Source organism: Actinokineospora guangxiensis (genome assembly GCF_042657845.1).
In the GTDB taxonomy this organism is placed as follows: Bacteria; Actinomycetota; Actinomycetes; order Mycobacteriales; family Pseudonocardiaceae; genus Actinokineospora; species Actinokineospora guangxiensis.
Window position 1 is genome coordinate 171738 of sequence record NZ_JBHSKF010000007.1, and the last position, 55565, is coordinate 227302.

Annotated in this window: 54 protein-coding genes, 1 pseudogene and 1 riboswitch (1 of these 56 only partly in view); of the genes and pseudogenes, 21 read left to right on the plus strand and 34 right to left on the minus strand. The window is 72.7% G+C overall.

Annotated features, from left to right (window positions below; all coding sequences use genetic code 11):
- Positions 1-20: 20 nt before the first annotated feature.
- The 4 genes from ACFPM7_RS16725 to ACFPM7_RS16740 form a co-directional block, all read right to left on the minus strand.
- On the minus strand, positions 21-386 hold the full coding sequence (locus ACFPM7_RS16725) for a hypothetical protein (RefSeq protein ID WP_378248546.1): 366 nt from the start codon (positions 384-386) through the stop codon (positions 21-23).
- A 49-nt stretch (positions 387-435) separates the two neighbouring features.
- Complete coding sequence (locus ACFPM7_RS16730) at positions 436-966, minus strand: putative immunity protein (protein ID WP_378248547.1); 531 nt, start codon at positions 964-966, stop codon at positions 436-438.
- A gap of 20 nt (positions 967-986) precedes the next feature.
- Positions 987-1670, minus strand: coding sequence for an HNH endonuclease family protein (locus tag ACFPM7_RS16735; RefSeq protein ID WP_378248548.1), 684 nt, complete (start codon positions 1668-1670; stop codon positions 987-989).
- A gap of 362 nt (positions 1671-2032) precedes the next feature.
- Positions 2033-2857: a Vgb family protein gene (locus ACFPM7_RS16740; RefSeq protein WP_378248549.1), complete on the minus strand. Its 825-nt coding sequence runs from the start codon at positions 2855-2857 to the stop codon at positions 2033-2035.
- A 44-nt stretch (positions 2858-2901) separates the two neighbouring features.
- On the opposite strand from ACFPM7_RS16740, the gene ACFPM7_RS16745 reads away from it, so the two are divergent.
- The 4 genes from ACFPM7_RS16745 (at position 2902) to ACFPM7_RS16760 (ending at position 6925) form a co-directional block, all read left to right on the plus strand.
- On the plus strand, positions 2902-3561 hold the full coding sequence (locus tag ACFPM7_RS16745) for a TetR/AcrR family transcriptional regulator (RefSeq protein WP_378248550.1): 660 nt from the start codon (positions 2902-2904) through the stop codon (positions 3559-3561).
- Positions 3558-3998 carry a helix-turn-helix transcriptional regulator gene (locus ACFPM7_RS16750; RefSeq protein WP_378248551.1) on the plus strand — a complete coding sequence of 147 codons (441 nt, stop codon included), beginning with the start codon at positions 3558-3560 and terminating at the stop codon, positions 3996-3998. Before ACFPM7_RS16745 ends, ACFPM7_RS16750 begins: the two co-directional genes overlap by 4 nt.
- 10 nt (positions 3999-4008) lie before the next feature.
- Complete coding sequence (locus ACFPM7_RS16755; protein WP_378248552.1) at positions 4009-4419, plus strand: VOC family protein; 411 nt, start codon at positions 4009-4011, stop codon at positions 4417-4419.
- A gap of 127 nt (positions 4420-4546) precedes the next feature.
- Entirely contained in the window at positions 4547-6925 is a 2379-nt protein-coding gene (locus tag ACFPM7_RS16760) for an ATP-binding cassette domain-containing protein (RefSeq protein WP_378248553.1), read from the plus strand.
- 66 nt (positions 6926-6991) lie between these two features.
- Here ACFPM7_RS16760 and ACFPM7_RS16765 read toward each other — a convergent pair whose 3' ends face one another.
- The 5 genes from ACFPM7_RS16765 to ACFPM7_RS16785 all read right to left on the minus strand — a co-directional run bounded on the left by ACFPM7_RS16765 (position 6992) and on the right by ACFPM7_RS16785 (position 11925).
- Positions 6992-8005: an acyltransferase family protein gene (locus ACFPM7_RS16765; protein WP_378248554.1), complete on the minus strand. Its 1014-nt coding sequence runs from the start codon at positions 8003-8005 to the stop codon at positions 6992-6994.
- Positions 8002-9024 carry a D-alanine--D-alanine ligase family protein gene (locus tag ACFPM7_RS16770; protein WP_378248555.1) on the minus strand — a complete coding sequence of 341 codons (1023 nt, stop codon included), beginning with the start codon at positions 9022-9024 and terminating at the stop codon, positions 8002-8004. Before ACFPM7_RS16770 ends, ACFPM7_RS16765 begins: the two co-directional genes overlap by 4 nt.
- Complete coding sequence (gene alr, locus ACFPM7_RS16775) at positions 9012-10139, minus strand: alanine racemase (protein ID WP_378248556.1); 1128 nt, start codon at positions 10137-10139, stop codon at positions 9012-9014. Before alr ends, ACFPM7_RS16770 begins: the two co-directional genes overlap by 13 nt.
- Positions 10136-10735 (minus strand): M15 family metallopeptidase, encoded by a 600-nt coding sequence (locus ACFPM7_RS16780; RefSeq protein WP_378248557.1) that lies wholly within the window; start codon positions 10733-10735, stop codon positions 10136-10138. Before ACFPM7_RS16780 ends, alr begins: the two co-directional genes overlap by 4 nt.
- A 134-nt stretch (positions 10736-10869) precedes the next feature.
- Positions 10870-11925, minus strand: coding sequence for an FAD-dependent oxidoreductase (locus tag ACFPM7_RS16785; RefSeq protein WP_378248558.1), 1056 nt, complete (start codon positions 11923-11925; stop codon positions 10870-10872).
- 147 nt (positions 11926-12072) lie between these two features.
- Between ACFPM7_RS16785 and ACFPM7_RS16790 the strand changes: the two genes are divergently transcribed.
- On the plus strand, positions 12073-12963 hold the full coding sequence (locus ACFPM7_RS16790; RefSeq protein WP_378248559.1) for an RNA polymerase sigma-70 factor: 891 nt from the start codon (positions 12073-12075) through the stop codon (positions 12961-12963).
- A gap of 113 nt (positions 12964-13076) precedes the next feature.
- Here the strand turns inward: ACFPM7_RS16790 and ACFPM7_RS16795 are convergent, their stop codons facing one another.
- Entirely contained in the window at positions 13077-14018 is a 942-nt protein-coding gene (locus tag ACFPM7_RS16795; RefSeq protein ID WP_378248560.1) for a sulfite exporter TauE/SafE family protein, read from the minus strand.
- 117 nt (positions 14019-14135) lie between these two features.
- Here ACFPM7_RS16795 and ACFPM7_RS16800 point away from each other — a divergent pair, with 117 nt between their 5' ends.
- The 5 genes from ACFPM7_RS16800 to ACFPM7_RS16820 all read left to right on the plus strand — a co-directional run bounded on the left by ACFPM7_RS16800 (position 14136) and on the right by ACFPM7_RS16820 (position 21899).
- Positions 14136-14888, plus strand: coding sequence for an SDR family oxidoreductase (locus ACFPM7_RS16800; protein WP_378248561.1), 753 nt, complete (start codon positions 14136-14138; stop codon positions 14886-14888).
- Positions 14889-15800: 912 nt separating this feature from the next.
- Positions 15801-16940 carry a hypothetical protein gene (locus tag ACFPM7_RS16805; protein ID WP_378248562.1) on the plus strand — a complete coding sequence of 380 codons (1140 nt, stop codon included), beginning with the start codon at positions 15801-15803 and terminating at the stop codon, positions 16938-16940.
- Between the two features lie 453 nt (positions 16941-17393).
- Positions 17394-17957, plus strand: a complete 564-nt coding sequence (locus ACFPM7_RS16810; RefSeq protein WP_378248563.1) for a TetR/AcrR family transcriptional regulator — start codon at positions 17394-17396, stop codon at positions 17955-17957.
- Between the two features lie 3 nt (positions 17958-17960).
- Entirely contained in the window at positions 17961-20102 is a 2142-nt protein-coding gene (locus tag ACFPM7_RS16815; protein WP_378248564.1) for an MMPL family transporter, read from the plus strand.
- Positions 20103-20321: 219 nt separating this feature from the next.
- Complete coding sequence (locus ACFPM7_RS16820) at positions 20322-21899, plus strand: ATP-binding cassette domain-containing protein (RefSeq protein ID WP_378248565.1); 1578 nt, start codon at positions 20322-20324, stop codon at positions 21897-21899.
- Positions 21900-21998: 99 nt separating this feature from the next.
- Here the strand turns inward: ACFPM7_RS16820 and ACFPM7_RS16825 are convergent, their stop codons facing one another.
- The 3 genes from ACFPM7_RS16825 to lexA form a co-directional block, all read right to left on the minus strand.
- A complete protein-coding gene (locus tag ACFPM7_RS16825; protein ID WP_378248566.1) occupies positions 21999-22217 on the minus strand; it encodes a hypothetical protein in 219 nt (72 codons plus the stop codon).
- Positions 22214-22603, minus strand: a complete 390-nt coding sequence (locus tag ACFPM7_RS16830) for a hypothetical protein (protein WP_378248567.1) — start codon at positions 22601-22603, stop codon at positions 22214-22216. Before ACFPM7_RS16830 ends, ACFPM7_RS16825 begins: the two co-directional genes overlap by 4 nt.
- 353 nt (positions 22604-22956) lie before the next feature.
- Positions 22957-23607, minus strand: a complete 651-nt coding sequence (gene lexA / locus ACFPM7_RS16835; RefSeq protein ID WP_378248568.1) for a transcriptional repressor LexA — start codon at positions 23605-23607, stop codon at positions 22957-22959.
- A 43-nt stretch (positions 23608-23650) separates the two neighbouring features.
- Between lexA and ACFPM7_RS16840 the strand changes: the two genes are divergently transcribed.
- Together ACFPM7_RS16840 and ACFPM7_RS16845 are read left to right on the plus strand one after the other, a co-directional pair.
- Entirely contained in the window at positions 23651-24223 is a 573-nt protein-coding gene (locus ACFPM7_RS16840) for a TetR/AcrR family transcriptional regulator (RefSeq protein WP_378248569.1), read from the plus strand.
- 63 nt (positions 24224-24286) lie between these two features.
- Positions 24287-25735 (plus strand): carboxylesterase/lipase family protein, encoded by a 1449-nt coding sequence (locus tag ACFPM7_RS16845; protein WP_378248570.1) that lies wholly within the window; start codon positions 24287-24289, stop codon positions 25733-25735.
- 74 nt (positions 25736-25809) lie between these two features.
- Here ACFPM7_RS16845 and ACFPM7_RS16850 read toward each other — a convergent pair.
- From ACFPM7_RS16850 to ACFPM7_RS16875, 6 genes and pseudogenes are all read right to left on the minus strand, one after another.
- Positions 25810-26133 (minus strand): annotated as a pseudogene (locus tag ACFPM7_RS16850) (DUF5956 family protein); the annotation flags it as partial.
- Positions 26134-26258: 125 nt separating this feature from the next.
- On the minus strand, positions 26259-27197 hold the full coding sequence (locus ACFPM7_RS16855) for a TAXI family TRAP transporter solute-binding subunit (RefSeq protein ID WP_378248571.1): 939 nt from the start codon (positions 27195-27197) through the stop codon (positions 26259-26261).
- Complete coding sequence (locus ACFPM7_RS16860; RefSeq protein WP_378248572.1) at positions 27194-28693, minus strand: sensor histidine kinase; 1500 nt, start codon at positions 28691-28693, stop codon at positions 27194-27196. The genes ACFPM7_RS16855 and ACFPM7_RS16860 overlap by 4 nt, the downstream gene beginning before the upstream one ends.
- A 9-nt stretch (positions 28694-28702) precedes the next feature.
- A complete protein-coding gene (locus tag ACFPM7_RS16865; RefSeq protein ID WP_378248573.1) occupies positions 28703-30016 on the minus strand; it encodes an Nramp family divalent metal transporter in 1314 nt (437 codons plus the stop codon).
- 92 nt (positions 30017-30108) lie between these two features.
- Positions 30109-30765 carry a response regulator transcription factor gene (locus ACFPM7_RS16870; RefSeq protein ID WP_378248574.1) on the minus strand — a complete coding sequence of 219 codons (657 nt, stop codon included), beginning with the start codon at positions 30763-30765 and terminating at the stop codon, positions 30109-30111.
- 18 nt (positions 30766-30783) lie between these two features.
- A complete protein-coding gene (locus tag ACFPM7_RS16875; protein WP_378248575.1) occupies positions 30784-31098 on the minus strand; it encodes a DMT family transporter in 315 nt (104 codons plus the stop codon).
- Positions 31099-31110: 12 nt separating this feature from the next.
- Positions 31111-31177, minus strand: a riboswitch (guanidine-III (ykkC-III) riboswitch).
- Between the two features lie 171 nt (positions 31178-31348).
- On the opposite strand from ACFPM7_RS16875, the gene ACFPM7_RS16880 reads away from it, so the two are divergent.
- The 3 genes from ACFPM7_RS16880 to ACFPM7_RS16890 are packed head-to-tail and all read left to right on the plus strand — an operon-like array spanning position 31349 to position 33009.
- On the plus strand, positions 31349-31936 hold the full coding sequence (locus ACFPM7_RS16880) for a DedA family protein (protein WP_378248677.1): 588 nt from the start codon (positions 31349-31351) through the stop codon (positions 31934-31936).
- 30 nt (positions 31937-31966) lie between these two features.
- Positions 31967-32479, plus strand: a complete 513-nt coding sequence (locus ACFPM7_RS16885; protein ID WP_378248576.1) for a CGNR zinc finger domain-containing protein — start codon at positions 31967-31969, stop codon at positions 32477-32479.
- On the plus strand, positions 32476-33009 hold the full coding sequence (locus ACFPM7_RS16890; protein ID WP_378248577.1) for a GNAT family N-acetyltransferase: 534 nt from the start codon (positions 32476-32478) through the stop codon (positions 33007-33009). Before ACFPM7_RS16885 ends, ACFPM7_RS16890 begins: the two co-directional genes overlap by 4 nt.
- 212 nt (positions 33010-33221) lie before the next feature.
- Here the strand turns inward: ACFPM7_RS16890 and ACFPM7_RS16895 are convergent, their stop codons facing one another.
- Positions 33222-33953 carry an EamA family transporter gene (locus tag ACFPM7_RS16895; protein WP_378248578.1) on the minus strand — a complete coding sequence of 244 codons (732 nt, stop codon included), beginning with the start codon at positions 33951-33953 and terminating at the stop codon, positions 33222-33224.
- Positions 33954-34083: 130 nt separating this feature from the next.
- Positions 34084-34848 (minus strand): ANTAR domain-containing protein, encoded by a 765-nt coding sequence (locus ACFPM7_RS16900; protein WP_378248579.1) that lies wholly within the window; start codon positions 34846-34848, stop codon positions 34084-34086.
- Positions 34849-35124: 276 nt separating this feature from the next.
- Between ACFPM7_RS16900 and ACFPM7_RS16905 the strand changes: the two genes are divergently transcribed.
- A complete protein-coding gene (locus ACFPM7_RS16905) occupies positions 35125-35517 on the plus strand; it encodes an STAS domain-containing protein (protein ID WP_378248580.1) in 393 nt (130 codons plus the stop codon).
- Here ACFPM7_RS16905 and ACFPM7_RS16910 read toward each other — a convergent pair.
- Positions 35489-35905: a VOC family protein gene (locus ACFPM7_RS16910; protein ID WP_378248581.1), complete on the minus strand. Its 417-nt coding sequence runs from the start codon at positions 35903-35905 to the stop codon at positions 35489-35491. The genes ACFPM7_RS16905 and ACFPM7_RS16910 overlap by 29 nt on opposite strands.
- A gap of 166 nt (positions 35906-36071) precedes the next feature.
- Here ACFPM7_RS16910 and ACFPM7_RS16915 point away from each other — a divergent pair, with 166 nt between their 5' ends.
- Positions 36072-36629, plus strand: coding sequence for a dihydrofolate reductase family protein (locus tag ACFPM7_RS16915; protein WP_378248582.1), 558 nt, complete (start codon positions 36072-36074; stop codon positions 36627-36629).
- An 18-nt stretch (positions 36630-36647) separates the two neighbouring features.
- Here the strand turns inward: ACFPM7_RS16915 and ACFPM7_RS16920 are convergent, their stop codons facing one another.
- Positions 36648-37460 (minus strand): peptidoglycan-binding domain-containing protein, encoded by an 813-nt coding sequence (locus ACFPM7_RS16920; protein ID WP_378248583.1) that lies wholly within the window; start codon positions 37458-37460, stop codon positions 36648-36650.
- Positions 37461-37500: 40 nt separating this feature from the next.
- Positions 37501-38091, minus strand: a complete 591-nt coding sequence (locus tag ACFPM7_RS16925) for a TIGR03086 family metal-binding protein (RefSeq protein WP_378248584.1) — start codon at positions 38089-38091, stop codon at positions 37501-37503.
- A 78-nt stretch (positions 38092-38169) separates the two neighbouring features.
- Here ACFPM7_RS16925 and ACFPM7_RS16930 point away from each other — a divergent pair, with 78 nt between their 5' ends.
- Positions 38170-38769, plus strand: a complete 600-nt coding sequence (locus ACFPM7_RS16930) for a TetR/AcrR family transcriptional regulator (protein WP_378248585.1) — start codon at positions 38170-38172, stop codon at positions 38767-38769.
- A 63-nt stretch (positions 38770-38832) separates the two neighbouring features.
- Positions 38833-39057 carry a hypothetical protein gene (locus ACFPM7_RS16935; protein ID WP_378248586.1) on the plus strand — a complete coding sequence of 75 codons (225 nt, stop codon included), beginning with the start codon at positions 38833-38835 and terminating at the stop codon, positions 39055-39057.
- Positions 39058-39095: 38 nt separating this feature from the next.
- Here the strand turns inward: ACFPM7_RS16935 and ACFPM7_RS16940 are convergent, their stop codons facing one another.
- From ACFPM7_RS16940 to ACFPM7_RS16980, 9 genes are all read right to left on the minus strand, one after another.
- Complete coding sequence (locus tag ACFPM7_RS16940) at positions 39096-39668, minus strand: SGNH/GDSL hydrolase family protein (protein WP_378248587.1); 573 nt, start codon at positions 39666-39668, stop codon at positions 39096-39098.
- A gap of 8 nt (positions 39669-39676) precedes the next feature.
- Positions 39677-40699, minus strand: coding sequence for a Gfo/Idh/MocA family protein (locus tag ACFPM7_RS16945; RefSeq protein ID WP_378248588.1), 1023 nt, complete (start codon positions 40697-40699; stop codon positions 39677-39679).
- A 63-nt stretch (positions 40700-40762) separates the two neighbouring features.
- The gene (locus tag ACFPM7_RS16950) at positions 40763-41764 is read right to left on the minus strand and encodes an aldo/keto reductase (protein ID WP_378248589.1); all 1002 of its coding nucleotides are present in this window, start codon (positions 41762-41764) and stop codon (positions 40763-40765) included.
- Positions 41764-42627: a LacI family DNA-binding transcriptional regulator gene (locus ACFPM7_RS16955; RefSeq protein ID WP_378248590.1), complete on the minus strand. Its 864-nt coding sequence runs from the start codon at positions 42625-42627 to the stop codon at positions 41764-41766. The genes ACFPM7_RS16950 and ACFPM7_RS16955 overlap by 1 nt, the downstream gene beginning before the upstream one ends.
- Complete coding sequence (locus ACFPM7_RS16960) at positions 42628-45072, minus strand: glycoside hydrolase family 2 protein (RefSeq protein WP_378248591.1); 2445 nt, start codon at positions 45070-45072, stop codon at positions 42628-42630.
- Between the two features lie 173 nt (positions 45073-45245).
- On the minus strand, positions 45246-46091 hold the full coding sequence (locus ACFPM7_RS16965; protein WP_378248592.1) for an ABC transporter ATP-binding protein: 846 nt from the start codon (positions 46089-46091) through the stop codon (positions 45246-45248).
- Positions 46088-47785, minus strand: coding sequence for a dipeptide/oligopeptide/nickel ABC transporter permease/ATP-binding protein (locus tag ACFPM7_RS16970; RefSeq protein ID WP_378248593.1), 1698 nt, complete (start codon positions 47783-47785; stop codon positions 46088-46090). The genes ACFPM7_RS16965 and ACFPM7_RS16970 overlap by 4 nt, the downstream gene beginning before the upstream one ends.
- 56 nt (positions 47786-47841) lie before the next feature.
- Positions 47842-48831, minus strand: a complete 990-nt coding sequence (locus ACFPM7_RS16975; protein ID WP_378248594.1) for an ABC transporter permease — start codon at positions 48829-48831, stop codon at positions 47842-47844.
- Positions 48828-50522 (minus strand): ABC transporter substrate-binding protein, encoded by a 1695-nt coding sequence (locus ACFPM7_RS16980; protein ID WP_378248595.1) that lies wholly within the window; start codon positions 50520-50522, stop codon positions 48828-48830. Before ACFPM7_RS16980 ends, ACFPM7_RS16975 begins: the two co-directional genes overlap by 4 nt.
- Before the next feature lie 173 nt (positions 50523-50695).
- Between ACFPM7_RS16980 and ACFPM7_RS16985 the strand changes: the two genes are divergently transcribed.
- Together ACFPM7_RS16985 and ACFPM7_RS16990 are read left to right on the plus strand one after the other, a co-directional pair.
- Positions 50696-51955 carry an ROK family transcriptional regulator gene (locus ACFPM7_RS16985; RefSeq protein ID WP_378248596.1) on the plus strand — a complete coding sequence of 420 codons (1260 nt, stop codon included), beginning with the start codon at positions 50696-50698 and terminating at the stop codon, positions 51953-51955.
- A gap of 53 nt (positions 51956-52008) precedes the next feature.
- Positions 52009-53088 carry an NAD(P)/FAD-dependent oxidoreductase gene (locus ACFPM7_RS16990; protein ID WP_378248597.1) on the plus strand — a complete coding sequence of 360 codons (1080 nt, stop codon included), beginning with the start codon at positions 52009-52011 and terminating at the stop codon, positions 53086-53088.
- 54 nt (positions 53089-53142) lie between these two features.
- Here ACFPM7_RS16990 and ACFPM7_RS16995 read toward each other — a convergent pair whose 3' ends face one another.
- Positions 53143-55565, minus strand: the 3' portion of a protein-coding gene (locus tag ACFPM7_RS16995) for a S8 family serine peptidase (RefSeq protein ID WP_378248598.1). It continues 691 nt past the right edge of the window; only the last 2423 of its 3114 coding nucleotides appear in the window; the start codon falls outside the window, past its right edge; the stop codon is at positions 53143-53145.

Sequence of the window (55565 nt, forward strand, 5' to 3'; positions counted from 1 at the left end):
GGTGAACATCAGCCGGGAGGTCACGGACCACCCACCGCGCACTCGTACGGGCTCTCGCCGTCGCCGACGCACCCGGCGCCGGTGACCAGCCAGCCCGCGGCGAACTCGTGCAGGAACATCACCGCGTTCCCGGTCTCCACCCGCGCTTCCCCACCCCAGAGCTGGGCGGACCGCACCTCGCCGAGGTCGCCCAGATCGGCGACGGCCTCGGCGCAGTCGGTCGCGGCGCGAGGGGCCACCACGGCGCAGGCGTCGTCCGCGCGGTTCTCGGCCGCGGCGCTGACGAACCGGCGAGCCGCCGCCGTCGCGCTGTCGGCGTCAAGGCTCGCGCAGCCCGCCAGCGCGAGCGGCAGGGCCACCAGCACGATGGCACAGCGAGATGCCATGGGCGGAACGTACCGAAGGTTCTCGGGCCACGCCGGGCGAGCCGCGCCGCTACCCGTGGCGCAGCGCGCCGTCGAGAACGCGCGCGAGTTCCCCGAGCCTGCCGCGCCCGTCCGGGGCGGGCGGATAGCGACGCAGGACGGCCACCACGGTCGGGGTCGCCAGGCCGCGGGCGATCTCGAGGTGCGCCTGCCCATCGGTCCCGTCCAGCTCCATGGCGAGCGCCGAGTGCGCGGCCGGGCCGAGGATGTGCAGGACCTGGGTGGCCTTGGCCAACGGATGCAGGTACGCCGCTCCCGCCACGGCGACGGCGGCGCGGGCGGCCTCGGCGGCGGCGGGCAGGCAGGCGTCCCTTGCCTCCTGGTAGGCCCGCTGGGCCGCCCACGCGGCGTCGCGGATCGCCTTGGTGCGCTTGCCGCCGTCGGTGAACTCCCGGGTGGCGGCGAACGCGGTGCGGGGTCGGGGGTCGTCGGGGCGGACCCGCTCGAAGAGCACCAGGGCGGGCTCGGCGCAGGCCGCGGCGTAGCGGGTGATCTCGCGCAGTTCGTCCATGCTGAGATCGACGGTCTGGGCCTCGGTCATGGGTCGACGCTACCCACCCGCTAGCGCGGACAGCGGGCGAGGACGCCGGTGAGGACCTGCTTCTCGGCGGTGTCCACCGACAGCTCGTACCTGTGCTTCGTGGTCACCCAGCGCACCGCGTAGGCGCAGGAGTAGCGGGCGTCGGGCATCCAGCGGGACGGGTCCTGGTCGCCTTTGGAGCGGTTGGACGAGGCGCTGACGACGAGCAGCTGGTCGGGGTCGTTGGCGAAGGCGGTGCGCTGCTCGCGGGTCCAGGAGCGGGCGCCGGAGCGGTTGGCCTCGGCGAGGGGCACGACGTGGTCCAGGTCGGCTTCGGACGGGTCGGTGATCTCCACGCCGTCATACGGGCTGGTCCAGGCGCCGCCGGTGGGGCGGCAGCCCGCGCCGGTGGCGACGTCGCGGCCCTGGTCGCGCAGGGCGCGTTCGCGGGTGTCGCAGCCGGTGCCGTCGGAGGTCCAGTGCGGCCAGTCGGCGCGCCGGTAGGGGTTGCCGGTGTCCTCGGCGCGCACGGGGATGACCCGCAGGGCGGCCACCGCGTCGGCGACCTCGGCGTCGGTGACGGCCCCGTCGATCTCGGCGGTCTCGCGGGAGGCCAGCCACCAGGCCAGCAGCGCCAGCAGGATGCCGACGACCACCGACCCCCAGGTGACCGGGCGCTTCGCCGCCCGCCGCCTCGACCCGTCCCGCTCCAGCAGCTGCACCACGGGCGCCATGATCACACGAGGTGATCACCGCACCGCGCAGGCTGGGCGGGAGTGTCGCGACACGCGGAATGGAATGGACTCAACCCGCAGCCCCACCACAGCGGACAGGGATGGGCAATGGGCGCTCTTGCCCTCGTGAAACCGGTGTTGAACGATTCATCGTCTGGCGTCGCCTCGGCTCGGCTTGGAGGCCGCCGATGCCCCAAACCCGTGTGCCGGTCGTACTGACCGCCGCGCTCGCGGCCTGGTCGCCGCGCAGGCCGGGTTCGGGGGCGGCGCTCGCGCGAGGAGGTCAGCGGGCACGCCGCGACCGGGCGCACGGGGGGCCCGCTTACGCCGTGCACCGCGACGGCAGGCGGACCTCAGCCGATCCTGGCCAGCGCGCCCGCCTCCAGCGCCACCCACACCGCGCCGTCGGGTCCGAGCGTGAGCCCATGCGGCTCCGCGGACTCCGGCAGGGCGGTGGCGCGGTAACCGCCGTCGGTCAGCGCGCCGACGCGGCTGCCCGCCCACTCGGTGAAGCGGCAGCCGTCCTCGGTGGCGATGACGGCGTGCGGGCGGGCGGCGCGGTCGGGCAGCGGGGTCTCGGTGATCTCGCCGTCGTAGGTGGCGCGGCCGATCTGGCCCGCGGCGATCTCGGTGAACCAGAGGCCGCCCGCGTCGGCGGCGATGCCGACCGGCGCGGCGGCCTCGGTCGGCAGGGGGAAGCGGGTGATCTCGCCGTCCGGGGTGAGGCGGGCCAGGGCGTTGTCGGCGTTGAGGGTGCACCAGAGCGCGCCGTCGGCGCCCGCGGCGATGGCCGAGGGAAACCCGGAGCCGAGGGGGAAGGAGGAGGCTTCACCGTCGGGGGTGATGCGGCCGACGGCGTGGGTGGCGGTCTCGGTGAACCACAGCGCGCCGTCGGGACCGGCGGTGATGCCGTAGGGGCCGGTGTCGGGGACGGCGACGGCGCTGACCTCGCCCGCGGTGGTGATCCGGCCGATGTGGTGGTCGCGGTAGCGGGTGAACCACAGGGCGCCGTCCGGACCGGGGGTGATCACCGTGGGGCCGCCGCCGCCCACGTCGAAGACGCCGACCCGCCCGTCCGGGGTGGCGCGGCCGACCTGGCCCGCCTCGACCAGGGTGAACCACAGCGCGCCGTCCGGGCCCGAGGTGATGTCGTACGGACCGCCGGGAACGGTGACCACAGACTTCCTCCCTAAAAGCAACTCTGTCGCCTTAAGATGCTGACATGGACGACCCCCCTAACGCAACCAAGTCGCCTTTGCGCGGCCGCGTCCGGCCCGGCGGGCGGACGGCGCGCACCCAGGAGGCCGTCCGCCTGGCCACCCTCGCCGAGCTGGCCGAACACGGCTTCGCCGGGCTGAGCGTCGAAGCGGTCGCCGCGCGCTCCGGCGTGCACAAGACCACCATCTACCGGCGTTGGCGGACCCCGGCCGCACTGGCCGCCGACGCCCTCGACCTGGCCAACGCCGAGCCGTGGCCGGTCCCCGACACCGGCGCGCTGCGCGAGGACCTGCGCGCCATCACCGCCCAGGTCGTCGCCGGCCTGGCCGACCCGGTCCCCCGCGCGCTGATCGCCGCCGCCGTGCACGAGCCGGAGGCCGGGCGGGCCCTGCACGCCTACCTCACCGGCAGGCACGCCGAGGCCGCCGTCGCGGTCGAGCGCGCCGCCGCGCGCGGCGAGGTGCCCGAAGGGACCGGGGCGGTCGACGTCGTGCGTGCCGCCGTCGCCCCGCTCTACTACCGGGTGTTCTTCACCGGCGAGCCCGCCGACGCGCACGCCGCGGCCACCGCCGCCGACGCCGCGCACGCCGCCGCCACCGCCGGGGTGTTCCTGAGTGGACGCCTGGGCGACGGGGCGGGCGGCGTGGCACCATCGGCCCCGTGAGTCCGAGCGCGGCGCGAGCGAAGCTGGGCGACCTCGGGCGCCTGCGCAAGGTCAAGGACCGCATCGACCGCGAGTACGCCAAGCCGCTCGACGTCGAGGCGCTGGCGCGCGGGGTGCACATGTCCGCGGGCCACCTCAGCCGCGAGTTCAAGCGCGCCTACGGGGAGTCACCGTACGGGTACCTGATGACCCGGCGGATCGAACGCGCGATGACCCTGCTGCGCCAAGGCGACCTCAGCGTCACCGACGTCTGCTTCACCGTCGGCTGCTCCTCGCTGGGCACGTTCAGCACCAGGTTCTCCGAGCTGGTAGGCGTGTCGCCCAGCCAGTACAAACGCGACCAAGCCGGCGCCACCGAGGGCATCCCGCAGTGCGTGGCCAAACAGGTCACCAGACCGGTCAGGAATCGAGAAGCGCGGGATTCCACGCGCACTTAGTGTCACCGCCATGAACCTCAACATCCACGCCGTGTTCCTGCCCCAGGACGACCCGGAGGCCGCGATCGGCTTCTACCGCGACGCGCTGGGCTTCGAGGTGCGCAACGACGTCGGCTACGGCGGCATGCGGTGGATCACCGTCGGCCCGGCCGGGCAGCCCGACGTCAACATCGTGCTGCACCCGCCCGCCGTCGACCCCGGCATCACCGAGGACGAGAAGCGCACCATCACCGAGATGATGGCCAAGGGCACCTACGCCGCGATCGTCCTGGCCAGCCCCGACCTCGACGACGCGTTCGCCAAGATCCAGGCGACGGGCGTCGACGTCGTGCAGGAGCCGACCGACCAGGACTACGGCGTCCGCGACTGCGCCGTGCGCGACCCCGCGGGCAACCTGGTGCGCATCCAGGAGCGGGCCTAGCGCTCCACTGCAGGGGGCCGGAACCGCAACGCGGACCGGCCCCCGACCGATGGGGTGAACACCGACGCGATCGCGTCGGCGCTGGTTAGATCGAGCGGGGCGACCGCGCACGAGTACGGAGTGATCCATGGCCAAGGCCACCAAGGCGGACAAGTCGGGCGAGCACGCCGCCGACCGGCACGACCTGATCCGCGTGCGGGGCGCGCGCGAGAACAACCTCAAGGACATCAGCCTGGAGATCCCCAAGCGCAGGCTCACGGTGTTCACCGGGGTCTCCGGCTCGGGCAAGAGCTCGCTGGTGTTCAGCACGATCGCCGCGGAGTCCCAGCGGATGATCAATGAGACCTACAGCGCGTTCCTGCAGGGCTTCATGCCCTCCCTGGCCAGGCCCGAGGTCGACGTCCTCGACGGGCTCACCACGGCGATCATCGTGGACCAGCAGCGCATGGGCGCCGACCCGCGCTCGACCGTCGGCACCGCGACCGACGTCAACGCCATGCTGCGCATCCTGTTCAGCCGCGTCGGCAAACCCCACATCGGCCCGCCGAGCGCGTTCTCCTTCAACACCGCCTCGGTCAAGGCCAGCGGCGCGATCACCGTCGGCAACAGCAAGACCGTGAAGGCGACCTTCAACCGCACCGGCGGCATGTGCCCGCGCTGCGAGGGCCGCGGCACGGTCAACGACATCGACCTCACCCAGCTCTACGACGACTCCAAGTCCCTGGCCGACGGCGCTTTCACCATTCCCGGGTGGAAGTCGGACAACTTCTGGACGGTGCGCGTCTACGCCGAGTCCGGCTTCGTGGACCCGAACAAGCCGATCCGCAAGTTCACCAAGAAGGAGATGCAGGACTTCCTGTACAAGGAGCCCGTCAAGGTCAAGGTGGACGGCGTCAACCTCACCTACGAGGGCCTGATCCCCAAGCTGCAGAAGTCCATGCTGTCCAAGGACCCCGAGGGCATGCAGCCGCACATCCGCGCGTTCGTGGAGCGGGCGGTCACCTTCACCACCTGCCCGGACTGCGACGGCACCCGCCTGGCCGAGGGCGCGCGCAACTGCAAGATCGGCAAGGTCAGCATCGCCGACGCGTGCGCCATGCAGATCACCGACCTCGCCGACTGGGTTCGCGGGATCAAGGCATCGAAGGTGCAGCCGCTGCTCGACGCGCTGCTGCACACCCTGGACTCGTTCGTGGAGATCGGCCTGGGCTACCTGTCGCTGGACCGCTCGGCGGGCTCGCTGTCGGGCGGCGAGGCGCAGCGCACCAAGATGATCCGCCACCTCGGCTCCTCCCTCACCGACGTCACCTACGTCTTCGACGAGCCGTCGATCGGGCTGCACCCGCACGACATCGAGCGGATGAACAACCTGCTGCTGCGCCTGCGGGACAAGGGCAACACCGTCCTCGTGGTCGAGCACAAGCCGGAGACCATCGCGATCGCCGACCACATCGTGGACCTGGGCCCCGGCGCGGGGACCGAGGGCGGCACGATCTGCTTCGAGGGCGATCTGGCCGGGCTCAAGGCGAGCACGACCGTGACCGGCAGGCACCTGGACGACCGGGCGTCGCTGAAGGAGGAGACCCGGGAGCCGAGCGGGCACCTGGAGATCCGCGGCGCGAGCGCCAACAACCTGCACGACGTCGACGTCGACGTGCCGCTGGGCGTGCTCTGCGTGGTGACCGGGGTCGCCGGGTCGGGCAAGAGTTCCCTGATCCACGGCTCCATCCCGGCCGACGCGGGCGTGGTGTCCGTCGACCAGGCCCCGATCAAGGGGTCGCGGCGCAGCAACCCGGCCACCTACACCGGCCTGCTGGAGCCGATCCGCAAGGCCTTCGCGAAGGCCAACGGCGTCAAGCCCGCCCTGTTCAGCGCGAACTCCGAGGGCGCGTGCCCGACCTGCAACGGCGCCGGGGTCGTCTACGTCGAACTGGGCATCATGGCGAGCGTGTCGACGCCGTGCGAGGACTGCGAGGGCAAGCGCTTCCAGCCCGCGGTCCTGGAGTACCGCTTCGGCGGCAAGGACATCAGCGAGGTCCTGGCGATGTCGGTCGCCGAGGCCCTGTCCTTCTTCGCCGACGGCGAGGCCAGGACCCCGGCCGCCCAAACCATCCTGGCCCGGCTCTCCGACGTCGGCCTCGGCTACATCAAGCTGGGCCAGCCCCTCACGACCCTCTCCGGCGGCGAGCGCCAGCGCCTCAAGCTGGCCACCCACATGGGGGACAAGGGCGGCGTCTACATCCTGGACGAGCCGACGACGGGCCTGCACCTGGCGGACGTGGAGCAGCTGCTCGCGCTGCTGGACCGCCTGGTGGACTCGGGCAAGTCGGTCGTCGTCATCGAGCACCACCAGGCCGTCATGGCGCACGCGGACTGGATCATCGATCTCGGCCCGGGGGCGGGCCACGACGGCGGGAAGATCGTCTTCGAGGGCACCCCGAGCGACCTGGTGGCCAAGCGCTCCACGCTGACCGGTGAGCACCTGGCCGCCTACGTCGGCGCTTGACCTCCGGTTGACCGGGTAGCGACGATCGGGACACGCGCCATCGGCGGGCCGGAGGCGGTGAAGGCCTCAGCGCGGTTGTCGGTCCAGCGTCCGGCGCTGTCCGCGGCTCTGCCGGCGCATGACCGGCTCCTCCACGTAGCGCCAACTCACCACGGCGGCGGCGATGGTGAGCGCGGCGGCCACCGGTCCGGCCCAGCCGTCGAGGTGGGGGCGCAGCCAGAGGGTGAGCGGGTAGTTCCACAGGTAGGCGCCGTAGGAGAGGACGCCCAGGGCGGCGAGGGTGCGGGTGGCGGGGTTGGCGGTGCTCTGCCAGGACGACCAGCGCAGGAGCAGGACCGCGGTGAGCGCGGCGATGGCCGGGCCCGCGACCAGGTAGGTCAGGGCGTGGCCGCGCAAGGGGATCACGGCGAGGACGGCCAGGCCCGCGAGGGCGACCGGCACCATCCACCGCGGGACGCGGTCGGCGTTGCCGTGCAGGCGGGCCGCGGCGCCGATGACGAAGCAGACCCACCACGACGTCGGCAGCGCGTAGGCGTTGTCCAGGTGCGGCCAGAGCCAGACCAGTGTCGCCGCGCAGGCGGCGACGGCCAGGAAGGCGCTCAGCGCCAAGGCGGCGGCCGTCCCGCGCCGCGGCCAGGCGATGGCCAGGACGGCGGGCCACAGGAGGTAGAACTGCTCCTCGGTGGCCAGCGTCCAGGCGTGGAAGGCCGCGGGGCTGATGTCGGCGATCGGCAGGTTCGCGGTGAAGGTCAGCAGGACCGCGGTGGTGGCGGGAAGCCGGTCGCGGTCGCCGATCGGGTCCAGCAGCAGGGTGACGGCGGCGAAGACGGCCACCAGCACCAGCAGCGCGGGCAGCAGCCGGGCCGCCCGGCGCAGGTAGAAGCGGCCGAAGCGGACTCGGCCCCGCTCGGCCAGGTCGCGCTGGAGGACGCCGGTGATCAGGTAGCCGCTGAGGGCGAAGAACACCACCACCCCGACCACGCCCGCCCCCTGGAACACCCCGGGCACGGCGTGGCGCAGCATCACCAGCAGGATGGCGATGCCGCGCAGGACGTCCAGGCCGGCGACTCGGCCGCTCACCGCGCCATCGCCTCGCGCAGGAGCTTGTCCAGCAGGGCCGGGTAGTCCAGGCCTTCGGCGGCGAACATCCTGGGCAGCTGGGATTCGGCGGTCATGCCGGGCATGGTGTTGACCTCGTTGAGCACGAAGCCGTCGTCGGTCAGGAAGAAGTCGACGCGGGCGACACCCCGGCAGCCGACGGCGTCGTAGACCCGCAGTGCGGCGTCGGTGAGCGCGGCGGACTCCCCGGGCGACAGCGGGGCGGGGATGGTGAACCCGGCGCTGCCGTCGTACTTGGTGGTCGTGTCGAACAGCTCGCCGGGCACCTTGATCTCCAGCGGCGGGCCGACGCGCCTGCCGGTGTCCGGGTCGTCCAGCACGGCCACATCGATCTCGCGGCCGACGAGGACTTCTTCCACCAGAACGCGGTCGTCGAGGTCGAGGGCGGCGCGCAGCGCGGGCGCCAGCTCCTCGGCGGTGGTGACCAGGCGGACGCCGAAGCTGGAGCCCGCGGCGACCGGCTTGACCACGACCGGTCCGGTGAACTCCACTTCGGAGCGCGCCGTGACCAGCCTGCCCGCCGCCGTGCGCACGCCGACGGCCTCGGCGACGAGCTTGGTCGCCCACTTGTCCATCGCCAGCGCGCCCGCCCGCGCGGGTGAGCCCGCGCACGGAACCCCGGCCAGCTCGCACAGCGCCGCCAGCGCGCCGTCCTCACCGCGCGGGCCGTGCAGCAGCGGCAGCACCACCGCGCAGGTCCCCAGCACCCGCACCGCCTCGGCCAGGCTCGCCGCCGGGGTGTCCCCGAGCGGACCGTCCTGGCCGATCCAGCGGCCCGCGCGGTCGATGGTCAGCGGGACGGCGGTGTAGCGCGCCGGGTCCAGAGCGTCGCGCGCCGCTGCCGCCGAGGCCAGCGACACGTCGTGCTCGCAGTTCTGGCCGCCCCCGACGACCGCGACCCGCACCGGCTCCCCCATGGCTTCCCCGTTCTCCTCGACTGTGTTCACCGCGCTGTTCACCGCGCTGTTCACCGCGCGCATCTGCGCACCCGGGGGCCGACCCCGGTGACGATCTCGTGCGGGATCGTGCCCGCCCAGTCCGCCCAGTCCCCCGCGGTCGGCTCGCCGTCGTCGCCGGGGCCGAACACGGTGGCGACCTCGCCCGGCCAGACCGCGTCGTCGCCGACGTCGACCACGGCCTGGTCCATCGAGATCACCCCGACGACGCGGCGCCTGCGGCCCGCCAGCAGGACCTCGGCCCGGCCGGACGCCGCCCTGGGCAGGCCGTCGTAGTAGCCCAGCGGCAGCAGCGCCAGCGTCGTCTCGCGGTCGGTGGCGTGCGTGTGCCCGTACCCGACGCCCGTGCCGGACGGCACGCGCCGCACCTGCACGACCGGCGCGGTCAGGCGCAGCGCCCCGCGCAGCCGGGTGCGACCGGACGGATCGATGCCGATGAGTCCCGCGCCGACGCGCACCATGTCCAGATGGGACTCCGGCTCGTGCAGCGCGGCCGAGGTGGCCGCGACGTGCCGGGCACGGGGCCGCAGACCCGCTCGGCGGGCCACCGCGACGCCGCGCCGCATCGCGGCCAGCCCGGCGGCCGTCGCCGGGTGGCCGGGCTCGTCGGCGGTGGCCAGGTGGCCCATCACGCCGACCACGTCGACCAAGCCCGCCACCTCGGCGGCGCGGGCGGCGGCGGCGAGGGCCGACCACGTGCGCGGCGGCGCGCCGTCGCGGGCCATGCCGGTGTCCAGCTGAAGGTGCACGCGGGCGCGGCGGCCGGTGCCCGCGCAGCCGTCGGCGATGACGCTCAGGTGCGCCAGGCTCGGCGCGGTCAGCTCGATGCCGAGGGCGCACGCGGTGGCGACGTCGACGTCGACCGGGTTCAGCCAGCTCAGCACGGGCGCGTCGATCCCGGCGGCGCGCAGGGCGACCGCCTCGGCCAGCGTGGTGACGCCAAGCGCGCCCGCGCCCGCGGCCAGCGCCGTCCTGGCGACCTCGGCGGCGCCGTGGCCGAAGCCGTCGGCCTTGACCACGGCCATCACCGCACCGCCCCCGACCAGGTCGGCGAAGCGGCGCGTGTTCTCGGCGACCGCCGCCAGGTCGGTCGTCAGCAGGGCGTCCCGGGTGGACTGCGCGGCGAGCACGGCGCTCACGCCGCGACCGGCCCGTAGAGCGCGTGCCCCGCGCCGGTGATCAGCGCCCAGTAGCGGTCGCCGTAGGACCAGTGCCACCACTCGGTGGGGTAGTTGACCAGGCCCGCGCCGCGCAGCGCCGCGGCCAGCAGCTCCCGGTTGCCCCGGGCCTCGGGGTCGACGTCGGCGGCGAACCAGCAGGCGCCCGCGCTCTGCTCGGGCGTGGCGTCGACCTCGGTGCCCATCCACAGCTCGCGGCCGTCGGCGTCGACCAGGGTGAGGTCGATCGCGGCGCCGGCGACGTGCGGGGCGACGGCGACCGGGGAGACGAACCGGCTCGACAGCGTGGCCAGCTCGGCCTCGTCGGCGTCCGGGTAGGCGGCGCGCAGTTCGCCGGTGTACTCGGCGATGATGCCGAGCTGGTCAGCCTCGCTGCGGTGGCCCTCGACCAGGCGCAGGTCCACCCCCGGCGGCAGCGCGCCCCTGGCCTCGACCAGGCGCGCGGCCAGCCCGGCGCGCACCGCGATCCGTGGCGCGAAGGGCACCGGGACCAGCGGCTCCCCGTTGTCGAGCACGGGCACCGCGTGCACCCTGGGGTCGGCGAGCAGGATCGTCATGCCGTCGAAGCTAGGGGCGCGGGCACCGGCTCTACCTCGTCCGAGCGGTCAGCGGAACTGGCCGATCGGCCGAGTGGCGGCCGGCCGATCGGCTGGCGCGGGCGGGCGCGGGCAACCCCGGCCCGCCCCGCGCGTCAGGCGCCGAACCCGGCCCGGGCGCCGAACTTCGCGCCGCGGGTGGCCAGTTCCTTGAGGACCGCCGCGGTGCGTCCACTGAGGGCCGTGTCCCTGGGGGTGTCGTCCAGGTGCGTGAACTGGGCGACGGCGGCGCGGCGGCCGAGGGTGACGCAGCGCGCGAGGTAGCGCACCGAGTACGGCTTCGGCCCGCGGCCGGCGATCATGGCGGCGAGGGCGCTCGCGGCGTGGCCGGCCTGGTCGGTGGCCGACTGGCAGGCGAAGCGCGTGCCGGGCACGCCCGCGCAGTCGCCGATGGCGAAGACCCGCTCGTCGGAGGTGCTGCGCAGGAACTCGTCCACCAGCACCCTGCCGTCGGCGTCCACGTCGAGCCCACTGGCCGCGGCCAGCTCGGGCACCCCCGAGACGATCGCCCACAGCACGAGGTCGGCGGCGAACCCGGTCCCCGAGGCGAGTGCCACATCGCCGCCGTCCACCGCCACGACCTCGTCGTCGGTGACCTCGACGCCCACCCGCGCCAGCCCGTCCCTCACCAGCCGCCGGGCGCGGCCGGTGAAGGTCGCCGCGACCGGCGAACCGACAATGCGCACCCGCAGGTCCGGCCGCGCCGCCGCCACCTCCGCCGCTGTCTCCACCCCGGTCGCCCCGCCGCCGACCACCGCGACGACCGCCCCGGCTGGCAGCGCGGCGAGCGCGGCCCGCGCCCGCTGCGCGCCCTCCCACGAGCCGATCGGCACGGTCCCCGCCATCGGCTCGACGGTGCTGCCCACGGCGAGCAGCGCGTAGTCGAAGTCCAGGGTCGAGCCGTCGTCCAGGGTCACGGTCCCGTCGCCGACCTTGTGCGCGGCGGCCACCCGCGTGGCGATCCCGGCCCGCAGCATCGACCCCAGCGGCCCCGCCGCCACCGCGGTGCCCGCGACCTGCTGGTGCAGCCGCACCCGCTCCACGAAGTCGGGCCGCGGGTTCACCACGGTGATCTCCGCCTCGACCGCCTTGGCCAGGCGGTTGGCCGCCAGCACACCCGCGTACCCGCCGCCCACGACGACGATCCTCATCTCGGCCTCCCGTTGCTCGCTTGCCGGTCGACCACGAGATGCACCCCGCCCTCGGCCCGTGACACGCTGGCGCTGTGACCCCCGCCATGGCGGGAAGGTGTCACGGGCCGCGGGCGGGCGGCGTCCTGTGCGCGGGAAAGGAGCCCCATGACCGCCAAGGACGGCACCCCGACCGACGTGTTCCTCGCGCACCGCAACCTGCTCTTCACCGTCGCCTACGAGATGCTCGGCTCGGCGGCCGACGCCGAGGACGTGCTGCAGGAGACCTGGCTGCGCTGGACCGGCGTCGACACCGCCGAGGTCCGCGAGCCGCGCGCGTACCTCGTCAAGATCGCCACCCGGCAGGCGCTGACCCGGCTGCGGACGCTGGGCAGGCGCCGGGAGACCTACGTCGGCCCGTGGCTGCCGGAACCGCTGCTGACCTCCCCCGACGTCGCCGAGGACGTCGAGCTGGCCGAGAGCGTGTCGATGGCCATGCTGCTCGTCCTGGAAACCCTCGGCCCCACCGAGCGCGCGGTGTTCGTGCTGCGCGAGGTGTTCGCCGTGGAGTACGCCGAGATCGCCGACGCGGTGGGCAAGACCCGCGAGGCCGTGCGCCAGATCGCGCACCGCGCCCGCGCGCACGTCGCCGAGCGCAGACCGCGCGGAACCCCCTCCCCCGCCGAGGCCCGCGCGGCGCTGGCGGCCTTCCAGCTGGCCGCCGAGACCGGCGACGTGGCGGGCCTGCTCGACGTCCTCGCCCCCGACGTCGTGGCGATGGGCGACGGCGGCGGCAAGGCCCAGGCGCTGCCGAACGCGATCCGCGGCGCGGACAAGGTCATCCGGCTGCTGACCGCGGGCTTCGGGAACGTCCCCGGCGTGCTCTCGTTCGACCCGGTGCAGGTCAACGGGTTCCCGGCGCTGCTCATGCGACTCGACGGCGCGGTCGACGGGGTCCTCGCGCTGCGCGTGGACGACGGCCTGGTCAGCGGTCTGTACTACGTGCGCAATCCGGAGAAGCTGTCCCGTGTGGACAGGGAGACCGCGGTCGCGCGCTGACGGCCCGGGGAAGGCTTCTCGAAGCGGTTGCCCCACGACCCAGCAGCCCGGGCGGTTCCGGCAGGCGACACCGACTCCGGAGTTGCTTCGGCCCGGTTTCCCGAGGCGAGGGTTCAGGCGGCGGCGGTGTGCCTCGCTGCCAGTTCCCGCTCCCGCTCCCGGTCAGCCCGGTACTCCCGGAAGCTGTGGAGCACCGCGCCCGCCCACACCGCGAGGATCACGATGTACACCGGCCACCGGACAGCGTCGCCCGCGTCCACCCAGTCGCTCTTCAGCAGGGTGCGGGTGTTGGTGAGGATGATCAGACCGCCGACGGCCGAGCCGAGGATGCGGGGCGGGAGGTGGCGGACGAGCCAGGCGGCAATGGGGGCAGCGATGACGCCGCCGATGAGCAGGGCGAGCACCCAGGCGAAGTCGATGCCCTGGGAGCCGAGGCCGACGAGGAAGCCCGTGCTGGCGGCGACGGCGACGAGGAACTCGCTGGTGTCGATCGAGCCGATGGTCTTGCGGGGTTCGAGGCGGCCGCTGGCGAGGATGGCGGGGGTGCCGACCGGGCCCCATCCGCCGCCGCCGGTGGAGTCGACGAAGCCCGCGACGAGGCCCAGCGGGCCGAGGAAGCGCTTGCGGAGGGGCTTGCCGAGGTTGTGCTTGGGCAGGCCGAAGGTGGTGAAGCGGGCCAGGATGTAGATGCCGAGGGCCAGCAGGACCAGCGACATGATCGGGGCGGCGACGTCGGTGGACAGGCTCGACAGGAAAGTCGCGCCCGCGAAGGCGCCGACGGCGCCGGGTATGCCGATCTTGGCGACGACCTTCCAGTCGACATTGCCGAAGCGCCAGTGCGCGAGGCCGGAGACCAGGGTGGTGCCGATCTCGGCGAGGTGGACGGTGGCCGACGCGGCGGCCGGGCTGGTGCCGATCGCCAGCAGGAGCGTGGTCGAGGTGACGCCGTAGGCCATCCCGAGGCTGCCGTCGACCAGTTGCGCGCCCAGGCCGACCAGGGCCAGTAACACCAGTTGCCGCATGATCTCCCCGCCCGTCTCGTCCTCGCGGTCCACCCGATGATCCGGGGCCCGACCTGCGACGACCAAGCCTGTTCCAGATGGCGGAATCCCCTTCCACAACTCTTGACGCGGTGCGGATACTCACTTGACCCCGGCCGGCAGCATGGCCGCGTGAGCACTCGACCAGTCGCCCTGCTGACCGGCGTCGGCCGCACGGCGGGCATCGGCGCGACCCTGGCGACCCGCCTGCTCGGCGACGGCTGGGATGTCGCCTTCACCTATTGGACGCCCTACGACGTCCGCATGCCCTGGGGTCCGGACACCACCACGCCCGCCGTCGTCGCCGAGGCCGCCGAGGCCGCGGGCGGGGCGTCGCTGGCGATCGAGGCCGACCTGTCCGACCCCGCGGCCCCCGCCGCCGTGTTCGACCGGGCCGAGGCGCTCGGGCCGGTCACGGCGCTGGTCGCCGCGCACTGCGAGTCCGTCGACTCCGGCATCCTGGACACCACCGTCGAGAGCTTCGACCGGCACTTCGCCGTCAACGCCCGGGCGACCTGGCTGCTCATCCGCGAGTTCGCCCTGCGCTATCGCGGCGCGCACGGCATGGGGCGCGTCATCGCGCTGACCAGCGACCACACCGTGCACAACGTGCCTTACGGCGCAAGCAAAGGCGCGCTCGACCGGATCACCATCGCCGCGGCGCACGAGCTGGCCCACCTCGGGATCACCGCCAACGTGGTCGACCCCGGCCCGATCGACACCGGCTGGATGGACGACGAGGTGCGCGGGCGGTGCCTGGCGGCCACGCCGCTCGGCAGGCTCGGCACGCCCGAGGACACCGCCGACCTCATCGCGTTCCTGTGCTCACCCCGGGGCGGCTGGATGAACGGCAAACACCTCGCCAGCGACGGCGGCTTCCGGTAACCGCTCATCGGATCAGCGGCTGTTATCACCAGCAGTGGTGACCGTTGAGGTTCCACGCCCTTCACTGTTAGCGTTAACACACGCTTTGTCTCTCTTCCGTGCAGCGCTGCAAGGGAGTGCACCCTGATGAGAAGCAGGCTGATCGTCGCTGTGACCTCGCGACCAACGACGGCGCGCGAATCAGCCACAACGACCTGGAACTCCACGATCACCATGCGCCGCTCCCGCACCCTCGCCGGGCTGACGGTCGCCGCCGACCAGGTGGAGTTCCACCTGGCGGGCAGGCCCATCGGCTGCTGCACCATGTGGCCCGGAGTTCCACCTGATCAACGGCCGCTGGTACCTGTACCACGTCGCGGGCGAGAACGTGCCGGACTTCAACCCGACGCAGCGCCTGCACGTGCTGGAGAGCGCGGGCGGCGACCCGATGGGGCCCTACACCTTCAAGGCGGACCTGGGCGGCACCTGGGAGCTGGGCCCGAGCATCCTGCGCCACGGCGGCAGGCCGTCCCTGATGGGCAGCGCCGTGGACAACGGCACCCAGAGCCTGGATCGTCCACCACGCCAACGATTCCGCCTCCGGCGGCTGCGACATGAACCGCTCGGCCCGGGCGCAGAAGTTCACCTGGAACGCCGACGGCACACCGAACTTCGGCGCGCCGGTCCGACTCGGGACCACTCTTGCCGCGCCCTCGGGCGAGCCCGCCTCCTGACCGGGACCCGGCGGCCGGGGAACGCCTCCCCCCGGCCGCCGGGTCCCACCGAGGTGTGCGCAGACGTTTGGCCGTTGTCTGGATCACACCCCCGCCCGTACGCTTCGGAAAGCGCTTTCAGCGCGGGCGCGTCCCGGTCCGTGGCGCACGGCACCGGTGTCCCGGCGCGTCCCTGTCCCGCACGAGAGGAACTGGTGCGATGAGGCTCCAGAGAGTCCGGCTGCGCGCGGCGGCCCTGGTCGCGGCCGTGGTCAGCGGTGTCCTGCTGATCCCCCAGACAACGGCGACCGCGTCGAACTGCGGCGGCGGCTCCTTCCACGCCGAGGCCTACAGCAGCGGTGGAACGTGGACGGCGCGCCGCGGCGGCTCGGTCGTCTACACCGGCACGGACATGCGTTCCGCGGTCCAGGCCGCGATCAACAGCCTGACCCCAAACCGGTCGTCCAAAGAGCGGGTGATGGTCTGGCAGGGCGGCACGATCAGCGCGGGCGCGCGGATCTCGCTGCCCAGCCACACGATCCTGGACTCCTGCGGAACGATCGCCGTCTCCGGCTCCGGGTCGGGCGACATGGCCCCGGTGTACTCGCGGGGCACGACCAACGTCGAGGTCGCGCGACTGTTCGTGACCGGCACCCCGGTGTACGGCATCTTCATGCGCAACGTCACCAACGTGTCCCTCGGCCAGATCGACATGCGCCTCTCGCGCGGGCTCGGGGTGCGCATCGACAACCGTGGCGACACCAGCCAGCGCAGCCGCAACATCACGATCAACTCCGTCTACGTCTCCGGCGCCTCCTCCCACGCGGTCGAGACCTACGGCGTGGACGGCATCACCATCGGCACGGTCACGGCGCGCTCCGTCGGCGAGTCGGGCTTGCTGCTCAACGACACCATCAACGCCACCGTCGGCACCGTTGACGCGCAGAACGCGGGCTCGGGCACCGGCTACGCCGCGTTCCGGGTGGCCAACCGCAACGGGCGCGTCAACAACGCCTACCCGACCAACATCCGCGTCGGCACGGTCAAAGCCACCGGCGGCGGGCGTGGCGTGTTCTGCGTGTCGGAGAGCGGCGGTCTGGTGATCGACCGCGTCGAGCTGTCCAACACCGGCAACAACGCGATCCTCATCGAGAACTGCTACAACGTGAGCGTCTCCGGCGGCTGGGTGTCCGGCGGCGGTGAGATCCGGCTGGCCGCGCGCTCGGAGTTCCCGAACAACAACGGGATCTACCTGCGGAACCTGACGGTGACGAACCAGACGATCAGGGAAAGCCCTTGCGGTGTCAACACCGAGTTCCAGAACATCACCATGAACAACAGCAGCTGGGCCGTCTGCTGATCTGACCCCGGACACGCCTGTGTCCCCGTCGGCGAACCGGCGGGGACACAGGCGCTGGCACAAGCGAGGGCGCAGCACACGGCCCAGGTGCCGGCCAGACGACCACGCGTTCCGCGGACGTGCGGCCCGCGGCGAGGCTGCCGATGGCGGCCTGCACGGCGGTGCGGAAGCTCGCCCCGGTGTGAACGAAGCTGAGGACATCGACGGCTTTGCCGCTGTGGCGGTTGACCAGCACGCGGTAGGCGGAGGTGTCGGCTGCGGGCGGTGCGGCGGCCACGATGACCGCGCGAAGAGTCGACGTTAACCTCAACTGGAAGCACTCCTCAACACAAGATTCATGCTGAGCGGTGATGAACCGACGTTAGCGATAACAGGGCGTTGCGACGAAGGTCACCGACCGATGTGGTCGGTTCCCCTACCGAATCGGTCGGTGACTTGCGTACCGTCGGGGCTGTGGCTCGGCATCGGATCGATGAGGACATCCTCGACAGGGCGGCGGCGCTGTTCGCCCAGCACGGGTTCGCGCACACCTCCGTCAAGGCGGTCGCGGACGCCGTCGGGCTGTCCAAGGCCGGGCTGCTGCACCACTTCCCCACCAAGGAAGCGCTGTTCCTGGCCGCGGTCGAGGTCATGCGCGAGCACCTTCGGCGCATCCGCGACCGGCTGGCCGACCAGCCCGCGGGCCCCGAGCGCGACCGCCGGGCCCTGGAGCTGATGTCCGACATCGCGCTCGACAAACCCGGCCTCGTCTCGCTGGCGCTCATCCCGCTCACCTCGGGCGAGCAGGAGCACTTCCTCGGCGACACCGGCGAGGAGGACGGCCTCGTCTTCGAGATCTTCGCCGCCGTCGGGGCCGACGCCCAGCGCGTCGTCCGCGTCATCGGCGCGCTCAGCGCGCTCGCCGTGCTCAGCCTGGCCGCCAACCGGCTCGGCGAGACCTCGGCGTGGCGCAAGCACATCGTCACCACCTGCTTCGACGCGCTCGGGTACCGCGTCGGGTCCACATCGGAGGGTTGATCCATGGCACGTCTGCTGTACCGGCTCGGCACGGCGGCGCACCGCCACCGGCTGGTCGTCGTCCTCGTCTGGCTGGTGGCGCTGCTCGGCGTGGGCGTCGGCGCGCTGACCCTCTCCGGCCAGACCGCGACGAGCTTCTCCATCCCCGGCCAGGAATCCACGGTGGCGCTGGAGAAGATGGACGCCAAGTTCGGCGCGGGCGGGGCCACCGCCCGCGTCGTGGTCAGCGGCGAGGACCTGACCAGGCCGGAGAACGCGCAGCAGATCGGCGCGCTGGTGCAGACGCTCAACGGCCTGCCCGGCGTCCAGTCGGCGACCAACCCGCTGGACCCGGCCGCGCCCACGATCAACCAGGGCCTGGACACCGCGTTCAGCACGGTGACCTACGACGCCCCGGTCGGCGGCGTCGCCCCGGAGGACCAGAAGGCGCTGTTCGACGCCGTCGAGGCGGCGAAGGCGGGCGGGCTGACCGTCGAGGTCGGCGGCGAGGCGACCACCGCGGTCCCCGAGATCGGCGGCATCTCCGAGGTCGCGGGCGTGCTCATCGCGCTGCTCATCCTGGCCCTGACCTACGGCTCGCTCGTCGCGGCGGGCATGAACCTGCTGACCGCCTCCGTCGGCGTCGGCATCGGCGCGCTGGGGGTGGTGATCGCCTCCGGGTTCATGGACCTGCAGTCGACCACGCCGATCCTGGCGACCATGCTCGGCCTCGCGGTCGGCATCGACTACGCGCTGTTCATCATCAACCGGTACCGCCACGAGCTACGCGACGGCGCGGACGTGGAGACCGCCATCGGCACGGCCGTGGGCACCGCGGGCTCCGCGGTCGTCACCGCGGGCCTGACCGTCGTCATCGCGCTGGCGGGCCTGGCCATCGCCGGCATCCCGTTCCTGACCCAGATGGGCATCGCGGCCGCGCTGACCATCGTGGTGGCCGTGCTGGTCGCCATCACCCTGGTGCCCGCCGTGCTCAGCTTCCTCGGCCGCCGCGCGCTGCCGCGCAAGGAGCGCGAGGGCGGCCCGGTCCGCGACCGCGGCTTCGTCGCCGGCTGGATCTCCGCGATCACCCGCCGCGCCCTGCCCGCGCTGCTGCTGAGCGTCATCGGCCTCGGCGTCATCGCGATCCCGCTGACCTCGCTGAACACCACGCTCGTGCCGACGCAGCCGGAGGGCTCGACGCAGGCCCGCTCGGCCGAGCTGATCGCCGAGGGCTTCGGCCCCGGGTTCAACGGCCCGCTGGTGGTCCTGTTCGAGGGCGAGGGCGCCGCGCAGGCGGCGACCGCGGCCTCCCCGGCGATCGCCGACCTGCCCGACGTCGGCGTCGTCGCCCCGCCCGTCCCGCACCCGGACGGCACGGCCGCGCTGCTGAGCGTGATCCCCGAGTCCGGCCCGACCAGCGAGGCGACCGAGCAGCTCGTCGCCGACCTGCGCGCCTACCTCGCCGGCGTCGACGGCGTGCAGACCTACGTCACCGGCTCGACGGCCGTCAGCGTCGACGTGGCCAAGACCCTGGACGAGGCGCTGCCGGTCTACCTGGCCGTGGTGGTCGGCCTGGCGCTGGTCCTGCTGGTGCTGGTGTTCCGCTCGCTGCTGGTCCCGATCGTCGGCGTGCTGGGCTTCCTGCTGACCATCGGCGCGTCGCTGGGCGCGACGGTGGCAGTGTTCCAGTGGGGCTGGCTGGCCGAGGCGGTCAATCTCGACACCACCGGACCGCTGATCAGCCTCACGCCCATCATCGTGATCGGCATCCTCTTCGGCCTCGCCATGGACTACCAGGTGTTCCTGGTGTCGCGGATGCACGAGGCGCACCACAGGGGACTCGGGCCGGTGGAGTCCATCACCACCGGCTTCCGGCAGGCCGCCCCGGTCGTGGTCGCCGCCGCGCTGATCATGTTCTCGGTGTTCGCGGGCTTCGTGCCCGCGGGTGAGCCGACGGTCAAGTCCATCGCCTTCGCACTGGCCATCGGCATCCTGGTCGACGCGTTCGTGGTCCGCATGGTCTTCGTGCCCGCGGCGCTGAAGCTGCTGGGCGAGAAGGCGTGGTGGCTGCCGCGCTGGCTGAAGTGGCTGCCGGTGGTCGACGTCGAGGGCGCCGGGCTCACCGCAGGCAAGGAGCAGCGCGAGCTGGCCGCGGCCGACCGCTGACCCACTCCCCCGAGAGGCCCCGCCCGTCGAGCCTCGATGCAAGAGGGCGGGGCCTCTCGCGTCCGATAACCGGATGACCCGGGCGGGCCGGGTCGGTTAGCGTGCGCGGTGTGATGCACCAGCTGTACTTCCTCTGAGGACGACGCCTCCAGCGGCGCCGCGGGTCTCGCGGCGCCGTCACCCGTCCTCGCCGTGCAGCTGAATCCCGGAGGCTTTCCCATGTCCGCACTCCCGCACGCCCCCGCGCGCTCGGCGCACGTGCGCGCCACCGACGTCCACGTCGCGCTCGGCGGCCGTCCCGTGCTCGCCGGGGTCGACCTCGCCGCCGCCGCGGGCGACCGGATCGCCGTCGTCGGCGAGAACGGCCGCGGCAAGACCACCCTGTTGCGTGTCCTCGCGGGCGATCTGCGCCCCGACCGCGGCGAGGTGCGGCGCGCCGGCTCACTCGGCGTCGCCGACCAGCGGATTCCACTCGACCCGGAGGCGACCGTCGGCGAGCTGGTCGACCTGGAGCTTGCCGCCGTGCGCGGCGCGCTGGCCCGCCTGGACGCCGCCACGACAGCCCTGGCCGACGGCCGCCCCGGCGCCGACGACGCCTACGCCGCCGCGCTGGCCGAGGCCGAGGCGCTGGACGCCTGGGACGCTGACCGTCGCGTCGAGGTGTCCCTCGCCGCGCTCGACGCGGGCGCCGACCGCGCGCGCCCGCTGGGGACGCTGTCGGTCGGGCAGCGGCACCGGGTGCGGCTGGCCTGCCTGCTCGGCGCGGGGCACGCGGTGCTGCTGCTGGACGAGCCGACCAACCACCTCGACGCGGGCGGCCTCGCCCACCTCACCGAGCGCCTGCGCGCCCACCCCGGCGTCGTGGTGCTGGTCAGCCACGACCGTGCGCTGCTCGCCGACGTCGCCACCGCGGTGCTCGACCTGGATCCGACCAGCGACGGCAAGCCGCGCGCCTACGGCGGCGGGTACTCCGGGTACGTCGAGGCCCGGCACGCCGAACGCGCGCGGTGGGAGGCCCTGCACGCCGAGCAGCTGGCCGAACGCCAACGCCTGGCCGATGACCTGTCCGCCGCGCAGAACCGCCTGCGCGACAACTGGCGCCCGGACAAGGGCCACGGCAGGCACACCCGGGCGACCCGCGCCCCCGGCCTGGTGCGGGCGGTGCACCGGCGGCAGCAGGACCTCGCCGCGCACGTGGTCGCCGTGCCCCGGCCGCCAGTGCGCTTCGCCATGCCGGAGCTGCCGTCGCACCCGGGCGCGAGGCTGCTGCGGGCCGACGGGGTCGGCGTCACCGGACGGCTGCGGCCGGTCGGCCTCGCGCTGGACTCCAGGGACCGGCTCGTGGTCACCGGGCCCAACGGCGCGGGAAAGTCGACCCTGCTGGCGGTGCTGGCGGGCGCGCTGGCCCCGGACACCGGCGCGGTGACGCGGGCCCGCCCGGCCAGGATCGGCTGGCTGGGCCAGGAGTCCAGAGCCGTCGAGCCGTGCACGGCCGCGGAGCTGTTCGCCGCCGCGGGCGGGCACGGTCTCGTCGACCTCGGCCTACTCGACGGCCACGACGCGCACCGCCCGGTCGCCGAACTGTCCGTCGGCGCCCGCCGCCGCCTCGACCTGGCCCTGGTCCTGGCCGCGCGCCCGCACGTGCTGCTGCTGGACGAGCCGACGAACCACCTGTCGGCCACACTGGTGGACGAACTGACCGCCGCGCTCACGGCGACTCCCGCCGCGGTGGTGCTGGCCACCCACGACCGCCAACTGCTGCGCGACACAGCCGACTGGCCCCGCCTCACGCTATGAACGACTCAGCTCAACCGGCCCGCCACAGGGGTGCAGGCCACCCACGACCGCCGGCCGCTGCGCGACCCAGCCGGCCGGCCCCACCTCCCGCTGAGCAGCTCAGCCGATTCGCCAGGCCGCCGCGCGCGTGTGGTGGCGCCACAGTTCGGCGAAGCGCCCGCCCGCGTGCACCCGCTCGGCGAAGCCGCCCTGTTCGGCGAGTCTGCCGTTCTCCGGGAACAGCACGTGGTCGGCGTCCTTCACGCTGCTCAGGCGGTGGGCGACGACGACCCGGGTGCGCGCCGACGGGTCGTCGGCGACGGCGCGGGCGATGGTCACGCGCCGGCGCTCTCCGCCGGAGAGGGCCGCCCCGTCGTCGCCCCGGCGGCGATGGTGCACGACAGGTCGTCCAGGACGGTGGTCTCTCCACATCGGACGGTCACGCTGTCGAACTCGATGACGGGCGCGGCGGGCGGTTCGGTCGCGTGCGCCTCGGCGGGCGGGTCGGTGGGCGCTTTCCGGACGGTGTCCAGGTGCGACAGGGTGCCGCGCGCGCTCTCCACGGCAGGGGCCAGTTCGGAGAGCGTGGTGAACGGCTCCAGGAAGCGCACGATGACCACGATCAGCGCGACCGCCTCGGCAGCGCCCAGCTCGCCGTCGACGGCGAGCACCGCGGTCGTGCCCGCCAGCAGCACCCGCAGCGCCGTGCCGCGCTGGGCGGCCACCGCCGCCCCCGCCGCGCTGCGCGGCGGGGGCGCGCAGCCTCGGCGGGCAGCTGGTCTGGCACGGCGAAGCGGGTCGAGCCGAAGGCCAGCACCGGGATGCGCATGCCCGCCCCGGCGCCGCGCGCCCACACCGTCGCCGGGCCCGCGGGCTCGACCGGCCGGGGGCGCGGTGGCCAGGATGCCGTGCAGGCAGGCGGTGATGATCAGGCGGAAGTACGTCTCGCCCTCCAGCAGCCGCGCGCCCGAGCGGCCGCGCGTCGTTCGGCCACGACCACCTCGCCAAGTTAGGACGCCCTTTGTCAGGGGCGTAACTTGGCCGCGCGCCTTGTTCGGGCCGCAAGGGTGCGCGGGTCTCAGACGTTGCGCAGGACGGACACCACGACGCCGAGGACGGTGGCGTTGTCGCCGTCGATGTCGGCGTAGGCCGGGTTGCGGGCCTCCAGCACGACGTGGCCGCCGCGGCGGCGGAAGACCTTGACCGTGGCCTCGCCGTCGATCATCGCCGCGACGATCTGGCCGGTGTGCGCCTCGGGCTGGCGGCGGACGACGACGATGTCGCCGTCGCAGATCGCGGCGTCCACCATGGAGTCACCGCGCACGCGCAGGCCGAAGACGGTGCCGCGGCCGGTCAGCTCCTTCGGCAGGCGCAGCACGTCGTCCACGTGCTCGTCGGCCGTGATGGGCACACCCGCGGCGATGTCGCCGACGACCGGGACGGCGACGGAGCCGTCGGCGACCCGCTCGGGCGCGGGCCGCAGGAAGAGGCGGACGTCGATCGGGCGCGACACGGCAGTGCCGCGGCGGATGAAGCCGTGGTCCTCCAGCAGCGCCAGGTGCCGGGAGACCGTGGAAGTCGACCGCAGTCCGACCGCGTCGGCTATCTCGCGGGTGCTCGGGGAGTAGCCGTGCTCCACCACCCAATCCCTGACGGCGGCGAGTATCTGGCGCTGCCGGTCGGACATGAGGGCGGCGTCGATGCGGTCGAGGTCGTCGTCGGAGGTCACCGCGGGATCGTAGCGGTTTGCTCAGCAGTGCTAATCTTTGCTCATGCGAGCAAAGACGGTGACCGAGCAGGCCCGCCGGGCGCAGATCGTCAGCGCGGCGATCTCCGTGCTGGCCGAAGTCGGTTACGCGGCCGCGTCTTTCAAGCTCATCGCGGCGAAGGCGGGGCTGAGCAGCACCGGCCTGATCTCCTACCACTTTCGGGGGAAACAGGAACTGGTCGACGAGGTGCACGCCGAGGTCACCCGGGTGTTCGCCGCGTTCGTGCTGGAGCGGATGGACCTGGGGACGACCGCGGCCGAGGAGCTGCGCACCTTCCTCAGCGCCAACCTGCGGTTCCTGGCCGGGCACCGCGCGCACACGATGGCGCTACACGCCGTGCGGGCGCACGTGTCCACAGCGGACGGCGAAGCCGACCGGGCCAAGTGCGCCGACCTGCTGCGCGAGGGGCAGGCCGCGGGCGAGTTCCGGGACTTCGACGCCGACCTGATGGCGGTGTTCGTCCTGGCGCTGCGCGACGGCGTGCTGGCCCGCGTCGGCACGGGCGCGGAGGTCGACCTGGACCTCTGCGAGCGGGAACTGGTCACCGCGGTGGAGCTCGCCACGAAGAGGGGATAGCCGATGCGTCGGGGAACGCTTGTCATGGCAGCGGTCTTGCTGCTCACAGGATGCGGAGGGGCCATGGGGGAGAGCAAGAGCGAGGACGTCGCCACCACCGACGCCGGGCAGGTGCGCGGCGTACGGCACGCCGACCACACCGTGTTCCAGGGCGTGCCGTACGCCGCGCCGCCCACGGGCGAGCGGCGCTGGGCCGCGCCGGAGCGCGCCGAACCGTGGTCGGGGGTGCGCGAGGCGACCGCGCCGGGCAACCCGTGCCCGCAGGTCGGATCGTCCTACTCGGACACCGCCGCGACCGACGAGGACTGCCTGGTCCTCAACGTCACCACGCCGTCGACCAGCGGGAAGCGCCCGGTGATGGTGTGGATTCACGGCGACGGCGCGGTCGGCGCGGGCCACCACTTCCCCGGCCGGGCGCTGGCCACCGGCGGCGACGTCGTGGTCGTGACGATCAACTACCGGCTGGGCGTGTTCGGCGGCTTCGGCCACCCCGGCCTGGCGGGCTCTGGCGCCTTCGGCATCGCCGACCAGCGCGCCGCCCTCGACTGGACCCGCCGCAACGCCGCGGCCTTCGGCGGAGACCCGGAGAACATCACCCTGTTCGGGGTGTCCTACGGCGCGTCGTCGGTCGCCGCGCACCTGGTCTCCCCCGGCTCGCGCGGGCTGTTCGACAAGGCGATCATGCACAGCGGCTTCGCCCTGGGCGACCTGCCCGCCGAGTCCTGGTACCCGGGTCTTGAGGCGCTGCCGTGGCTGACCTGGCGCGACCTCGCCGAGGTCGAGGAGATCGGCCGGATGACCGCCGAGCAGCTGGGCTGCGCTGACCTGGCCTGCCTGCGCGCCCTGCCCGCGGCGAAGATCCTCGAAGTGCCGCAGGTGATGAACATCTTCCAGCCCTACGCCTTCGGCGGCCCCGACCTGCCGAAGGTCCCGGCCACCGCGTTCGCCGACGGCGACCTCGCGCCGGTCCCGGTGCTGGCGGGCAACACCCGCCACGAGCACCGCGGCATCGTCGACATCTTCCGCGGCCCGGTCACGGCCGAGGAGTACCCGAAGCTGCTGCAAGCCGCGTTCGGCGACCAGGCCGCGGCGATCGCCGCCGAGTACCCGCTGTCGGACTACGACACCCCGGCACTGGCGTGGGCGGACGTGCTCACCGACCGGATGTGGGCACGGCCGACCTTCCGCCAGCACGAACTGCTGTCCCGCCACACCACCGTGCACGCGTTCGAGTTCGCCGACGAGCAGGCTTCCCCGCAGGGGGCCACGCACAGCAGCGACGTGGAGTACCTGTTCCCCGAGGAGGAGCTGACGGGGACCAAGGCGGAGCTGTCGGAGCTGATGATCCGGGCGTGGGCCGCGTTCGCCAGGACGGGCTCGCCCACCGGGGAGGGGCTGCCCGCCTGGCCGTCGTTCGGGGAGGGTGCGCACGTGCAGCGCCTGGCCCCGGGGGCGGTCGGACCGGTGGACTACCGCGCGGAGCACCGGCTGGAGTTCTGGGCGGACCGCTGAACTGGGGGTGCCCGCGGTCGACCGTTCCGGTCGACCGCGGGCTGTCCACATGGCCGGCAGCCAGCCGTGATGGCTCAGAGGTCGAGATCGCCGACGGCTCTGGTCAGCAGGGGCGCGATGTCGCGGGGCCTGGAGGCGTTGCTGTGGGGGTCGAGGTCGAGCAGGCGGGTGTTGATCTCGGAGTGGAACTCGTCCAGGGTGGAGTGGCCGCGTGGGGGTCGTTGGTACCAGCGGTAGCCACGCGGCGGGGTCGGGACGCCCGCGTCGGTGAGGTACTCCTCGATGGCCTCGTCGACGGTGTCCTGGTCGACTGGTCCGCGTGACCGCTGGTGGCGCTCGACGGTTCCGCCGTGCCGAACGGTGGTCGAGTGCCGGGAACAGCGGCGAGCCGGGTGTCGACCGGCAGTTCCCGGACGCGGTCCCCACCGCGGTGGTGATCGGACACGCTCAGCATTCCCCTTCTCGGCTGCGACCGACCTTCCTGACCATGCCCGCGCCCGTTGTCGCGCCGCCGTCCAGCCGGTTACCGGCGCAAGGCTCGGTAGGCGGTGGCCGCGCCCGGGTGCAGGGGGATGTCGCCGGTCTCGATCAGGGAGCGCAGGTCGAGGTACTGGGTGCCGAGGGCGGACGGGGGGATGAGGTGCGGCGCCTGGCGCACCAGGGTGCGGGCCACCGCGCCCGCGACGTCGTCCGGCAGGGTCGGGGTGGTGACCAGCAGGTTGGAGACGCCGACCGTGGCGACCTGGCGCGGATTGCCGTAGCTGCCCGATGGCACCACGACCGACTGGTAGGCCGGGCCGTGGGCGGCGCGCAAGGCGGTCAGCTGGTCGGTCAGGTCGATGAGGCGGATCGGGTGGTGCTCGGCCAAGGCGGTCAGTGCCGGGGTCGGGACTCCGCCGGACCACAGCAGGGCGTCCACCCGTCGGTCGGCCAAGCGCTCGGCGGCCTCCACCAGGGTGTGGTGTTCGACTTCGGCGCTGATGCCCGCCGCCGCGAGCAGCCGGTCCCCGAAGACCGCCGCACCCGACCCGGCGGCCCCCAGCGACACCCGCCGACCGGCGACGTCGGCCACCCGCAGCACCGGGCTGCCCGCGAGCACGACGAGCTGCATGTAGTTCTCGTACACCCGCCCGATCGCCCGCAATGGCACCGGCCGCCGGAACGGCGCCGTCCCCTCGGCCGCCGCGCCGGCGATGTCGGCCAGCGCGAGTGCCAGGTCCGCGCCGCCCTCCGCGAGCAGGCCGACGTTGTCGGCCGACCCGCTGGTTTCCACCACCACCGCCACCAGCGCACCGTCCACCCGCCCGGCGAGCAGCTGCGCGAACTCCACGTAGAACCCACCCCGCTCCCCCGCCGCGATCCGCAGCGTCCGCTCCGGTCCCGCGTACTCCGCCGCCGAGCACCCGGCCGCGCACCCGGCCACCGCGCCCAGCGCCGCCCGCAGCACGCTCCGCCGGTTCACGGCGCCTCCGGAAGTCCGATGTGGACAACGAGCCCGGACGGCACCGCCCTCGACAGCGCCAGCGTCCCCCCGCGCGCGGTCAGCAGCCGCTCGGCGATCGCCAGCCCCAGCCCCGACCCCGGCTCCCCGCTGCCCCGCCAGAAGCGCTCGGTCAACCGCGGCAGGTCGCCCTCCTCAACCCCGGCCCCGTCATCGGCCACCTCCAGCACGACCATCCCGCCCCGCCCCCGCACCGACCAGCTGACCACCGCGCCCCGCCCCGCGTACTTGACCGCGTTGTCCAGCACCACATCCACGACCTGCGCCAACTCCGACTCCGAGCACCGCACCTCCCACGCGCCCCGCGCCGCCTCGGCGAACCCCACCCCGGCCCGCTGCGCCGCCTCGTGCCAGGCGTCGAGCCGCTCCGCCACCACGGCCCCGACCTCGCACCGGGCGTCGGTCGCGGTCGCGGCGAGGTCGGTGGCGGCGCTGTCGGCCGATGCCAGGGCGAGCATGCCGTCGAGCAGGGACTCCAGACGGTCGAACTCGACCTGCATGGAGCGCTGGGTCTCGGCGGTTATCCACAGGCCGGGAGATTCACCCCCTTGACAAGGTTCTGGTCCGCGTATCTTTGAAGGAGTAGGGCGGTTTGTCCCCCGGATTGGGGCGGGGTGCGTTTCCAGGGTCGAGTGCGTTTCCGGGGTCGAGTGCGTTTCCGGGGCGGTGAGGCCGTCGACGCGCAGGCGCAGGGCGGCCATGGGGTTGCGGAGCTGGTGGGCGATGTCGGCGACCAGGGCGCGCTGGCGGTCGGCGGATTCGGCGAGGGCGTCGGACATGTGGTTGAAGTTCTCGGCCAGGCCGCGGAGTTCGGGCGGGCCCGCGGTGATGTCGACGTGGGGGCGGGCGCCGCCCTCGGTCATGCGGTGCATGGCGCCCGCCAGGGTGTCGACCGGCAGCAGGACCCAGCGGGCCAGGCGGAAGACCCCGATGACGACGGCGGCCGCGGCGAGCAGGGTGGCGAGCAGGACCACCGCCCAGCGCAGGGCGATGTCGGCCGCGGCCGGGCGCACCGAGGTGCGCAGCACCACCGCGCCGGAGACCCGGACGCCGGTGCCGACGGCCTGGGTGAACAGGGTGTCGCCCGATGACCAGGGGCGCAGGTCCGGCAACGGGGCCCGCGGCTGGTTGCGCAGGGCGGCGTCGACGGCGGCGGTCACCTGGGGGTCGGTGGCGGGCATGCCCTCGGCCACCAGGATCTGCCTGCGGGCGTCGACCACCACGACGCCGTCGCCGAAGAGGGCGGCGTGGGCGCGGACCTCGGCGCGCAGCTGGTCGGCCGGGCCGCCCGCCAGCGCCTGCTGGGCGAGGGCGGCGAAGCGGGCGGCGTCGGCGGTGCGGGCGGCGGTGAACTCGTAGGTGCGGTTGGCCGCCGTGCTGCCCAGCAGCGGGACCGCGAACCCGGCGACGGCGAGCACCGAGAACGCGAGCAGCACGATGAGCAGACGGCGGCGCATCCCGGCGGGCTAGCCGAACCGCTCGACGAGGTCGGTGATCAACAGCACCAGGAACAGCGCCGACGAGGCGCCGAGGACGACGTTGGACAGCCAGCCGGAGCGGCCTTCTGCGGCGACGCGCTTGGAGTTGAGCAGCAGCATCAGGGTGATCGCCAGGAACGGCATGAACACCGAGCCGAGGACGCCGTAGACCAAGGTCAGCGCGAACGGGCGGTCCAGGAACAGCAGCGCCATGGGCGGCAGCGTCAGCCACAGCAGGTAGCCGCGGAACGGCAGCGACTTCTCGGCCACGGCGGCCTTGTACCCGGGCCCGTCGGCCCGGTCCCCGTCCACCACAGCCTGGGCGTTCTCCAGCTCGGCCTTCTTGCCGTGCGGCAGGCGGATGGCGCGGGTCCAGTCGGTGAACAGCAGGCTGACGCCGTTCCACACCCCCAGCAGCGACGTCGACGTCACCGCCAGGAACCCGATGAGGAACAGGATGCGCGCCCAGTCCCCGTAGCGCTCGCCCAGCTCGGTGCCCAGCACCAGCAGGCCGCGGTCGGACTCGGTCAGCTCCTGTCCGAAGAGGATGGTCGAGCCGACGATGAGCATGCTGACCACGAACACCCCGGTCATCAGGTACCCCACCGCGTTGTCCAGCCGCATCATCGACAGCCAGCCGGTGCCCTTCCAGCCCTTGGCGAACATCCAGTACCCGTAGGCCGCCATGGTGATCGTGCCGCCGACCCCGCCGATCAGGCCGAGCACGTACACCGTCGACCCCTCGGGCAGCTCGAAGCGCAGGCCCTTGACCAGCTCACCGAGGTCCGGCGACACCAGCACCGCGATCGACACCACCGACACGAACTTGATCAGCACCAGCACGGTCATGAACTTCTCGAACACGTGGTAACGCTGTAGCCACACCAGGACCAGCCCGACGACCCCGGCGATCATCGCCCAGTAGCGCACCGACAGCCCGCCGAAGAGGGCGTTCAGCGGAAGGCCGACGGCCGACATCGCGGTCGCGCCGTAGACGAACCCCCAGATCACGATGTAGGCGCCGAAGAAGCCGGTCGCCCAGCGCCCGAGCCTGCGCCAGCCGTCGAGCAGCGTCGTGCCCGAGGCCAGGTGCCAGCGGCCGACGCCCTCGCCGAGGCCCAGCTTCAGCACGGTGCCCAGCAGCGCCGCCCACAGCAGCGCCGTCCCGTACTGCGCGCCCGCCACCATCGTCGCGACGAGGTCGCCCGCGCCGACGCCGGTGGCCGCGGCCAGCAGGCCGGGTCCGAGACCGCGGATCTTCGCCTTGCCGGTGGGTGGGATGAACGTCTCCGCAGTGCTCATGTCTCCCGCTCCTCGTTGCGCCGGAGGTACCTGTGCGGGGGACTGTAGGGGGACGTGGACCAGGTCACACCGGTCCTTAACGCGGCCTTAAGTCAGGTGCCCAGGCGGTAGCCGAAGCCGCGGACGGTGGACAGCAGCCCCGGGCGGCCGAGCTTGCCACGCAGCGAGGTCAGGTGCACGTCGAGCGCGCGCGAGCCCGCCTGCGTGCTGTGCCCCCACACCTCGTCGAGCACCTGCTCGCGGCTGACCGCGACCCCGGCGCGGCGGGCGAGCACGGCGAGGATGTCGAACTCGCGCCCGGTCAGCGCGACCCGCTCCCCCGCGACGCTGACCCGCCGGGCGTCCAGCTCGACGCGCACGTCGCCGACCGAGACGACGTCGGGCTCGACGGCCGCGGCGGGCGCGCGCCGGGCGACGGCGTCGATCCTGGCCAGCAGCTCGCCCAACCGCACGGGCTTGACCAGGTAGTCATCGGCGCCCAGGCGCAGCCCGCGCACGACGTCGCGCTCGTCGCCGCGGGCGGTCAGCACCAGGACGGGGATCGCCGAGGCACGGCGCAGGTCGCGCAGCACCTCGAAGCCGTCGCCGTCGGGCAGGCCGAGGTCCAGCAGCACGAGATCGACCTCGGGCCGCAGCTCGCGCGCCTCGGCGGCGGTGCCGACGCGCAGCACGCCGTGCCCGCGCGCCCGCAGCGCGTCCACGATCGCGCCCGCGACGCCGGGGTCGTCCTCGACCACCAGGATTCGCACCGGCCCATCATGCCGGGTTCAGTGCAGGACCTTGAGCCCGATCACACAGCCGACGATGCCCGCCAGCAGCAGCACCTTTGCCACGGAGACGGACTCGTCGCCGGTGACCATCGCGTAGACCACGGTGAGCACGGCGCCGATGCCGACCCAGACGGCGTAGGAGGTGCCGACGGGCAGCTCGCGCATGGCGTAGGCCAGCCCGGCCATGCTGAGCAGCAGCGCCACGCCGAACACAATGGTGGGAACCAGCCTGCTGAAGCCCTGGGAGAGCCCGAGCGCGGTGGCCCACACGGCTTCGAGGACGCCGGAGACGATGAGGACGAGCCAGGACATGATCCACCCCGCTGGCCGCCGTCTTGTCGCGATCCGGGTACGGCGCCGCTCGTCCGGGGACCCGGGGTGGGGCCCACGACCGAGTGTGCCCGACCCCGCGCGAACCGGCCACCGCTGGTGACAGCGGTCTCCAGGTGTGTCACCAGGCCGGATCTCGGGTAAGAGGGAAGAGAGGACGTTTCGGGCGAGAGGGGATCGGGTGGCCCAGCAGGAGGACCTCGGCGGGCTGGCGGGCTGGGCCGTCGACGTGATGGAGGCGATGGGCGGCTTCGGCGCGGCCGTCATCGTCGGCTTGGAGAACCTGTTCCCCCCGATCCCCAGCGAGTTCATCCTCCCCCTGGCGGGCTTCTCCGCCAGCCAGGGCGTGTTCTCCCTGCCCGCCGCCCTGGCCTGGACAACGGGCGGCTCGGTGGTCGGCGCGATCCTGGTCTACCTGCTGGGCGTCTGGCTCGGCCGGGACCGGGCCAGGGCGCTGATCGCCAAGATCCCGCTGATGGACGTCGAGGACTTCGACAAGACCGAGAAGTGGTTCGAGAAGCACGGCACGAAGGCGGTGTTCTTCGGCCGCATGGTCCCCCTGTTCCGCAGCCTGATCTCACTGCCCGCGGGCGTCGAGCGGATGCACTTCGGGAAGTTCCTCGCCCTGACCACGACGGGCAGTCTGATCTGGAACAGCGGCTTCGTGGTCGCCGGGTACATCCTGGGCGCGAACTGGCAGGTCGTGGACCAGTACGCGGGCTTTTTCCAGTGGGCGGTGTTCGCGATCGTGGCCGTGCTGCTCGTGATGTTCGTGGTGAAGCGGGTGCGCAAGCGCAAGCGGCAGAAAGTCCATAGCTGACGGTAAAGAGGTCGTGTTAGCGTCACCGCCGTGGAGTACCCCATCCTCGGCACCGAGCCCCTGCCGGTCGAGTTCGCCAACACGCGGTACGGCGATTTCGACTGCCTGGGGACCCCTGACCTGGCGTCGGGCTGGTTCACCGAGATGTCCCTGGCCCCGTGCGACCCCACCCAGGCCCGCACGTTGCGCGACGCCGTGCTCGTCCTGCTCAGCGCGTGGGCAGCGGGCGAGGAACTGGCCCCCGAACCCGCCGAAGTGGTCAACACCTTCGCGGCGACCTCACCGACGACCCTGCGCCTGACCGGCTCCGGACGCACCTGGTCGGCGGCGTGGACGCCGGTCGGCCCCGACGCACCCCTGGGCCGGATCGCGACCTGCACCGTGGAACTCCTGGCCGACGCCCGCGAACTGCGCCGATGCGCGGCCCCGGATTGCGGCCTGCTCTTCGCACCCCACCACGCGCGGCGCCGGTTCTGCCACCCGACGTGCAGTGGCCGGACCCGGCAGTCGCGGTACTACCGCAGGAACCTGGAGACGACATGATCACGTGGAGACGGCTTGAGGTGACGGACTTCCCGCTGGTGGCGCAGTGGCTGGCGCAGCCGCATGTGCACCGGTGGTGGTATCACGAGTTCACGATGGAGGCGGTTGAACGGGACTTCGGGGCCGCTTGCCGGGGAGAGGAACCCGGTGAGGACTGGCTGGTGTCGGTCGACGGGGTGGCGGTGGGGTTGATGCAGCGGTGCCGGGTGGCGGACTACCCGGAGGACTTCGAGGCGCTTTCGGCGGCGGTGGAGACGCCGAAGACGGTGGCCACCTTGGATTACCTGATCGGGGATGTGGGGATGACGGGGAAGGGGGTGGGGTCGACGATGATTCGGTGGGCGGTGGAGGAGACCTGGCGGGACTACCCGGAGACGGATGTGATCCTGATTCCGGTCGTGGCGGGGAATCTGGCGTCTTGGCGGGCGCTGGAGAAGGCGGGGGCGGTACGGGTGGCGGAAGCGGAGATGGAGCCGGAGAACCCGATCGACGAAACGCTGCACTATGTCTACCGGTTCGACCGTCCTTAACGGACTTGGATAGCGAGCCAAGTCCTCCACCAGAAGCCCACCACACGCGACGCACCCACCCCTCCCCTCGACATGGCGACACCCACCCAGACCCGCCCCCTTGGCACGCCACCCACCCGCCCACTGCGACATGACCCGCTCAACTGTCCGAGATGGGGTGGAGTTGGGAGAGTGGTCGGCAGCCGAAGGCGGAGGTTGGCAATCCCTTGGCGTCAGTGAGAAGTCGGGAGCCTGGGGCCGGTGGTCGCGTTGAGGAGTAGGGCGGCGGCTAGGCAGGCTGCGCCAACAAGGGTGAAAGGGGTCACCGGATCGTCCAGGAGGAGGATGGCCAGGGTGGTTGCGGTCAGACCGATGGGCAGGGCGATGGGCAGGAGTAGGACGCCGCCGATCAGTAGGCCCCAGGCTGTGGTCGTGCCGCTGGTCAGGCCCTCCACTGGTCGTCGGGTGACCAGGGTCAGGGTGGCGAACACCGCTCCCGTCGCCAGCGACAGCGCTACGCCTGCCGCTGCCTGCCAGCCCGCCTCCACGGCGGGCGAGCCGGCCAGCAGGGCCAGTCCGAATACCGACAGCGCTACCGCCGTGACCGTGCGTCGGGAGCGGTCGCCCGAGGCCAGTGCCGCGAAGATCGGGGCGCTGCCGATGGTCAGCAGGGTCGCCAGGCCGACCGAGGTCAGGGTCACCGCCGCGACGTGGCCCGCCTGGAAGAGGCCGAGCAGGGTGCCCGCCGTCAGCAGTCGCAGGATGGCCGGTCGGCTCCTGGGCGCTGGGACGCGCAGCGCCACGAGGGCGGCTGTGGCCACGACGCCGCCGATCAGGAGGCGGTAGGCGGCTACGGCCACCGGGTGCAGGCCGGTGTGGGCGTGGAGCAGGGCTCCGGCCAGGCCGCCGGTGCCCCAGAGCAGGCCCGCGCAGGCGAGGAAGATCTTCGATCTGTTGGGAGACAAAGGGAATCGCTCCACCGCCGGGTGACAGGAACCGTTCGCGGAGCGGGCGCGGAAGACCGGTGCGTCGCCCCCGCCGCTGGGACGGTGACGGGGTGGAGCCGGTGCACGGGAGGAGCCCTACCTCAGGGGGTCAGCTCATCGGGGTTGGTGACTTGTTGGCGTCGTCCAAGCCGTAGCGGGCCAGGGCGGCGGGTAGGCCGCCGTCTTGGTGGGCTGTGACCAGGGTCATCGCGACTTGCCTGAGCTTGGAGTTGGTGTTCTGGGACGCGCTCCGCAGCAGGTGGAAGCTGGTGGTGGCGTCGGTGCGGAAGTGGCTCATCAGCAGGCCCTGGGCCTGGCCGATGGTCTGGCGGGTGTCCAGGGCGGTGTTCAGCTGGTCCACCAGGCTGCGGCTGTCGTGGTAGAGCTGCGCGTTGTCGAAGACGGCGCCCGCGTGCAGCGTCAGCAGCAGCACCAGGTCGTAGGCGGTGTCGTCGAACTGGTGGGACGTGCGGGAGAACAGGGTGAGCACGGCGGCCGTGGGGCGGCGGGTGGGGATGGGCAGCGACAGCACGCTGCGGTAGCCGCGGCTGGCCAGGTTGGCGCTGAAGCCCGGCCAGCGCTGGTCGGTGGCGGTGTCCTCGACACGCCGCGGCTCGCGGTGCTCCAGGGCCTCGGCGATGGGGTTCGGGCCCATCGACGCCTCGCCCACCGAGTCCAGTTCGACGGCGGCGACGGTGTCCACGCCTTCCGACGTCCGCACGGTGATGGTCGCCTCGGCCACGCCGGGCACGGTCTTGGCCAAGCGGGTCACGAATCTGGACAATATGGCGTTGACGTCGTCGTCTTCTGCCAGGCGGGACACCTCGACCAGTTCCTGGGCGAGTGTCAGCACGCGCTCCACAGCGCCAGTCATCGCAAGTCCTCCACGGCAGCGGCAAATGCGCCAGACAGCCCGGCCTTGCCGCTCGTAGAGGGCCGGAGGCGATCGTCTAGGCCGGGATGCTGCGCTGCCGAACATCCGCTTGGCCGAGACTGTACAGAACGCGCGCCTCCCCTAGGATCACCAGTGCCGCGGTTGTGCAGTCAGCCGGGCGGTGTCGGCAGGCCCTCCGGGTCGCCGCGCTGCTGGCCGTCTCCTCGCGGTGGTCCCCCTGGCAACGCCGCGACCGCGAACCAGGGAGTTCCGACCATGTCCACGAAGGCGCACGACCCCCCGCTCGACCAAGACCCGCTGCGGATCTCGGTGAGTTCGCCCGACGGCGACACCGTCGTCGTCACCGTCGACGGCGAGCTGGACCTGGCCACCGCCGGGGTGTTCGAGGCGCACCTCACCGAGGCGTTGGCCACCGGGCGCGCCAGGATCGTCGTCGACCTGACCGGCGTCAGCTTCCTCGGGGTCGCCGGGATCACCGAACTGCTGCGCGTCCGCGACCGCGCCGCGGGCAGGCGTGCGGCGCTGCGGGTGGTGGCCGCGCACCGGGCGGTGCTGCGGCCTCTGCTGCTGCTGGACCTGGTCCCCGGCCTGCCGGTCCACCCAACGCTGGCCTCGGCGCTCAGCCCGCTGCCGCACCCGCGATGTTGACCATCCAGGAGACGCCGAAGCGGTCGGTGCACGCCCCGAACTCATCGCCCCAGACCTGCTTCTCCAGCGGAGTCGCCACCTGGGCGCCCTCGGCCAGCTTCGCCCAGTAGCCGCGCAGTTCCTCGGTGTCGTCGCCGCTGAGGCTGACCGAGACGCTGTCGCCGGGGTTGTGCGGCATTCCGGGCATGGTGTCGGCGGCCATGATGGTGTAGCCGCCGTCGGTCTCCAGCATCGCGTGCATGACACGCTTGCCCTGCTCGGGGTCCTCGACCCCGTACTCGCCGAAGGTGTTCACCACCAGCGTGCCGCCGAAGACCGAGCGGTAGAACTCCATCGCCTCGCGGGCGGTGCCGTCGAAGCTGATGTAGGGGTTGAGGCGGGATGGCATGGCTGCTCCAGGCTGCTCCTCATCGGGTACGACCCGGGCATCGTCGCAGACCAGGGAGGTGTTCGCAGGTCCTGAGCGGCCCTGGAGAACTCCCCCACCGCCGGTGTAGAAGCCGGGCGGTCGGCTCCGACTCCTCTGGGAGAAACCCACTGAGAGGGAGACCGCGATGCGCAGGCTCATCCATTTCGTCCACTCCTCGGCCGACGGCTTCATCGAGGGCCCGAACGGCGAGTTCGACTGGCCTGTCATGGAGCAGGACCTGTCCGACTACTCCATCGACCTGACCGGGCGCGCCGAGGTGTTCCTCTACGGCCGGGTCGTCTGGGAGATGATGGCCGGGTACTGGCCCGAGGTCGAGTCGCTCTCCGAGCACCCGCACGACCTGGCGTTCGCCCCCATCTGGCGGTCCACCCCGAAGGCGGTGCTCTCGCGCACGCTGGTGGAGGCGGGCCACGGCGCGCGGGTCGTCGCCGGGGACCTCACCGATCAGGTGACGGAGCTGAAAGCGGGCGGCGACGGCGCCGTGCTGCTGTTCGGCGGGTCATCGGCGGCGGGCGCGCTGAGCGCGCTGGGCCTCATCGACGAGTACCGCGTGGTGGTGCACCCGGTGCTGCTCGGCGGTGGCAAACCGGTGTTCGCGCCCGGCGCGCGGCGGGCGGGGCTGCGGCTGGTCGAGACCCGGGCGTTCGACGGCGGCTCGGTGCTGCTGCACTACACCGCCTGACGCCCGGGTCCGTCCACATCAGAGCCTGCGGTACTCCTCCCAGGTCCGCTTCGGGCTGACCGCCGGGCCGTCGTCCGGCGCCCGGTTGGCCAGCCCGTTGCGGCCGAGGTAGTAGTCGCCCGCCTGGTTGCGCGCTGCGGGCGACTGGTCGGTGTCGGCGAGGGCCACGGCGTGGATGTGGTAGGCCCAGTTGCCCTGCGCGGGGGTGCGCAGCCACGCGGCGAAGCCGACCCGGCGCATCTGGCGGACCACCTCGGTGCGGGTGGCCGCCGACAGGCCCGACACCGACAGGTCGAGCACCCCGCCGCCGTCGTGCGTGCCCGCCGAGGCGGGGTTGCCGGTGTTGTAGGAGCCCTGGGTGATGGTGAGCGTGCGGCCGAGCAGGCGCTCGGACTCCAGCAGCATCGCCTTGGTGCGGGTGTTCATCCGCACCCCGCGGTAGGTGACCCGGCTGCCGGGCGAGAGGACCGCGGTGACGGTGTACCGGTTGGCGCCCAGGCTGCGCAGCGACGTCTGGCCGGGCAGCCCGGAGGCGTCCAGGCCGGTGTAGCCCAGGGAGCGCTGGTAGGCGGCGTAGGCCTCGATCGTCTTGGTGCCGAAGTGCCCGTCGACGTACTCCGGGGCCAGGAAGCCCTTGGCGTCGAGCGCCCGCTCGACCTGCCGCACGCTCTCGCCGCTGCCCGGGGTGATCGCCGAGTCCGCCCGCCGCGGGTCGGTCTGGGCGGCCTTGATGACGGCCTCCATGTTCACCGACGGCAGCGCGGCGGTGGCCGTCGGTGTGACGGTGAAACCGACGGCCGCCACCACGGCGGCGACCAGCAGACCCTTCATCGCGACTCCTTCACATAGCGGGATCGCGATCAGTGAATCGCTAGCTTCGCGCGGGTGTCCACCCCTGATCACGCCCCGTGAGCCCCAGAAGTCGCACTGAGGGGTCGGCGGGGTCGGCGGGGTCGGCGGGGTCGGCGGGGTCGGCGGCGAGCTTGGGCGCGAACAGCGCGCCGCTCTCGGCCCAGACCTCGTCCGGGAAGCGGCCGACGATCTCGGCGGCGGCCGAGGCCAGCTCGGGGTCGAAGGCGTGGTCGGCGCCCACCGCGCGGGCGAGGTCCCAGCCGTGGACGAGCACGTCGGAGAAGTGCACGGTCAGCGCCGTGCGCCCGGAGACGTCGCGCCCGACCGCGGGCATCGGCACGCGCACGGCCAGCGCGGCGTCGTCGGCGAAGGCGCGCACCAGGGCCTCGGCCGAGGCCCGGTAGTCGGCCCGGGGGTCGCCGGACCGCTCGGGGGCCTCGGCGCCGACGCGGCGGAGCAGGCCGCGGTTGTTGTCGACCAGGTGGCCGATCAGCTCCCGCACGGTCCACTCCGCGCAGGGCGTGGGCAGATCGAGCTGCGCGTCGGTCAGCGCGGCGACGATGGCGCCGGTCGCCCCGATCGCGCGCCGGTCCAGGTTCCTGATGTCCACCGGGCTCCCCAAGTTTATGTCCGAACGATCGGTCAAATAGTTACCACATGATCATCCCGGTCGTCTAGATTGGGCCCGGTGGACGGCCGACTGGCGCGCGGGGCGCGCACCCGGGTGGCGATCCTGCGCCGCGCCACCGACATCGCCTCGGTCGAAGGCCTGGAAGGGCTGACCATCGGCAGGCTGGCGACCGAGCTGTCGCTGAGCAAGAGCAGCGTGTTCGCGCACTTCGGCTCCAAGGAGGAGCTGCAACTGGCCGCGATCGAGCACGCCGAGGAGGTCTTCAGCGAGCACGTCGTCCGCCCGGGGCTGGCCGCCCCGGCGGGACTGCCCCGGCTGCTCGCCCTGGCGGAGCACTGGCTCGCCTACTCGCGGTCCCGCGCCTTCCCCGGCGGCTGCTTCTTCGCGGGCGTCCTGCCGGAGTTCGACGCGCGCGAGGGTCGCGTGCACGACGCGGTCCTGGCGGGCCGCACCAAGTGGATCGCGCTGCTCACCGGCCTGGTGGCCGCCGCCGCCGAGCGCGGCGAGCTGCCCGAGGGCGTCGACCCCGACCAGCTCGCCTTCGAGATCGATGCGCTCGCCAGCGCGGCCAACACGCAGTCGGTGCTGACCGGCTCGGACGTGGCCTACGAGCGCGCCGCGGCGGGCATCCGCGCCCGTCTCACCCCCCGGCCATGATCAACACCTAGTGATCACCACGCTAAAGTGGCCACGATCCCCCAACCCACACGAGGAGTGACCGTGGCTATCTCCGCCGACCTGGCCAAGCAGCTCGACAAGGCCTACGAGGACCTGTCCGTCGCCGAGGTGCTGGACGCGCCCGTCGCCGCCCTGGCCGGGGTGAGCGAGGGCGACGCCGAGAAGCTGGACGCCGCCTTCGGCATCAAGACCGTCCGCGACCTCGGCGCGAACAAGTACTTCCGCCTCGCCGCGGCGCTGGTCGACCTGGACGCCTCGGCCAAGTAAGCACCGGGCCGGGCAAGACGGGCCGGGCGGCGCTCGGCTCAGGCCAGCAGCGGGGCCAGCGCGGCGTGCCAGCGCGCGGCGATCTTCGCATCGCCCGCGCCGTTGGGGTGCACGCCGTCGCTGGTGTCCGCGGCGACGTCGAAGCCGGTCCACTGGTCCACCGGGGTGATCGGCGACCCCGGGGTCGTGCGCTCGGCCGCCCAGGCGTCAATGGCGACGTTGAGCGCGACCACCCTCGGCGGGCAGCCCGGCTGGTCGTCCGGGTCCATGGGCAGCAGCCGGGCCATGAGCAGGTGGACGCCAGGGTTGTGGGTCCGCAGCGTGGTCAGCACCTCGCCGTAGGCGGCCATGATCTCGGCCTGGGAGCGGGTGCCGCGCCACAGGTCGTTGGTGCCGTAGTGCATCAGGACGATGTCCGGCTCGGCCTCGGCGAGCCAGCCCGCCAGCAGGCCGGACGCCGCGACGTCGGTGACCAGGCTGCCGCTGCGGCCCTCGTGCCGGTCCGGCGCGCTGCCCTGGGTGCCGACGAACTCGGCGCCGCCCGCGCGCAGGCTCTCGCGCAGCCGCGTGCGCCAGCCGTCGGCCGAGGTGATCGAGTCCCCCAAGGCCATGACCCGCTTCACGACAGCGCCACGCACTGGCCGCTGGCCATGCTGGTCTCGGCGGCGCTGACCAGCGCGATCGTGCCGAGGTTGGCCCGCCCGCTGATCTCGCTCTCGCTGCCCGCCCGCACCGACCTGGCAAACTGGTCCACGACCGCCCAGCGGTCACGCACCCTGGGGACTCCCACCGGCACCTCCGTCGTCCCGCCGCCCGCGCGGGTGTAGCGGGCGAACGCCCCCGCTCCCGGTTCCGTGCCCGCCCATTCCAGCACGCCGTCGTCGCCCTCGACCGTCCAGTCGCCGGTCCAGCGGGTGGTGGGCGCCGGGCTGGTCGCGCTGGCGCTGTACTGGGCCACCACGCCGGAGGTGAACTCGATGTCGGCCGAGAACGACGACAGCGCGCGGCCCGGCGACTGCCCGCGCGGCCACGACCGGGCGCAGATCGCCTTGGGCTCGCCGAAGAACGCGCGCAGCAGGTCGAAGTGGTGCACCGCGACCCGCCACAGCACCGAGCCCGCGGCCTCGTCCCACGGCGAGCGCGAGTTGTGCCGGAACGCCACGGTGACGTGCCTCGGCCTGCCGACGACCTGCTGCGCCAGCAGATGGCGCACCTGCGAGGACGCGGCGAAGAAGCGGTGGTCCTGGGCGATCACCAGCGCCCTGCCGACCTCGTCGGCCAGCCGCACCAGGTCGGTGGCCTCGGTGAGGTCGGGGGTGAACGGCTTGTCCAGCAGCACGTGCTTGCCCGCGGTCAGCGCGGCGCGGGCCAGCGCGCCGTGCGAGGCCAGGCCGGTGGTGACGAAGACGGCCTCGGCCTCGACCGCGGCGAGCGCGTCGACCAATCCGCTGTGGACCTGGGGGAGCGGGACGCCGGTGGCGGCGGCGAAGGCGGCGCGCCGGTCCGGGTCCGGCTCGGCCCAGGCCACCACCCGGATGCCGGGGGCCGACGGCAGCACCCGCATGGCCCAGTCGGTGCCCCAGCCGCCCAGGCCGACCTGGACCGCCGAGACGGGCTCGCCGCCGTCGTCCTTCGCGTACACGGGCACTCCTCGCGCGGCCGGGATAGCGATCGTCGGCAACAGTACCGACGACCGCGATCCCTGTCACAGCCCGGAAAACTTTCGGCTGATGCGGTCGATCTCCGACAGTTCCTCGGCGTCGAAGTCGAGATTCGCCACAGCCGCCACGCTGTTCTCCAGCTGGGTGACGCTGCTCGCGCCGACGAGCGCGGAGGTGACGCGCCCACCGCGCAGCACCCACGCGATGGCCATCTGGGCCAGGCTTTGGCCCCGGTCTCCGGCGATCCCGTTCAGCTCGCCGATGTCGGCGACCAGCTCGGGGGTGATGCGCGCGGCGCTCAGGAAGGGGCTGGCCCCGGCGGCGCGGGACCCGGCGGGCACGCCGTCGAGGTAGCGGTCGGTGAGCAGGCCCTGGGCCAGCGGCGAGAACGCGATCGAGCCCGCGCCGACGTCGTCGAGGGCGTCCTGCAGGCCGTCCTCGATCCAGCGGTTGGCGATGCTGTAGGCGGGCTGGTGGATGAGCAGGGGCGTGCCCAGCTCCGTGAGGATCGCGGCGGCCCGCCTGGTCTGTTCGGCGGTGTAGTTGGAGATGCCCGCGTAGACCGCCTTGCCGGAGCGCACGGCGCTGTCGAGGGCTCCCATCGTCTCCTCCAGCGGGGTGTCCGGGTCGGGGCGGTGGCTGTAGAAGACGTCGACGTGGTCGAGGCCGAGGCGGCCGAGGCTCTGGTCCAAACTGGACAGGACGTGCTTGCGCGACCCCCACTCGCCGTACGGGCCGGGCCACATGAGGTAGCCCGCCTTGGTCGAGATCACCAGCTCGTGGCGGTGCGCCCGGAAGTCCCGCGCCAGCAGCCGCCCGAAGTTCTCCTCGGCCGCCCCCGGCGGCGGGCCGTAGTTGTTGGCCAGGTCGAAGTGCGTGACGCCGAGGTCGAAGGCGCGGCGCGCGATCGCGGCCTGCGCGTCCAGGCCGCGGTCGCCGCCGAAGTTGTGCCACAGCCCGAGCGAGACGGCGGGCAGGCGCAGACCGCTGCGGCCGCACCGCCGGTACGGCATGGTGTCGTAGCGGGTCTCGGCGGGCACGTGCATCAGGTTCCTCCCGGAGGTGCGGTGCTGCCGCGCTCCAGGTAGGCCGCGGCCGGTGACCAGCGTTGCACGGGAGCTGCCCCCGCGGGCAGGTCCAGCAGGTCCAGCACCGCTTCGGCCACCACGCCGCCGAAGCGGTGCACGTCCACGCTCATGACGCTGAGCGCGGGGCTCGCCAGCCTGCACAGCGACGAGTCGTCCCAGGCGAGGATGCTGAGCCCGCCGGGGACGGCGACGCCGAGGTCCTTGGCCGCGGCCAGGCCCGCCACGGCCATCACGTCGTTGTCGTAGAGCACCGCCGTCGGCGGCTCGGACAGGCGCAGCAGCGCGGCGGTGGCCTTGGCCCCGGACTCCTCGCTGTAGTCGCCCTCGACCACCAGCGGCTCGGGTGCGCCCGCCGCCGCGCAGGCCGCCGCCACCGCCGCGGTGCGGGCCCGGGTGTGCAGCAGCGCGGCGGGCCCGCTGACCCTGGCGACGCGGCGGTGGCCGAGCGCGAGCAGCCGCTGGGCCGCCGCCCGTGCCCCGGCCGCGTCGTCGGTGCGCACGCACGGCAGCCCGGCGGCGGGCTCCCCCACCAGCACCGCGGGCAGGCCGATCGCGCGCAGCACCCCGGGCCGGGGGTCATCGGCGGTGCGGTTGACCACCACCACGGCCTCGACCATCCCCTGCTCCCGCCAGCGCCGGTAGACCGCGGACTCGGCGTCCTGGGTGGCCACGACGTGCAGCAGTAGGGACCTGTCGCGCTCGACCAGGCGCTCCTCGACGCCGGCGATGAACTCCATGAAGAACGGCTCCACGCCGATGAGCCGCGGCGGCCTGGCGAGCACCAGCCCGACCGCTCCCGGGAAGAGCCGGTCCCCGCCCACTCAGGACCGCACCGCTCCCGCGCGCAGCGCGTTCACCGACCGCACGGCCGCGGCCAGCGCGGCGGGCTCGGCGGTCGCGGCGGTCCGCACGTGGAACGCGCGCGTCTCGCCCGGCAGCAGGGTGACCAGCTGCTCGTCGACGACCGCGTCGGGCGCGACCTGGTCGGCCAGCAGCGCGATGTCGCGGGCGAAGCCCGTAGCGGCCACGTCGACGCGGTAGCCCCCGTCGACCGCGGTGGCGGTCACGGTGAGCGCGTCCGGGTCGTAGGGCAGGACCGTGTCCTCGGCGAAGGTGTGCACGACGCGCACGCCACCGGCCTCGACCACGAGCAGGTCCGACTCCGCGCCGGTGCGCACGGCGGCGGGCAGGTCCGTTCGCTCGGCAGAGCGCGCGTCCACGTCCAAGGCGGCCGACGCCTCGGCCACCGGCTCGCCCGCGAAGGTCAGCCTGCGCAGGGCCAGCTCCCCGGTCCACGGCTCATCGGAGTCGTTGACGGCGATGACGGCGAGGCCGCCGTCGCGCGGCTGCACCGTCAGCAGGCGCGGGGCGAAGACCTGGCGCAGCGCGTAGTAGAGCGGTTTGGGCCGCTCCGCGCTGTCGATGGCCGCCCACGAGGTCACCGGCCAGCAGTCGTTGATCTGCCAGACCAGCGCGCCCGCGGTGCGCGGCCACCACGACCGGAAGTGCTCGATGCCGAAGCGCACGGCGCGGGCCTGGTTGAGCTGGGTGGCCCAGTGCCAGTCGGCGAAGTCCTCCGGCAGCGGCAGGTGCTCGCCGAGGCCGCGGTCGAGCTTGCCGTTGCCGTCCTCGGCCTTCTGGTGCAGCAGGAAGGCGGGCGAGGACTTGGCCGGCGGCTCCTCGCGCAGCCACTCGGTGAGCGTGGCCATGGTCGGCGGGCCCTGGAAGCCGAACTCGGCGCAGAAGCGCGGGATGTGGTCGCGGTAGTGGACGTAGTCGACGCGGTTCCACACCTCCCACTCGTGCCGGGGCCCGTGGTTGGCGTCGTTGGGGTGCAGGTCGCCGGGGCTGTGCGGGCTGCCGACGGAGTACGGCCGCGTCGGGTCCAGCTCGGCGACGATCGCGGGCAGCAGCTCGGTGTAGTAGCCAAGGCCCCAGGTCTTGCCCCGCAGCTGCTCGGGCCAGCCCCAGTCGGCGTAGCCCCACAGGTTCTCGTTGTTGCCGTTCCACAGCACCAGCGACGGGTGCGGGGTCAGCCGGGCGACGTGCTCGCGGGCCTCGGCCTCCACCTCGCCGCGCACGGGCTCCTCCTCGGGGTAGGAGGCGCAGGCGAACGGGAAGTCCTGCCACACCATGACCCCGCGCTCGTCGCACAGGTCGTAGAAGTCCTCGGACTCGTAGATGCCGCCGCCCCAGATGCGCAGCATGTTCATGTTGGCGTCCACGGCCTGGTCGATCCGGCGGGCCAGCCGCTGCCTGGTGACGCGGCTGACGAAGTGGTCGTCGGGAATCCAGTTGGCGCCCTTGGCGAACACCGGCTTGCCGTTGACGACGACGGTGAACGGCGTTCCGACCTCGTCGGGCTCGGTGTCGACGGCGACGGTGCGGAAGCCGATGCGGCGGTGGTAGGAATCGCCCGAGCCGAGGGTGACGTCGAGGTCCGACAGCGGCTGCCCCCCGTAGCCCACCGGCCACCACAGCGGCGCGTCCGGCACCGCCAGCTCGACCACGGCGGCGGACTCCCCCGGGCCGAGCACGACCTCAGCGGATCGGCCCGCCACCGTCGCCGCGCAGGTGAGCACGGCGTCGGCGTCGGCCCGCTCGACGGTGACGTGCACCGCGACGCGGCCCGTGCCGTCCTCGTCCACGGTCACCAGCGGGCGCACCGACGCCAGGCGCGCGGTGCGCCAGCGCTCCAGGCGCACCGGCCGCCAGATGCCCGCGGTCTGCAGGTCCGGGCCCCAGTCCCAGCCGAAGGAGCAGGCCATCTTGCGGATCATGTTGAACGGGTGCGGGTAGACGTGGTCGCGCCAGCCCAGCTCGGCCTCGACCGCTTCGGCGTGGGCGAGCGCGGAGGCGAAGTCGACCACCAGCTCGTTGGCGCCCTCGCGCACCAGGCCGGTGACGTCGAAGCGGTAGGAGCGGTGCATGTTGGCCGTGGACCCGACCACCGTGCCGTTGAGCGTGATCGTGGCGACGGTGTCCAGGCCGTCGAAGGCCAGGTCGAGGCGCTCGCCGTCGGCGGCGGCCGAGGCGATGAACTCGGTGCGGTAGCGCCAGTCCGCGCGGTGCATCCACACCAGGTCGGCTTCGACGCGGTCGCGGTAGGGGTGCTCGATGAGACCGGCCGCCAGCAGGTCAAGGTGGGTGCCACCCGGCACGGCGGCGGGCACCCACCCGGTCCCGCGGGCGGCGGCGACCTCGGGCGGGACCGGCCCGCCGCTCGCCCGCAGGCGCCACCCGTCGTGCAGTTCCTGGCGCTTCATCCGCGGGTTCCTCCGGCTCTCGTAGGGTCGGCTCGATTCTTACGCCAGCAACTTAAGTAAGTCAACGAGGGGTCTGGACCAGCCGGGAGCCCGACCGGCCCGCGGCGGGGAGCGGGTCCGCCACGGACCGGCCGGGCCGAGTTCACCGACGCCCCGGGGGGCGTGGCGAACGGCTATCCCGCGCGCCGGTCGAGCCAGCGCGCCTCATAGTGGTCGTAGGAGGTGTCATAGCCCTCGCCGGGCCTGGCGGTGGACTCCATCGACCGGCCGCGCGCGTCCGGGTCGGGCGCGGCCTCGGCGAGCAGCCGCGTGTAGGGGTGCCGGGGACGCAGGATCACCTCGTCGGCCGGGCCGCGCTCCACGACCCTTCCCTTGTACAGCACCATGATGTCGTCGGAGAAGTGCCGCGCGGTGGCCAGGTCGTGGGTGATGTAGAGGATCGCCAGCTCCTCGTCTTCCTGGAGCTTCTTGAGCAGCCGGAGCACCCCGAGCCGGATGGACACGTCCAACATGGACACCGGCTCGTCGGCGATCACCGTGCTCGCCCCCGGGGCCAGCGCGCGGGCAATGGCGACGCGCTGGCGCTGGCCGCCGGAGAGCTCGTGCGGCCTGCGGGCGGCCATGTCCGGCGACAGGTTGACCTTCTCCAGCAGCTCGGCGACGGACCCGCCCGCGCGGTGCACGCGCAGCGGTCGGGCCAGGTGGTGCTCGATGGTGTGGAACGGGTTCAGCGACGCGAACGGGTCCTGGAACACCATCTGCACGTGGTTGCGGTAGCGCCGGTCCGGCACCTTCGCGCCGTCGCGGTCGGTGAGCGTGACCGAGCCCGCCGTCGGCTTCTCCAGCCGGGTGAGCAGCTTGGCGATGGTCGACTTGCCCGATCCGGATTCGCCGACGAGGGCCAGCGTGCGGCCCGGGATGAGGGTGAACGACACCTCGTCGACCGCCCGCAGCCGCGTCCTGCGCAGGCCGGAGCGGGTGGTGTAGTCCTTCACCAGGGCGTCGACCTGGAGCGTCATGGGGTCTTCACCTCACCCTTGAGACTGGGGAACGACGAGAGCAGCATGCGCGTGTACGGGTGCTGGGCATCGGCGTAGAGGCGCTCCGCCGTGTCGTACTCGACTATCTCGCCGTCTTTCATCACCGCGATCCGGTCGGCGATCTCCAGCAGCAGCGGCAGGTCGTGGGTGATGAACACGACGGCGAAGCCCAGCTCGTCGCGGAAGCGCAGGATCTCGGCGAGGATGCCCCGCTGCACCACGACGTCGAGCGCCGTCGTCGGCTCGTCCATGATCATGACCTGCGGTTCCAGCAGCAGCGCCGAGGCGATCATCACCCGCTGCCGCATGCCGCCGGACAGCTCGTGGGCGTAGGAGCCCAGCCGCGCCGGGTCCACCCCGACCAGCCGCAGCACCTCCGCGCACCGCGCCCGCCGCTCGTCGGCGGGCATCGCGGGGCGGTGCGTGCGCAGGACGTCGTCCAGTTGGGCGCGCACCGTGGTGACCGGGTTCAGCGAGTTCATCGCCCCCTGGAACACCATCGACAGCTTGTCCCAGCGGAACTCCCGCAGCGCCGCGGTGTCCAGGGCGAGCACGTCGATGTCGGTCCCGTCGCGGTCGTGGAAGACGACCGATCCGGAGGTGACCTCGGCGGGCGGGCGGTGCAGCCGGTTGATGGCGTAGGCCAGAGTGGTCTTGCCGCACCCGGACTCCCCCGCCAGGCCGAGGATCTCCCCCCTGCGCAGCTCCAGGGACACGCCCTTGACCGCGTGCACCGGCTTGTCGGCCTGGTAGACGACATCCAGGTCGCGCACGGTCATCACCACGTCGGGATCGTCTTCGCGCACCTGCCGGGCGGCCGGGGCGAGACTGTCGCGGCCTCGGCGCGGCGCGGACCGCAGCGTGGGGTCGATGATCTCGTCGATGCTGAAGTTGATCAGCGCGAGACCGCAGCCGAACAGCGCGATCAGCAGGCCCGGCGGCACGAACCACCACCAGGCGTCGCGCTGCAGCGCAAACCCGTTCTGGGCGTAGTACAGCATCGTGCCCAGGGTGGAGGAGTTCGACGTGCCCAGGCCGAGGAACGCCAGGCCCGCCTCGTTGAGGATCGTCAGGATGACGGCGAAGACGAACTGCGAGGCCAGCAGCGGCAGCAGGTTGGGCACGATCTCCACGCCCACGATCCGCCACGGCTTCTCCCCCGCCACCTTCGCCGCGGAGACATAGTCGCGGTTGCGCAGCGAGAGCGTCTGCGCCCGCAGCACCCGCGCCGAGGCCGCCCAGCCGGTCACCGCCAGCACCAGCGCGATCGTCCACGTGCCGCGCGACTCGGCGGGCACGAACCCGGCGATCACGATGACCAGCGGCAGGCCGGGAATGACCAGCATGACGTTGGACAGCAGCGAGAACGCCTCGTCGGTGACCCCGCCGACGTAGGCGCCGATCACCCCGAAGACGGCCGAGAGCGCGGTGGCCATCACCCCGACGAGCAGGCCGATCTCCAGCGACCCGCGCGTGGCGTGGGCCAGCTGGGCGAGCACGTCCTGCCCGGTCTGGGTGGTGCCGAGCAGGTGCCCGCCGCCGGGCCCGGTGAGCCCGATGTCGCGGATCGTCCTCGGATCGCCGACGATCAGCGGCCCGAGCAGGCCGAACAGCGCGATGGCCCCGACCAGGCCGAGCCCGACGCCCAGCCGGGTCGACCACCGGGGCAGCATGGCCCGCCACCCGCTGCGTGCGCGTCGCCCCGTCGGCCCGCCCATGCCCCCGCCCTTCACGACTTCGCCCGCGTGCGCGGATCGATGAGCCCGTACAGCAGGTCGACGACGAGGTTCGCGCCGAGCACCGCCACGGTGATGATCAGGAAGATGCCCTGCATGAGCGCGTAGTCGTTGTTCTGCACGGCCTGCAGCAGCTTGGAGCCGATGCCGGGGTAGGAGAACACCTGCTCGGTGATGATCGAGCCGGACACCACGAAGCCGAGCGAGATCGCGAACCCGGCCACCGACGGCAGCACGGCGTTGCGCGCGGCGTAGCGGAGCATGACCCGGCCGCCGCGCAGGCCCTTGGCCTGGGCGGTCAGCACGTAGTCCTCCGAGCCCGCCGACACCATCATGTTGCGCATGCCGAGCAGCCAGCCGCCGACCGAGGAGACCATGATGGTCAGCGCGGGCAGGATGCCGTGGTAGACCGCCGAGCCGATGAACTCCGGCGACCACCCCGGGTCGAGCACGACGTCGTAGCCGCCGTTGAGCGGGAACCAGCCCAGCGAGCCGGAGAACACCGCGACCAGGATCAGCGCGAGCCAGAAGTACGGCACGGCGGCGAGCACGGTGGTGGCCGGGACGAGGTTGTCCAGCCAGGTGCCGCGCCGCCAGCCGACGACCATGCCCAGGGTGACGCCGAGCAGGAACGACAGCAGCGTCGCGACCCCGACCAGCACCACGGTCCACGGCAGCGAGCCCGCGATGACCTCCGAGACCGGCGTCGGGTAGCTGCTCACCGAGACGCCGAACTCGCCGCGGACCATGTTGCCCAGGTAGCTCCAGTACTGCGCCAGCAGCGGCTCGTCGCTCGTGCCGCCGAGCAGCAGCTCGAAGGCCCGCCGGGTCTCCGGGCCGACCGTGCCGCCGCGCTGGGCCAGTTTGGCCATCAGGCTGTCGACCGGGGTGCCGGGCATGAGCCGCGGGATGAAGAAGTTCACCGTCACCGCGGCCCACAGGGCGACCAGGTAGAACAGGCCCTTGCGGGCGAAGTAGGTCACGGCTGTCCCGCGGGCTTGAGGGACTTGTAGATCTGCGAGTGGTCGGGGCGCTGCCACACGGCCGGGAACGCGTACAGGTCGTCCAGCGTCGGCCAGCCGGTGAACTTCGCGTCGTGGTACTCGCTGGTGGTGCCGTTGGTCAGCACCGGGATGTAGGGCATGAGCTCCTGGACCCGGTCCTGGATGGCGGTGAAGTGCGGCTTGCGCGCCTCGACGTCGGTCAGGCTCAGCTTCTCCAGCTCGCGCAGCGCGCCGTCGATGGCCGGGTCGGACACGCGGGCGAAGTTCGGGTTGGCCGACTCGCCGACCTTGGCGGTGGAGCCGGTGGAGTAGAAGTAGCTGTAGAGGTAGTACGGGTCCGCGGCCGGGCCCTGGTAGAGGGAATCGATCAGCATCTGGAACTTGCCGTTGCCGCGGGCGGCCGACCACTCGTTCCAGGAGACCTGGCTGGAGGTCAGCGTGATGCCGACGGCCTGCAGCTGCTGGCTCATGGTGTCGACGGCGGTGATGTAGTCGGTCCAGCCGGAGGGGATGAGCACGCTGAACGCCAGCGGCTTGCCGTCCTTGGCGTAGACGCCGTCACCGCCCTTGGCGTAGCCCGCGCCCTCCAGCAGGGCGGTCGCTGTGGCGGTGTCGGCCTCGTTCGGGGCGATCTCGCTCTCCAGGTTGGGCGAGAGGTACTGCTCGTCGCGGTCGGGCAGGGCCATGCCGGGCGAGATCGGACCGGCGGTGCCCTCGAAGGCCAGGGAGTTCAGCTGCGCGCGGTTGATGGCGTGGTAGATCGCCTTGCGCACGGCGGGGTCGGTCTGCGGGCCGGAGCAGCCCAGCGCGGTGTTGGAGCAGGTGAACAGCGCGATCTGGAACAGCGGCACCGAGATGGCCTTGTAGCCGGGGTGGTTCTTCTCGAAGTTCTTGATGTCGGGCACCGGGCCGGTCTGCCAGTCGATGGTGCCCGCGGCCAGCGCGTCGGCGCCCGCCTGGTTGCCCGAGAGCGAGACGTAGCGGATCTTCTTCACCGCGGGCTCGCCGTCCCAGTAGGTCGGGTTCGATGTGAGGGTGAACGCCTGGCCCTTGAAGTCCTGCAGCGCGAAGGGCCCGGTGCCGACCGGCTCGGCGATGACGTCGTTCGCCGGGTCGGCGATCTTGGACCAGAGGTGCTGGGGCACCATCCACAGCCTGCCGAGCACCTGCGGCCCCTGGGAGAAGGACGGCGTCGCGAAGGTGATCTCGACGGTCGTGTCGTCCACGGCCTTGGCGGTGCCCGCGTAGCCGGTGCTGTTGATGGTCTTGTTCTTCTTGACCATGTCGAGGGTGAAGACGACGTCCTTGGCGGTGAACTTCGTGCCGTCGGTGAAGGTGGCGTTGTCGCGCAGCTTGACCGTCAGGACGGTGCCGTCGTCGTTCCAGGAGAACTCGGTGCCCAGACGCGGGACGGGGTCGGCGTTGCGGGCCATGTTGAAGTAGAACAGCGGCTCGAAGATGGTCCCCGGGCCCTCGATGGTCGACGGCGAGAACGGGTTGAAGTTGATCTGCCAGTCCCCCGCCTGGCCGGTGTACACGATCAGGGTGGAGTCGGCCTCGCTGGGCTGCTCGGCGGTGTCCGACGCCGCGCATCCCGCGGCCAGGGTGGCGAGGGCGGCCAGTCCCGCGACCGCGGTGCGCCCTTTGCGGCGCCGGGGCTTGAAGATCATCTCCAGATATCCCTTCCCTGCCCAGCCGCACCCGGGTGTGCCGCCGGTCACCTATGGAGGAGCATTGTTAAGTCAACGAAGAAACGAAGTCAACCCCTGGGCGCCGCGAACCGGAGAGCGCGCAGGCCGCGCTGTTAGACTTAGCCAGGCGAAATAAGTAAGCGGGAGTGGACATGAGCGGACCTGCTCGACCGACGTCGCACGCGAGCAGCAAGGCCGCGGTGCTCGACGTCATCCGGGCGGCGGGCACGATCAGCAGGGTCGGCCTCATCACCGCGACCGGGCTGACCGGCGCGACCATCTCCACCGTTGTGCGCGGTCTCATCGAGGACGGCCTGGTCGTCGAGACGGGCCGCGCCGAGTCCACCGGCGGCAAGCGCAGGGTCCTGCTCCAGCTCGACCACTCCTCCCGCTACGCCGTCGGCGTCCACCTCGACCACGCGGGCATCACCTACGTGCTGACCAACCTGGGCGGCTCCGTCGTCGGGCGCATCTCCCGGCCCGGCGCGGGCGCGGCCAAGCCCGCCGACGTCGTCGCCAGGATGGCGGGCGAGGTCGCCGCGCTGGTCGGCAGCGTCGGCATCGACAGAGAGCGGGTGCTCGGCATCGGCCTGGTCTCCCCCGGCCCGCTCAGCGCGGCCACCGGCATGGCGCTGCCGCCGCCGACGATGCGGCAGTGGAGCGACTTCCCGGTGGACGCCGCGCTCGGGCAGGCCACCGGGCTGCCCGTGCTGCTGGACAACGACGCCACCGCCGCCGCGCTCGGCGAGCACTGGTCGGGCGGGGTCGACAACGCCGCCACCGTCGCGGCCATCTACATGGGCACCGGCATCGGCTCCGGCCTGCTGGTCAACGGCATCGCCTACCGGGGGGCCAGCGGCAACGCCGGGGAGGTCGGGCACATCTGCCTCGACCCCGACGGACCGCAGTGCTGGTGCGGGGCACGCGGGTGCCTTGAGGCGCTGGCGGGCCCCGCCGCCGTGGTGGCCGAGGCCCGGTCGGACAGGGCGCTGGCGAAGACCTCCGGGCTCGCGGGACGTCGGACGCGCTCGGTCGCCGCCGACTTCGCCGCGGTGAGCCGGGCCGCCCGCAAGGGCGAGGCGGCGGCGGTGGCCCTGCTGGAGCGCTCCGCCCGGTACCTGGCGGTCGCGACCCGGACGCTGGCGAACATCATGGACCTGGAAGTCGTGGTGCTGACGGGGCCGAGCTTCGCCATCGCGGGGGCGATCTACGCGCCGATCCTGCAGGAGGAACTGGACCGCGCCTTCTTCTCCCGGGCCAACCACGCGGTGCGGGTCCGGCTGTCGGCCTCCGCGGCGACCGCGTCGGCGATCGGGGCGGCGGCGATGGTGTTGCAGTCGGAGCTGGTGCCGCTGCACCACGGGCTGCGGTTGCAGGGAATCGAGCCCGAGCCGGTGGCTCGCGTCACATAGCTGTCACGTTCCGCGCGGCTGCGCAGTCCTCCCCGTGACGGAAGGGGAAGACGATGATCGTCGTAGTCGGAGCGGGGTACGCCGGGGTGATGGCGGCCAACTCGGTCGCTCGCGGGGTCTCGGAGCCGGTGGTGCTCGTCAATGAGCGGGACACGTTCGTGGAGCGGGTGCGGCTGCACCAGCTCGCGGCCGGGCAGTCGCTGCGGGTTCGGCCGCTGGCGGGGCTGTTGAGGGGGCCTGAGCTGGCTGTCGGGCGGGTGGTGCGGATCGATGCCGACGAGCGGGTCGTGCACCTGGGTGATGGGCGGACGATCGGGTACGACACGCTGGTGTACGCGCTGGGGAGTTCCGGGGATCTGTCGGTGCCGGGGGCTGCTGAGTTCGCGTTCGATGTGGGGGCGTACTCCGATGCCGTGCGGTTGCGGGATCGGTTGGCGGGTGGCGGGTCCGCGGTGGTCGTGGGGGGTGGGCTGACCGGGATCGAGGCTGCCGCGGAGTTGGCTCGGCCGGATCTGAAGGTTTCGCTGGTGACGGATCGGGTGGGGGCTGGGTTGTCGGAGAGGGGGCGTTCGTATGTGCTGAAGGTGTTGGAGCGGCGTGGGGTGAGTGTGCGGGAGGGGGTGCGGGTGGAGTCTGTTCACGGGGATGGGGTGGTGCTTGTCGGTGGGGAGAGCGTCGCGGCGGATGCTGTGGTGTGGACTGCGGGGTTCCGGGTTCCGGGGGTGGCTCGGGAGGCCGGGTTCGCGGTGGACGGGTCGGGGCGGATGGTGGTGGATGGGACGTTGCGGTCTGTGTCGCACGAGGAGGTGTACGGGGTGGGGGATGCTGCTGCTGTCCGGGTGGGTGGGCAGGAGTTGCGGATGGCTTGTGCGACCGGGTTGCCTGCTGGTCAGCATGTGGGGAAGGTGATCGCGGCTCTTCGTTCTGGGCGTGCGGTTCCGGGGTTGCGGTTTCGGTATGTGAACCAGTGTGTCAGTTTGGGGAGGGGGGATGCGTTGGTGCAGTTCGTGCTTGCGGATGATTCGGCTCGGGACCGGGTGCTTACCGGGCGGGTTGCTGCTTGGTACAAGGAGGCGATCGTTCGGGGGACGGTGTTTGTGCAGCGGCATCCTCGGGTGCCTGTGTCGTTGTGACCTTGTTCCGCTGGTGGTCTTGCTGGGCGAGTGGGGTCCGATGGGGTGAAGGGCTTATGTGCCGTAGGCGCGGAGGACCGTCAGCTCTGTTCTGCTCCCACTCTCATCTGTCGCCGTGGCTCGTAGGGAGATCGTGTTGCGGGTGGGGTGGCCGACGGTGGCCAAGGCTGTGTGAGGGCCGGTGATGGCCACTCGTGCGGGGTGCCAGGTGCGGCCTTCATCCAGTGAGGATTCGACCGTCAGGGTGGCCATAGGAGAGGGGTCGGTGCCGGTGTTGGGTTGGAGGGTGATGTCGATGAGGGACTTGGGTGCCTGTACGCGGTTGTGGAGGTCCAGGTCTCTCGGGGCGAAGCGGATGGTGTTGATGGGGAGGCCGAAGCCTTCCTTGCCCAGGGGTTTGGGATCCTCTTCCGGGCGTTGGGAGGTGAACTCCCAGGCGGCGGTGATCAAGGGGGAATAGGCGGAGTGGCGGGTCGCGGTGGTTTCCAGGCGGTAGCGGGTGGGGTCTGGGGGGACCTCGAACTGGCCTTGGCCTGGGTCGCGGGTTTCGCCTAGGAGGGTGTTGGCGGTGGTGAGGATCGTGCGGCCGTAGTCGGGGGTGGTGAGGCCGAAGCGGGTGTTGGTGGAGTCGGTGAAGAGGGGGATCGAGAGGGAGATGGTGTCGGCGAATCGGGAGGCCCAGTCGCCGCCGGACAGGGAGGGGGTGGTGACAGCGGTGTTCCAGTTCTCCCGGTAGGTGCCGCCCGGGGTGTGGGCCACCGGGCCGCCGATGGTGGTGTGGGTGATCTCCTTCTTGTGGATGTGGTGGAACTCGGCGGACCAGGTCAGGTCGGTGGGGTTGTGGTGTTCGGTGCGGGTGGTGGGCAGGGAGATGGGCAGGCCGAAGCCCAGGGCGGTGTCGTGGCGGGGTTCCCTGGCTATCCACAGCTTCGCGCCGGTGTGGTGGGGGTCTTGCTTTCGGTAGGTGGCGTGGACGGTGGCCAGGTCGGAGGTGGGCACGTGCCTGGAGAAGCCGGTGGGGACTGGGCCGTAGTCGAACCAGGCCAGGTGGTAGGCCTGGTTGCCGGGGGCGGTCCAGGCGCCGCCGATGTTGGTGATGATCTCGGGGGCCGATTCGCCTGACTGGCCAATGTGGATTCTGGCGAAGTCGTCGCCCAGGACGCCGGTGATCAGGGAGCGGGTCTCGGTGTTGCGGGTGTAGCCGACGCCGACGGCTTCGGGGGTGGTGTTGGGGGCGTCGATCGAGATGGTGATGGGGCGGGCGGTTCGGGCGTCCACCACGACCGTGGTGTCGGCGGTGACCTCGACGGCGGGGTGTACGACCTTGTGGGAGTTGGACAAACCGTCGGGGCGGGGGGTGCTGATGGCGGCGTCCACGTGGTAGGTGCCGCGGGGGACTCGGACGGTGCCGGTGCCGTTGATCGTGGGGATGGGGCGGTAGCGGGAATCCGGGCCGCCGAAGAGGAAGGCGACGGTGGCGTCGGTGGGGGTGCCGGTGGTGTCCACCGTGCGGATGGTGAGGTCGTAGCTCTCCGGTTCGCGATCGATTCCCAGAGGGGTGGTGATGGTGGCGGAGCCCTGGGCGGTGAGCAGGCCGCTCAGTCTGCCCTCGCCCGCGCCCGCGGTGACCTCGACCGAGGCCGAACCCCGGGCGGGCACCGAGACCTCGTCGCTCGACGCGGTGAACGGGCCCGAGGTCGAGAGCGTCAGGAGCACCGCGGCGTCGGTCGGGTTGCGGTACACCACCGTGCGGGCCACCGGGCGGGGGTCGTCGTGGCGGGGGCGGCCGAAGGCGAGCGCGGGCGGGTCGGCGGTGATCGCGGCCCCGAGTGCGCGATCGGCGTCGACCCGGCCCGCGCCCTGGTCGTAGACGTTCTCCCGCAGCGGGTGTGCGGTGCCCATCAGCGCGGACTTGAGCTGGTGGCCGGTCCAGCCGGGGTGGCGCTGGGCCAGCAGGGCGGCGGCGCCGGAGACATGCGGGGTGGCCATCGACGTGCCGCTCAGCGCCGCGTGCCTGCCGGTGCCCGCGGCGAGGCGGGAGCGGGCGGCGACGACGTCGACCCCGGGGGCGACGATCTCCGGCTTGATCGCCGAGTCGCCCACTCGCGGGCCGCGCGCGGAGAAGCCCGCGACCGCGTCGGCCCGGTCGACGGCGCCGACGGCCAGCGCGGCGTCGGCGCTGGCCGGTGAGGACACGGTCTGCTCGCCGTATCCGCCGTCGTTGCCCGCCGCGACGACGAACAGCGTGCCGTGCCGTGCGCTGAGCTGGTCGACGGCCTGCTCCAGCAGGTCGCTCCCCTGCGCGTCCGGGCCGCCCAGGCTCAGGTTGACGATCTTCGCGCCGCTCTCGACGGCCCAGCGCATGCCCGCCAGGATGGCCGACTCCGGGCAGCCGCCCGCGTGGCACACCTTGCCGACGATCAGGCGGGCGTCGGGCGCGATGCCGCGGTAGCGCTCGTCACCGCCGGCGATGGTGG

Excerpts from the sequence above, each read along its gene's own strand:
- ACFPM7_RS16980 (WP_378248595.1), bottom strand. The coding sequence starts at position 50,522 with ATGATCTTCAAGCCCCGGCGCCGCAAAGGGCGCACCGCGGTCGCGGGA.
- ACFPM7_RS16960 (WP_378248591.1), bottom strand. The coding sequence starts at position 45,072 with ATGAAGCGCCAGGAACTGCACGACGGGTGGCGCCTGCGGGCGAGCGGC.
- ACFPM7_RS16730 (WP_378248547.1), bottom strand. The coding sequence starts at position 966 with ATGACCGAGGCCCAGACCGTCGATCTCAGCATGGACGAACTGCGCGAG.
- ACFPM7_RS16745 (WP_378248550.1), top strand. The coding sequence starts at position 2,902 with ATGGACGACCCCCCTAACGCAACCAAGTCGCCTTTGCGCGGCCGCGTC.
- ACFPM7_RS16880 (WP_378248677.1), top strand. The coding sequence starts at position 31,349 with ATGGAGGCGATGGGCGGCTTCGGCGCGGCCGTCATCGTCGGCTTGGAG.
- ACFPM7_RS16860 (WP_378248572.1), bottom strand. The coding sequence starts at position 28,693 with ATGCGCCGCCGTCTGCTCATCGTGCTGCTCGCGTTCTCGGTGCTCGCC.
- ACFPM7_RS16985 (WP_378248596.1), top strand. The coding sequence starts at position 50,696 with ATGAGCGGACCTGCTCGACCGACGTCGCACGCGAGCAGCAAGGCCGCG.
- ACFPM7_RS16990 (WP_378248597.1), top strand. The coding sequence starts at position 52,009 with ATGATCGTCGTAGTCGGAGCGGGGTACGCCGGGGTGATGGCGGCCAAC.
- ACFPM7_RS16790 (WP_378248559.1), top strand. The coding sequence starts at position 12,073 with ATGACCGCCAAGGACGGCACCCCGACCGACGTGTTCCTCGCGCACCGC.
- ACFPM7_RS16780 (WP_378248557.1), bottom strand. The coding sequence starts at position 10,735 with ATGACGATCCTGCTCGCCGACCCCAGGGTGCACGCGGTGCCCGTGCTC.
- ACFPM7_RS16865 (WP_378248573.1), bottom strand. The coding sequence starts at position 30,016 with ATGAGCACTGCGGAGACGTTCATCCCACCCACCGGCAAGGCGAAGATC.
- ACFPM7_RS16760 (WP_378248553.1), top strand. The coding sequence starts at position 4,547 with ATGGCCAAGGCCACCAAGGCGGACAAGTCGGGCGAGCACGCCGCCGAC.
- ACFPM7_RS16845 (WP_378248570.1), top strand. The coding sequence starts at position 24,287 with ATGGGGGAGAGCAAGAGCGAGGACGTCGCCACCACCGACGCCGGGCAG.
- ACFPM7_RS16840 (WP_378248569.1), top strand. The coding sequence starts at position 23,651 with ATGCGAGCAAAGACGGTGACCGAGCAGGCCCGCCGGGCGCAGATCGTC.
- ACFPM7_RS16915 (WP_378248582.1), top strand. The coding sequence starts at position 36,072 with ATGCGCAGGCTCATCCATTTCGTCCACTCCTCGGCCGACGGCTTCATC.
- ACFPM7_RS16905 (WP_378248580.1), top strand. The coding sequence starts at position 35,125 with ATGTCCACGAAGGCGCACGACCCCCCGCTCGACCAAGACCCGCTGCGG.
- ACFPM7_RS16725 (WP_378248546.1), bottom strand. The coding sequence starts at position 386 with ATGGCATCTCGCTGTGCCATCGTGCTGGTGGCCCTGCCGCTCGCGCTG.
- ACFPM7_RS16920 (WP_378248583.1), bottom strand. The coding sequence starts at position 37,460 with ATGAAGGGTCTGCTGGTCGCCGCCGTGGTGGCGGCCGTCGGTTTCACC.
- ACFPM7_RS16890 (WP_378248577.1), top strand. The coding sequence starts at position 32,476 with ATGATCACGTGGAGACGGCTTGAGGTGACGGACTTCCCGCTGGTGGCG.
- ACFPM7_RS16770 (WP_378248555.1), bottom strand. The coding sequence starts at position 9,024 with ATGCGCGCGGTGAACAGCGCGGTGAACAGCGCGGTGAACACAGTCGAG.
- ACFPM7_RS16950 (WP_378248589.1), bottom strand. The coding sequence starts at position 41,764 with ATGCACGTGCCCGCCGAGACCCGCTACGACACCATGCCGTACCGGCGG.
- ACFPM7_RS16965 (WP_378248592.1), bottom strand. The coding sequence starts at position 46,091 with ATGACGCTCCAGGTCGACGCCCTGGTGAAGGACTACACCACCCGCTCC.
- ACFPM7_RS16815 (WP_378248564.1), top strand. The coding sequence starts at position 17,961 with ATGGCACGTCTGCTGTACCGGCTCGGCACGGCGGCGCACCGCCACCGG.
- ACFPM7_RS16785 (WP_378248558.1), bottom strand. The coding sequence starts at position 11,925 with ATGAGGATCGTCGTCGTGGGCGGCGGGTACGCGGGTGTGCTGGCGGCC.
- ACFPM7_RS16755 (WP_378248552.1), top strand. The coding sequence starts at position 4,009 with ATGAACCTCAACATCCACGCCGTGTTCCTGCCCCAGGACGACCCGGAG.
- ACFPM7_RS16820 (WP_378248565.1), top strand. The coding sequence starts at position 20,322 with ATGTCCGCACTCCCGCACGCCCCCGCGCGCTCGGCGCACGTGCGCGCC.
- ACFPM7_RS16910 (WP_378248581.1), bottom strand. The coding sequence starts at position 35,905 with ATGCCATCCCGCCTCAACCCCTACATCAGCTTCGACGGCACCGCCCGC.
- ACFPM7_RS16805 (WP_378248562.1), top strand. The coding sequence starts at position 15,801 with ATGAGGCTCCAGAGAGTCCGGCTGCGCGCGGCGGCCCTGGTCGCGGCC.
- ACFPM7_RS16970 (WP_378248593.1), bottom strand. The coding sequence starts at position 47,785 with ATGCTGCCCCGGTGGTCGACCCGGCTGGGCGTCGGGCTCGGCCTGGTC.
- ACFPM7_RS16900 (WP_378248579.1), bottom strand. The coding sequence starts at position 34,848 with ATGACTGGCGCTGTGGAGCGCGTGCTGACACTCGCCCAGGAACTGGTC.
- ACFPM7_RS16940 (WP_378248587.1), bottom strand. The coding sequence starts at position 39,668 with ATGGCCTTGGGGGACTCGATCACCTCGGCCGACGGCTGGCGCACGCGG.
- ACFPM7_RS16875 (WP_378248575.1), bottom strand. The coding sequence starts at position 31,098 with ATGTCCTGGCTCGTCCTCATCGTCTCCGGCGTCCTCGAAGCCGTGTGG.